Source organism: Microbacterium sp. A20 (genome assembly GCF_004794515.1).
Classification (GTDB): domain Bacteria; phylum Actinomycetota; class Actinomycetes; order Actinomycetales; family Microbacteriaceae; genus Microbacterium.
Genome location: NZ_SSDF01000065.1, coordinates 1 through 57,671, shown reverse-complemented (window position 1 = coordinate 57,671; position 57,671 = coordinate 1). Strand labels below are relative to the sequence as shown.

Annotated in this window: 47 protein-coding genes and 1 tRNA gene (1 of these 48 running past the window's edge); 26 read left to right on the top strand and 22 right to left on the bottom strand. The window is 69.3% G+C overall.

Features of this window, described 5'->3' with window-relative positions:
- A protein-coding gene (locus DW298_RS05750) for an SMP-30/gluconolactonase/LRE family protein (protein ID WP_168429502.1) crosses the window boundary here: on the bottom strand, positions 1 to 106 show its start. The gene continues 812 nt to the left of window position 1, outside the view; only the first 106 of its 918 coding nucleotides appear in the window; it begins with the start codon at positions 104 to 106; its stop codon lies beyond the left edge, outside the window.
- A gap of 112 nt (positions 107 to 218) precedes the next feature.
- Between DW298_RS05750 and DW298_RS05745 the strand changes: the two genes are divergently transcribed.
- Positions 219 to 1,136: a dihydrodipicolinate synthase family protein gene (locus DW298_RS05745; RefSeq protein ID WP_136041506.1), complete on the top strand. Its 918-nt coding sequence runs from the start codon at positions 219 to 221 to the stop codon at positions 1,134 to 1,136.
- On the top strand, positions 1,133 to 1,852 hold the full coding sequence (locus tag DW298_RS05740; protein WP_136041505.1) for an SDR family oxidoreductase: 720 nt from the start codon (positions 1,133 to 1,135) through the stop codon (positions 1,850 to 1,852). The genes DW298_RS05745 and DW298_RS05740 overlap by 4 nt, the downstream gene beginning before the upstream one ends.
- Before the next feature lie 69 nt (positions 1,853 to 1,921).
- On the opposite strand, the gene DW298_RS05735 is transcribed toward DW298_RS05740, so the two are convergent.
- From DW298_RS05735 to DW298_RS05725, 3 genes are read right to left on the bottom strand one after another with little or no spacing between them, the layout of a single operon-like run.
- Complete coding sequence (locus DW298_RS05735) at positions 1,922 to 3,238, bottom strand: extracellular solute-binding protein (RefSeq protein WP_136041504.1); 1,317 nt, start codon at positions 3,236 to 3,238, stop codon at positions 1,922 to 1,924.
- A 52-nt stretch (positions 3,239 to 3,290) separates the two neighbouring features.
- Positions 3,291 to 4,148, bottom strand: coding sequence for a carbohydrate ABC transporter permease (locus tag DW298_RS05730; RefSeq protein ID WP_051251218.1), 858 nt, complete (start codon positions 4,146 to 4,148; stop codon positions 3,291 to 3,293).
- Positions 4,148 to 5,086: a sugar ABC transporter permease gene (locus DW298_RS05725; protein WP_136041503.1), complete on the bottom strand. Its 939-nt coding sequence runs from the start codon at positions 5,084 to 5,086 to the stop codon at positions 4,148 to 4,150. Before DW298_RS05725 ends, DW298_RS05730 begins: the two co-directional genes overlap by 1 nt.
- Positions 5,087 to 5,313: 227 nt before the next feature.
- On the opposite strand from DW298_RS05725, the gene DW298_RS05720 reads away from it, so the two are divergent.
- Entirely contained in the window at positions 5,314 to 6,117 is an 804-nt protein-coding gene (locus tag DW298_RS05720; RefSeq protein ID WP_136041502.1) for an IclR family transcriptional regulator, read from the top strand.
- Between the two features lie 83 nt (positions 6,118 to 6,200).
- On the top strand, positions 6,201 to 7,361 hold the full coding sequence (locus tag DW298_RS05715) for a mandelate racemase/muconate lactonizing enzyme family protein (RefSeq protein WP_136041501.1): 1,161 nt from the start codon (positions 6,201 to 6,203) through the stop codon (positions 7,359 to 7,361).
- A gap of 72 nt (positions 7,362 to 7,433) precedes the next feature.
- On the opposite strand, the gene DW298_RS05710 is transcribed toward DW298_RS05715, so the two are convergent.
- A complete protein-coding gene (locus tag DW298_RS05710) occupies positions 7,434 to 11,384 on the bottom strand; it encodes a hypothetical protein (RefSeq protein WP_136041500.1) in 3,951 nt (1,316 codons plus the stop codon).
- A 183-nt stretch (positions 11,385 to 11,567) separates the two neighbouring features.
- On the opposite strand from DW298_RS05710, the gene DW298_RS05705 reads away from it, so the two are divergent.
- The 3 genes from DW298_RS05705 (at position 11,568) to DW298_RS05695 (ending at position 14,866) form a co-directional block, all read left to right on the top strand.
- Positions 11,568 to 12,533 (top strand): acetylxylan esterase, encoded by a 966-nt coding sequence (locus DW298_RS05705; protein ID WP_168429501.1) that lies wholly within the window; start codon positions 11,568 to 11,570, stop codon positions 12,531 to 12,533.
- A gap of 75 nt (positions 12,534 to 12,608) precedes the next feature.
- A complete protein-coding gene (locus DW298_RS05700; RefSeq protein ID WP_136041498.1) occupies positions 12,609 to 13,337 on the top strand; it encodes a response regulator transcription factor in 729 nt (242 codons plus the stop codon).
- Positions 13,338 to 13,363: 26 nt separating this feature from the next.
- Positions 13,364 to 14,866: an ATP-binding protein gene (locus DW298_RS05695; RefSeq protein ID WP_136041497.1), complete on the top strand. Its 1,503-nt coding sequence runs from the start codon at positions 13,364 to 13,366 to the stop codon at positions 14,864 to 14,866.
- A gap of 163 nt (positions 14,867 to 15,029) precedes the next feature.
- Here DW298_RS05695 and DW298_RS05690 read toward each other — a convergent pair whose 3' ends face one another.
- The 7 genes from DW298_RS05690 to DW298_RS05660 form a co-directional block, all read right to left on the bottom strand.
- Positions 15,030 to 15,863: a DUF559 domain-containing protein gene (locus tag DW298_RS05690; protein ID WP_136041496.1), complete on the bottom strand. Its 834-nt coding sequence runs from the start codon at positions 15,861 to 15,863 to the stop codon at positions 15,030 to 15,032.
- A 290-nt stretch (positions 15,864 to 16,153) separates the two neighbouring features.
- Positions 16,154 to 17,728 carry a flavodoxin reductase gene (locus DW298_RS05685; protein ID WP_136041495.1) on the bottom strand — a complete coding sequence of 525 codons (1,575 nt, stop codon included), beginning with the start codon at positions 17,726 to 17,728 and terminating at the stop codon, positions 16,154 to 16,156.
- A gap of 15 nt (positions 17,729 to 17,743) precedes the next feature.
- Positions 17,744 to 18,625: an FAD:protein FMN transferase gene (locus tag DW298_RS05680; protein ID WP_136041494.1), complete on the bottom strand. Its 882-nt coding sequence runs from the start codon at positions 18,623 to 18,625 to the stop codon at positions 17,744 to 17,746.
- A gap of 14 nt (positions 18,626 to 18,639) precedes the next feature.
- Complete coding sequence (locus tag DW298_RS05675; protein ID WP_136041492.1) at positions 18,640 to 19,113, bottom strand: FMN-binding protein; 474 nt, start codon at positions 19,111 to 19,113, stop codon at positions 18,640 to 18,642.
- A gap of 93 nt (positions 19,114 to 19,206) precedes the next feature.
- On the bottom strand, positions 19,207 to 20,241 hold the full coding sequence (locus DW298_RS05670; protein ID WP_136041490.1) for a ribose-phosphate diphosphokinase: 1,035 nt from the start codon (positions 20,239 to 20,241) through the stop codon (positions 19,207 to 19,209).
- A gap of 7 nt (positions 20,242 to 20,248) precedes the next feature.
- On the bottom strand, positions 20,249 to 21,679 hold the full coding sequence (gene glmU / locus DW298_RS05665; protein WP_136041489.1) for a bifunctional UDP-N-acetylglucosamine diphosphorylase/glucosamine-1-phosphate N-acetyltransferase GlmU: 1,431 nt from the start codon (positions 21,677 to 21,679) through the stop codon (positions 20,249 to 20,251).
- Position 21,680: 1 nt separating this feature from the next.
- Positions 21,681 to 21,752: transfer RNA gene (locus DW298_RS05660), tRNA-Gln, on the bottom strand.
- 125 nt (positions 21,753 to 21,877) lie between these two features.
- On the opposite strand from DW298_RS05660, the gene DW298_RS05655 reads away from it, so the two are divergent.
- Both DW298_RS05655 and DW298_RS05650 read left to right on the top strand, forming a co-directional pair.
- Entirely contained in the window at positions 21,878 to 22,375 is a 498-nt protein-coding gene (locus DW298_RS05655) for a GNAT family N-acetyltransferase (RefSeq protein WP_136041487.1), read from the top strand.
- Between the two features lie 7 nt (positions 22,376 to 22,382).
- Positions 22,383 to 22,877 carry a MarR family transcriptional regulator gene (locus DW298_RS05650; protein ID WP_136041486.1) on the top strand — a complete coding sequence of 165 codons (495 nt, stop codon included), beginning with the start codon at positions 22,383 to 22,385 and terminating at the stop codon, positions 22,875 to 22,877.
- A 40-nt stretch (positions 22,878 to 22,917) separates the two neighbouring features.
- Here the strand turns inward: DW298_RS05650 and DW298_RS05645 are convergent, their stop codons facing one another.
- Complete coding sequence (locus DW298_RS05645; protein WP_136041485.1) at positions 22,918 to 23,394, bottom strand: Rrf2 family transcriptional regulator; 477 nt, start codon at positions 23,392 to 23,394, stop codon at positions 22,918 to 22,920.
- A gap of 62 nt (positions 23,395 to 23,456) precedes the next feature.
- On the opposite strand from DW298_RS05645, the gene DW298_RS05640 reads away from it, so the two are divergent.
- Positions 23,457 to 24,206, top strand: coding sequence for an NAD(P)H-binding protein (locus DW298_RS05640; RefSeq protein WP_136041483.1), 750 nt, complete (start codon positions 23,457 to 23,459; stop codon positions 24,204 to 24,206).
- 88 nt (positions 24,207 to 24,294) lie between these two features.
- Complete coding sequence (locus DW298_RS05635; RefSeq protein WP_205820266.1) at positions 24,295 to 25,218, top strand: pseudouridine synthase; 924 nt, start codon at positions 24,295 to 24,297, stop codon at positions 25,216 to 25,218.
- Here DW298_RS05635 and DW298_RS05630 read toward each other — a convergent pair.
- From DW298_RS05630 to DW298_RS05610, 5 genes are all read right to left on the bottom strand, one after another.
- Entirely contained in the window at positions 25,205 to 25,864 is a 660-nt protein-coding gene (locus tag DW298_RS05630; protein WP_136041480.1) for a methionine ABC transporter permease, read from the bottom strand. The two genes, DW298_RS05635 and DW298_RS05630, sit on opposite strands and share 14 nt — an antisense overlap.
- Positions 25,864 to 26,907: a methionine ABC transporter ATP-binding protein gene (locus tag DW298_RS05625; RefSeq protein WP_136041479.1), complete on the bottom strand. Its 1,044-nt coding sequence runs from the start codon at positions 26,905 to 26,907 to the stop codon at positions 25,864 to 25,866. The genes DW298_RS05630 and DW298_RS05625 overlap by 1 nt, the downstream gene beginning before the upstream one ends.
- A 98-nt stretch (positions 26,908 to 27,005) precedes the next feature.
- Positions 27,006 to 27,917, bottom strand: a complete 912-nt coding sequence (locus tag DW298_RS05620) for a MetQ/NlpA family ABC transporter substrate-binding protein (RefSeq protein WP_136041478.1) — start codon at positions 27,915 to 27,917, stop codon at positions 27,006 to 27,008.
- A 104-nt stretch (positions 27,918 to 28,021) separates the two neighbouring features.
- Complete coding sequence (locus tag DW298_RS05615) at positions 28,022 to 29,791, bottom strand: Na+/H+ antiporter (RefSeq protein WP_136041477.1); 1,770 nt, start codon at positions 29,789 to 29,791, stop codon at positions 28,022 to 28,024.
- A 40-nt stretch (positions 29,792 to 29,831) separates the two neighbouring features.
- Entirely contained in the window at positions 29,832 to 31,649 is a 1,818-nt protein-coding gene (locus DW298_RS05610; protein ID WP_136041476.1) for an ABC-F family ATP-binding cassette domain-containing protein, read from the bottom strand.
- Between the two features lie 56 nt (positions 31,650 to 31,705).
- On the opposite strand from DW298_RS05610, the gene DW298_RS05605 reads away from it, so the two are divergent.
- From DW298_RS05605 to DW298_RS05595, 3 genes are all read left to right on the top strand, one after another.
- On the top strand, positions 31,706 to 32,554 hold the full coding sequence (locus DW298_RS05605; protein WP_136041474.1) for a fused MFS/spermidine synthase: 849 nt from the start codon (positions 31,706 to 31,708) through the stop codon (positions 32,552 to 32,554).
- A 78-nt stretch (positions 32,555 to 32,632) separates the two neighbouring features.
- Complete coding sequence (locus tag DW298_RS05600; protein ID WP_136041472.1) at positions 32,633 to 34,048, top strand: HNH endonuclease signature motif containing protein; 1,416 nt, start codon at positions 32,633 to 32,635, stop codon at positions 34,046 to 34,048.
- Between the two features lie 53 nt (positions 34,049 to 34,101).
- Entirely contained in the window at positions 34,102 to 34,710 is a 609-nt protein-coding gene (locus DW298_RS05595; RefSeq protein WP_136041470.1) for an AAA family ATPase, read from the top strand.
- A 73-nt stretch (positions 34,711 to 34,783) separates the two neighbouring features.
- On the opposite strand, the gene DW298_RS05590 is transcribed toward DW298_RS05595, so the two are convergent.
- The 4 genes from DW298_RS05590 to DW298_RS05575 form a co-directional block, all read right to left on the bottom strand.
- On the bottom strand, positions 34,784 to 35,902 hold the full coding sequence (locus tag DW298_RS05590; RefSeq protein ID WP_136041469.1) for a sugar-binding protein: 1,119 nt from the start codon (positions 35,900 to 35,902) through the stop codon (positions 34,784 to 34,786).
- A gap of 62 nt (positions 35,903 to 35,964) precedes the next feature.
- Positions 35,965 to 37,332 carry a multiple monosaccharide ABC transporter permease gene (gene mmsB / locus DW298_RS05585; protein ID WP_136041467.1) on the bottom strand — a complete coding sequence of 456 codons (1,368 nt, stop codon included), beginning with the start codon at positions 37,330 to 37,332 and terminating at the stop codon, positions 35,965 to 35,967.
- Complete coding sequence (gene mmsA / locus DW298_RS05580; RefSeq protein WP_275087539.1) at positions 37,329 to 38,849, bottom strand: multiple monosaccharide ABC transporter ATP-binding protein; 1,521 nt, start codon at positions 38,847 to 38,849, stop codon at positions 37,329 to 37,331. The genes mmsB and mmsA overlap by 4 nt, the downstream gene beginning before the upstream one ends.
- 153 nt (positions 38,850 to 39,002) lie before the next feature.
- Positions 39,003 to 40,016, bottom strand: a complete 1,014-nt coding sequence (locus DW298_RS05575; RefSeq protein ID WP_136041465.1) for a LacI family DNA-binding transcriptional regulator — start codon at positions 40,014 to 40,016, stop codon at positions 39,003 to 39,005.
- Between the two features lie 182 nt (positions 40,017 to 40,198).
- Between DW298_RS05575 and DW298_RS05570 the strand changes: the two genes are divergently transcribed.
- From DW298_RS05570 to DW298_RS05515, 12 genes are all read left to right on the top strand, one after another.
- On the top strand, positions 40,199 to 41,683 hold the full coding sequence (locus DW298_RS05570; RefSeq protein ID WP_136041463.1) for an amidohydrolase family protein: 1,485 nt from the start codon (positions 40,199 to 40,201) through the stop codon (positions 41,681 to 41,683).
- Positions 41,684 to 41,826: 143 nt separating this feature from the next.
- The gene (locus DW298_RS05565) at positions 41,827 to 43,215 is read left to right on the top strand and encodes a serine hydrolase domain-containing protein (protein WP_136041462.1); all 1,389 of its coding nucleotides are present in this window, start codon (positions 41,827 to 41,829) and stop codon (positions 43,213 to 43,215) included.
- Complete coding sequence (locus DW298_RS05560) at positions 43,212 to 44,123, top strand: serine hydrolase (RefSeq protein ID WP_240745027.1); 912 nt, start codon at positions 43,212 to 43,214, stop codon at positions 44,121 to 44,123. Before DW298_RS05565 ends, DW298_RS05560 begins: the two co-directional genes overlap by 4 nt.
- 64 nt (positions 44,124 to 44,187) lie before the next feature.
- Positions 44,188 to 45,783, top strand: coding sequence for an ABC transporter substrate-binding protein (locus DW298_RS05555; RefSeq protein ID WP_205820265.1), 1,596 nt, complete (start codon positions 44,188 to 44,190; stop codon positions 45,781 to 45,783).
- A 21-nt stretch (positions 45,784 to 45,804) separates the two neighbouring features.
- A complete protein-coding gene (locus DW298_RS05550) occupies positions 45,805 to 46,803 on the top strand; it encodes an ABC transporter permease (protein ID WP_136041461.1) in 999 nt (332 codons plus the stop codon).
- The gene (locus DW298_RS05545; protein WP_205820264.1) at positions 46,803 to 48,746 is read left to right on the top strand and encodes a dipeptide/oligopeptide/nickel ABC transporter permease/ATP-binding protein; all 1,944 of its coding nucleotides are present in this window, start codon (positions 46,803 to 46,805) and stop codon (positions 48,744 to 48,746) included. The genes DW298_RS05550 and DW298_RS05545 overlap by 1 nt, the downstream gene beginning before the upstream one ends.
- Positions 48,743 to 49,786 (top strand): ABC transporter ATP-binding protein, encoded by a 1,044-nt coding sequence (locus tag DW298_RS05540; RefSeq protein ID WP_136041459.1) that lies wholly within the window; start codon positions 48,743 to 48,745, stop codon positions 49,784 to 49,786. Before DW298_RS05545 ends, DW298_RS05540 begins: the two co-directional genes overlap by 4 nt.
- Before the next feature lie 19 nt (positions 49,787 to 49,805).
- Positions 49,806 to 53,138: a serine hydrolase gene (locus DW298_RS05535; protein WP_136041458.1), complete on the top strand. Its 3,333-nt coding sequence runs from the start codon at positions 49,806 to 49,808 to the stop codon at positions 53,136 to 53,138.
- Positions 53,138 to 54,253 carry a M20 family metallopeptidase gene (locus tag DW298_RS05530; RefSeq protein WP_136041457.1) on the top strand — a complete coding sequence of 372 codons (1,116 nt, stop codon included), beginning with the start codon at positions 53,138 to 53,140 and terminating at the stop codon, positions 54,251 to 54,253. The genes DW298_RS05535 and DW298_RS05530 overlap by 1 nt, the downstream gene beginning before the upstream one ends.
- Positions 54,250 to 55,125 (top strand): GNAT family N-acetyltransferase, encoded by an 876-nt coding sequence (locus DW298_RS05525; protein WP_205820263.1) that lies wholly within the window; start codon positions 54,250 to 54,252, stop codon positions 55,123 to 55,125. The genes DW298_RS05530 and DW298_RS05525 overlap by 4 nt, the downstream gene beginning before the upstream one ends.
- On the top strand, positions 55,122 to 56,228 hold the full coding sequence (menC, locus tag DW298_RS05520; protein WP_136041456.1) for an o-succinylbenzoate synthase: 1,107 nt from the start codon (positions 55,122 to 55,124) through the stop codon (positions 56,226 to 56,228). Before DW298_RS05525 ends, menC begins: the two co-directional genes overlap by 4 nt.
- A 116-nt stretch (positions 56,229 to 56,344) precedes the next feature.
- On the top strand, positions 56,345 to 57,671 hold a 1,327-nt coding region (locus tag DW298_RS05515), incomplete at its 3' end, for a PucR family transcriptional regulator ligand-binding domain-containing protein (RefSeq protein WP_240745031.1).

Below are 57,671 nucleotides of genomic sequence, written 5' to 3'. Positions count from 1 at the left end.
TCCAGGCGAGGCTGCCGTCGCGCCCGTCCCAGCGCGGAGACTCGGCCTGCACGTAGCGGGCGTCGGAGAGGATCTCCACGGTTCGGGAGGGCGGGGTGTGCGACATCCGGATCATCCTTCGCTGGTAGCTCGTAACCGTTATGTGGCAGACTATCTCACAATATGCATAACACTTGCGAGAAATGTGGACCCACGATGATGAAGCGCGGAAACAGCTGATGGCTCAGACACTCCACGGCTTGATGCCCATTCTGGCGACCCCGTTCGATGAGACGGGGGCCCTCGACCGCGCGAGCCTGCGCCGGCTGGTCGAGTTCCAGCTCGCGTCCGGCGTCGACGGCGTCGCCGTGTTCGGGATGGCGAGCGAGGGTTTCGCCCTCACGACGGACGAGCGGCGCACGATCCTGGACGACGTCGTCCGGGTCGTGGACGGCAGGATCCCCGTGATCGCCGGCGTCAACGGCACCTCCACCGCGACGTCCGTCGAGCAGTCCCTCCTCGCCGAGGATGGCGGTGCGGACGCCCTCATGGTGCTCCCGCCGTTCATGGTGAAGCCGCCCGCCGGCACGCTCGTGGACTTCTACGGCGATGTCGCCGCCGCGACCTCGCTCTCCGTCATGGTGCAGGATGCGCCCGGTGTCACCGGCGTCGCGATGGCTCCGAGCCTGATCGCCGAGATCGCCCGCCTCGACGGCGTCGACTCCGTCAAGGTCGAGGCGCCGCCGACAGCACCCAAGGTCGGCGCCGTGGTCGCCGCGATCGAGGATCCCGACTTCGCGGTGCTCGGCGGCCAGAACGCCCAGTTCTGCCTCGAGGAGTACGCGAGGGGCGCCGTCGGCACGATGCCGGCCTGCGAGTTCCCCGACCTGCTCGGCCCCGTGCTCGCACTGTTCCTCGAGGGGCGCGTCGAGGAAGCCCGCGCCGAGTTCCGTCGTATGCTCCCTCTCGTGCTCATCGGTCTGCAGGGAGGCATCGCCTGGGCGGTGCACAAGGAGGTTCTCGTCGCACGCGGCGTGATCGATCACGCGACGGTGCGCTACCCGGCGTCCCGCCTGGACGCGGGCAGCCGCGCCTCGGTCAAGCTCGTGATCGACGAGTTGGCACTCCCGCCGATCCCCGCCACGGTGCGCGTGTGACACGCCGCGGCGTACTGCTGATCGGCGGCAGCTCCGACATCGGACTCGCGATCGCCCGCGCCTTCGTCGACGGCGGAGACGCCGTCGTCGGCGTGGGGCTCGAGGACTCTGCCGACCCGGTCTTCGAGCGCTACCTCGTCGCGGACTGCAGCGTGCCCGAAGCAGCCGATCGCGCCGTCGCCGATGCCGAGCAGGCTCTCGGACGGCTCGACGTCGTGGTACTCGCCGCCGGCCGCATGCCGATCGCGCGCGCTGAGGCCACGAGCGACGACGACTGGCGCGGAGCACTGAGCGCGACACTGGACTCGGCGTTCTTCGTGGCCCGCGCGGCACTCCCCCGCCTCACCCGCGGGGCGTCGATCGTCGCGGTCACCTCGGTGAACTCGTCGCTCGCCGCCCCCGCCCTGCCCGCCTACGCGGCCGCCAAGGCGGGCGTGGACGGCCTCGTGCGGCAGCTGGCGCTCGACTACGGCCCCCAGGGCATCCGGGTCAACGCCGTGCAGCCGGGGAGCATCTCAGCCGCCGACACGGGCGAGAGCGAGGGCTACCCCCTCGGACGCATCGGGCGACCGGAGGAAGTCGCCTCGGTGGTCGCGTTCCTCGCCTCCGACGCCGCCTCCTTCGTCACGGGAACATCCATCGCGGTCGACGGCGGTCTCTCGATCTCGTCCCCCGCGGCCTGGCTGAAGCCGGTCCTGCGGGACCGCTGGCTCTAACCCCGCCCTGCGCCACACGACGAAGGCCGCGTCCCGTTTCGGGACGCGGCCTTCTTCGTGCGAGGGGGCTCAGGCGTTGGAGTCGAGCAGCCCCTGGACTTCCTTCTTCAGCGCGTTGAGGCCCGCCTGGGCCTCGACCTGACCGGCGAGGATCGTCGCGACCCCGGCACCGATGGCGGCATCGATCTGTGCCGTCACGGCGACGCGGTCCCACGCGGCGCCACGAGCGTGCTCGGAGACCTCAGTGCGGAACGCGCCCTGGAACTTGTCGGCCGCGAGCGCCGGGATCTTGTCGGCGACGCTCTTGGCGGCCGGAGCCACGGCGGAGTTCTCGTAGAGCGCGGTGGCCGCCTCGACGTTGGTCGCCGCGTAGAGGATGAAGTCACGGCTGGTGAGCTCGCCCTCGCCCGCTGTCGCGAACACGCCGCTGCCCCAGGCCCGGTTGAAGGAGTCCTTGCCACCGACGGTCGGACGAGAGATCGCCCCGATGTTGTCGATGATGTTCTGCGCGGCACCGTTCGTCTTGACGAAGGTCGAGGCGAGCGGGGCGTCGTCGTAGATCGCAGCCCGGCCGCTGGCGAACAGGATGCGGGCATCGCTGCGGGCGACGTTCGTCTGCGTCAGGCCCTGGTCTTGCAGGGACTTGTACCAGGTGACGGCCTCGACGCTCTCGGCGTCGCCCAGCGTGCACTTGAGGTCGTCGGTGACCACGTCGCTGCCGAAGCCCCACATCCACGGGACCGAGTCCTTCAGGTCGGGGTTCTTCGTGACCGCGGCGTACGGGATCAGCGACTTGTCCTGCTTCTTGATCTTCTCGAGGGCGGTGGCGAACTGCTCCACCGTCATGCCCGACTTGATGCCGACGCTCTTCGCGATCTCCCCGTTGGTGATGATGCCGATGCCGGCGGCCGTCAGCGGCAGCACGAGCAGCTTGCCGTCCATCGTGTACGAGTCGAGCACGCCCTGCGGGATGCCGAGACCCTTGGCGAGGTCGGTGAGGTCGGCGAGGATGTTCATCGGGGTGAGCACCTGCCACCCGCCCGACTGACCGACACCCATGAGGTTGCCGGAGCGTCCGGTGAGGGCGAGCTGCGTGGCCGCCTGGTCGTACGGGTAGATGACCGGGGCGACCTTGACGCCCTCCTTCTTCGAGAACCCGTCGAGGATCCCCTGCCACGCGGACTTCAGCGCCTCCTCGCCGAGCGAGTTGCCGTAGAAGTTGATCGTCGCAGCTTCCGTCGCGCCGCCCGCCGAGGCGCCTCCGGCACCGGCGCCGGGTGCGGCGGGCGTCGCACACCCGGCGAGCGCGAGTGCACCGAATGCGGCGAGCACGGTGCCGCCTCCGAGGAAGGCTCGGCGGCTCAGCTGTGAGTTCGAGATGGTCATGGAGACTGCTCCTTCGAGGTGATGGGGGTAGAGCATTTCGGGAGACGCATGGCTACCCCTTGACCGCCCCGGCGGCGAGACCGGAGACGAAGTAGCGCTGCAGGAGGACGAAGATGATGACGAGCGGGAGCGACGTGATGAGGGACGCCGCCATGAGGGCCGGCCAGTCGGCGGTGCCCTCGCGGATGAACGCCTGCGTCAGACCCGCCGGCAGCGTCTGCTTGTCGGGTCCGGCGAGGGTGAGGGCGAAGAGCAGGTCGCTCCAGCCGCGCATGAAGGCGAACATGCCCGCGGTGATGAGCCCGGGGACCACGAGCGGGAACACGATGCGGAACATCGTCCCGGTGCGCGAGAGACCGTCGACCTTGGCCGCCTCGAGGATGTCGTCGGGGAGGGCGTCGATGATGCCCTTCAGCAGGAACACCGCGAGCGGCAGCGTGAACGTCGTGAACGAGATGATCAGCGCCGTGTAGGTGTAGAGCAGTCCGGCCGAGCTCAGCATCAGGTACAGCGAGATGAGCAGCAGCGCGCCCGGGATGAGCTGACCGATGAGGAACATGAACATGATCGCGTTGCGGCCGCGGTAACGGAACTTCGAGAGCGAGTAAGCCATCAGGCCGCCGACGAGGACCGCGAGCAGGGCGGTGCCGGTGGAGACGATGATGCTGTTCAGGAGGTTCTTCAGCAGGAGGTCGTTCTGGAAGAACCCGACGAAGTTCTCGATCGTCGGATTGACCGGGAAGAACGGACGATCCGCGGAGAAGACGTCCTCCTTCCTCGTGAACGCGGTCGCCGTGAGCCAGTAGACCGGCAGCAGGCCGAACAGGGCCAGCAGCAGGAGCAGGACGCGTCCCGGGATGGACAGGTGGGGGCGGATGATCGACTCCCCCACATCACGACTACGGCGCATCACTTCTCCAGCCGACGGTTGAGGAACAGGTATCCGCTCGTGATGATCGCGAGCAGGACGAGCCAGAGGGCGCCCATCGCGGAGGCCTTGCCGAGTTCGTAGCTGCCGAACGCGAGATCGTAGAGGCTGACCGCGAGCGTCGTGGTCGAGTTGCCGGGCCCGCCGCCGGTCATCACGAAGATGGTGTCGAAGTTGCCGAAGTTGTAGATGAACTCGAGCACTGCGACGAGGGTGACGGGGCCGGCGATGTGCGGCAGCGAGATATGGCGGAACCGCTGGGCGCGCGTGGCGCCGTCGATGGTGGCGGCCTCGATCTGCTCGCTCGGCAGCGTCTGGAGGACGGCGAGGGCGACGACCATGATCCACGGGAACGAGTGCCAGGTCTTGGCGATGACCACGGCGGCCATGGCGCCGGTCGGGGTGCCGAGCATGCTGATCTCGGGCAGTCCGAAAGTCGCGAGGACGTGGTTGACCACGCCGTAGCTGTCGTTGAAGATCCACGCCCAGAGGAAGGACACGACGACACCGGGCAGCAGCCACGGCAGCATGAGGGCGCCGCGGAGGATGTTCCGTCCGCGCATGCGGGCGTTCAGCAGCAGCGCCAGGGCGACACCGAGGATGAGCGGGAAGACCGTCGCGAGCGAGGCGAACACGAGGGTGGTGCCGAGACGGGCGAAGAACTCGTCCCAGACCGCCGCATAGTTGTCGAGGCCCACGAACGTGCGCTCGGGGCGCAGGAGCGATTGGTCGAACAGACTCGTGAAGATGCTCGACACGAGGGGGAAGATCGCGATCACGAGGAACAGGAGGACCGCGGGAAGTGCGATCATGAAACCGAAGGTGCGATCCTTCGCGCCCAGCGTGGAGCGTCGCCCGGAGCGGGGCTCGACAGCCTTCTGCTCGCTCTCCGCGGGCCGCTCGAGTATGGCTTGTTGCATTGCAGTCACTTTCCAGTAGAGACGACCCCGGAGGGCCCTGCGCGTCGTCGTCACAGTCGTCAACGTCGACGTGCGGCCAGTTAACCACAATGCGGATGCGAAATCCACAAAATGCATAAGACACCCACATTTGTGTTGCTCGAAGCCATTTCGCTGAATAGGATGACTGGCAGCGGCGACGAGCCGCAGCGTCGCAGATGCGGCCACATCACCAAGGAGGAGTCACCATGGCATCGGAATCGGTAGGCGGCACGCAGACCGTCGAACGGGCGATGTCGTTGCTCGCCTGCTTCACGGAGGAATCCGGCGAGCTGAGGGTCTCCGAGCTGTGCACGCTGACCGGCCTAGGCCAGTCCACCGTCTCGCGCATGATGTCGGCACTCGATCGCATGAAGTTCGTGGTGCAGGACGCCCGCACGGGCCTGTACCGCCTCGGCCCCGCAGCAGTGTCGCTGGGCACGGTCGCGATCAACGGCTCTCCCATCTTCCGCGCCTCGCGGCAGATCGCGCAGAACCTCGCGCGCCGGATCGAGATCGGCGTGAACGTGGCCGAGCTCAGCGGCTTCACCTTCACCTACCTCTGCAACTTCGAAGGCGCGCTTGCACCGAAGTCGTTCGCCATGGCGGGTCGCACCGGGCCGCTGCACGCCACCGGCATCGGCAAGGCCCTGCTGTCGGGCATGTCCGACGCGCAGGTCGACGAGTACTTCGCGCAGACGCCGCAGCGCTTCACGCCGCACACGATCGTGGACCGCGCCGCCATGCAGACCGCTCTCGACGAGACACGCAGCCGCGGCTACGCGACCGAGATCGAGGAGCTGGCCTTCGGCCGTGCCTGCATCGCCGCGCCGATCCGCAACCGGGCCGGTGAGATCGTCGCGGGCATCTCGGCCAGCGGCCCCCTCTCCGTGCTCGACCTGCACGCACCGCATCAGGAACTCGCCCTGCAGCTCATCGAAGCAGCCGACGAGATCTCGGTGGCCCTCGGGTACAGCCCCTCCCGGACCGCATCGGCGTTCGCGGCACTCTGACCTCGGCCGCGATGCGGCTTCCCCACCTCTGACGACGGCACCTGCCGCCGGCCGTTCGACCACCCCGTCTATTGGAGACCCCTGTGAAGATCACGCGCGTCCAGACCTTCCCCCTCTACTTGTCGAAGGAGGATGCCAACAACTCGTATGCCGGCGACACCGCAGTCGATCATCGTGGCTACGTGATCCGCCCGCCGTGGCGGAGCCTGTACTCCCCCGGCTACGAGACGCTGCTCGTCAAGATCGAGACCGATGACGGTCTGATCGGCTGGGGCGAGGCCCTCGCGCCCGTCGCCCCGGTCGTGGCCGCGGCGATCGTCGACAACCTGCTCACCCCGCTGATCCTCGGCGAGGACCCGCGCTCGGTGCGCACGCTCTGGCACCGCATGACGGAGTCCATGCGCGAGCGCGGGCACCTCACCGGGCACCAGGCCGACGCGATGGCCGCGGTCGACATCGCGCTCTGGGACCTCTGGGGCCACGCCACCGGCCTCTCGGTGTCCGAGCTCGCCGGCGGACGCTTCCACGAGGTGCTGCCGACCTACGTCTCCGGCATACGCGGCGTCGACGATGTCGAGCGCGCCGAGAAGGCCGCAGAGCTCGTGGAGGGCGGCGTTCGCCGTATCAAGCTGCATCTCGGCGTCGACATCCGCACCGACCTGGCCACCTACGACGCGGTCCGCGGCGTGCACCCCGACCTCGACGTCGCGCTCGACGCGCACTGGACGTATCGCCTCGGCGAGGCGCGTGCGCTCGGTCGCGAGCTGGACGACCGGCGAGCCTGGTTCTTCGAGGCGCCGCTCGCCCCGGAGGACGTGGAGGGGCATCACGACCTCGCCACCGCCCTCGCCACCCCGATCGCGATCGGCGAGGCGATGCGCAGCCGCTTCGAGTTCACGGACTGGCTCACCCGCCGCGCGGTGGGCCTCACGCAGCCCGACATCGGCCGCACCGGCATCACCGAGGGCCTCGCGATCGCGGCCGTCTCCGACGCCTTCCACGTGCCGGTCGCCCCGCACCACTCGGCCGCGTTCGGCATCGCGATGGCCGCCGGTGTGCATGTCGCCGCGAGCGCCGCGTCGCTCCTCGCGTTCGAGTACCAGCCGTTCACCCTCCCCGTCGCCAACCGTCTGCTGACGACCCCGCTCGAGGTCCGCGCGGACAGCGGGTTCGTGGTGCCGACCGGCCCCGGCCTCGGCGTGACCGTCGACGAGGACGCGATCCAGGAGTACGTGCGGCACTGACCCGCATCGACATCCGATGTATAACGGGTGGGCGGGCCGGATCTCTCCGGCCCGCCCACCCGTTCTTTCGCGTCAGTTCCCGATGCGCACGAACTGCGCGGCGCTGACCCGGTGGATGCTGGCGTTGCGCACCTCGAGCCGCACCGTGCCGGTCGCTGCCGCGGCGTAGCGGAACGAGCCCAGCGAACGCCAGGCCGCCGCGCCCTGCGTCTGGTCCACGATGACCTCGGAGCTGCCGTCCTTGTGCTCCACGACGTATGCCGCCGAGGTCGTGGTCGTCGAGTTCGTGGGGTACCAGACCGAGACCCGGTAGAGACCGGCCTCCGGCAGCTCCACGTTCCACGTCACCGTGCTGCCGACCGAGTCGGAGTCGCTGTACCGCGTGCGCGTGCCGTTCCATCCCGAGAGTCCGCTGGGGTACCAGTTGCCGGACTCCAGGTAGCCCGGCCACGGGGACTGGGTGTGTGCGATGACGCCCTCGTCGGCCACGCGCACGAGCACGCCCCGGCGCAGGGTCTGATCGAGCCGCGCCTCGAACCGCGTCGATGATCCGGGCGCGACGCCGGAACCCGCGGTCACCGTCCAGGTGTGGGTGAGGTCGGATCGCGGCGGCACCGTGATGCTCGTGCTCTGCTGCCCCACGCTCCATCCGCTGACCCCGTACAGAGCCAGGGTGCCCTGCAGCGGTGTCACCCCGGTGTTGATGACGAGGGCAGTGAGTTTGGCGACCGCGCCGGGCCCGCTGACGATCTCGACATCCGAGGTGAGGGAGACCAGTCGTCGCCGGTCGATCACCTCGATCGCCGCCGCGCGCAGCTTCACGGGGTCCTCCCCCGCGACCGTCAGGGTCGCCGCGACGTCGACCTCGCCGAGCGGTGCCGCGGTCGCGATGACCGCCGCCGATTCCACCCGTGCGGAGCCCTCTGCGGGAACCGTGATCGCCGGCACCGTCCCGTCGAGCTGCCACCCCGTCGGCAGGGTCACCGCGATGGCGCCGGTGATCGGATCCGCGGTGGCGTTGCGCACCTCGAAGGTCAACGGGACGCGGTCCCCGGCCGTGCCCGTCGCCTGCGCGATCACGTCGCCGACGATTCCGGGGTTGGCTCCGCTGATCCTGGCCGGCAGCCGCAGGGTCACCTCGTCGGTGGTCGTCCCGCCCGTGGTGATCGTGTAGCGGAACTTGTCGGTGAGGTCATCGACCGGGATCGTCCACTCGTAGGGATAGGCCTTCGCGGGAGCCTGCTTCACCGGCCCGCCGCCGATGCGATACGACAGCGTCGCCTGCTGCTCGGTGTCGATCTGCACGTAGGCGTCGTATCCCTGACCGTCGGGCCGCACCAGGAGCATCCCGCGGGCGACGCCGTAGTCGGTGGCGGGGTCGGTGTCGACCTCGTGGAAGCTGTCGCGTCCGTGGTCGGCCACGTCGTCGAACGGCAGACCCGGGCGCTGCACGTCCACGTTCCGGATGACGAGGGCGACGAGCCCGCGCGCCGGCACGCTGACGGTGACCCGGCCGCTGACGGCCGCGCCGGTGGACCGGCTGCCGTTCGCGGTCACCAGCTCGACCGCGCCCGAGAAGCTCCGCGGGATGCCCGTGAGCTCGGTCGAGAGGTCGACGATCACCTGCTGCGCCTCACCGGCGGAGTTCGTGAGACTGACGTAGAGAGCATCGTTGCCGACGCCGCCGATCCAGTTGACGAGCGGGTTCGAGACGGAGATCAGCCTCGCAGGGAGATACGGCCAGACGCCGTCCTCGCCGAAGAACGTCCCGGGCGCATGACCGTAGGCGAAGAACTTGAAGTAGGCGAAGTCGGCCTCGAACACGTGCGGGAACTCGATCGCGCCGCCGCTGCGGTAGAAGCTCTCGCTGAGCAGGTAGTCCATCGCGAGACCGAGCTGGGCTGGCGCGTGATGGAAGTAGTAGCCGGTGATGCCCACCGGGCCGCTCGTCGCGAAGTCTGGCTTCATGTGCGCGACCTGGAACTGTCGGCCGTAGTAGCCGGGGTATGTCGTGAACCGGCCGATCACCATGTTGTGGGCGATGTCGGCCAGCAGTTCGTCGCCGGTGTGATGCGCCAGCCGCAGCAGGGCTCCCGCCCAGCACGGGTTGAACACGTAGCCCCCGCCCGGGTCGGTCAGCGTGCTGACGCCGAGCTTGAACGACGAGAGCGCCTCGAACGTGAGGCCCGAGGGAGACACGTACCAGGCCGGGACGGTCTCGGTCGGCACGTTCGTGGTCGGGTACGACGGCAGCGACGAACGCGACTCCCAGTCGTACTGCTGTTTGATCACGTGGCCGGCCGGCACCGTGACCGTGCCACCTGGGACCGGACGGACCGCCGTCTGCGTGATGAAGCGCTGGACCTCCCGATACGCGCCGTCGAGGAACTCGTTCTCGCCCGTCGCCTCGAACATCTCCAGGAGGTCGACCCAGTACTTCGAGAAGCTGTACGCGAACCCGCCGGGCGGCTGACCGTTGCTGCGGTACGGCTCCAGGATCTGCTCCTGCGAGTAGCGGCGGGCGATCAACGTCGCCTCCGCGAGGTATGCCGGATCCCCGGTGATCCGGTAGGTCGCGAGCGCGTTCGAGAACGGCGCCCTGCTCTGCCCGACGACGCCGGCCTTGGTCGCCTTCACCGCGAGCCGCTGGATGCCGGCGTTGCGGCCGTGCGTCAGCTGGTAGAGCGACGCCAGATTCACGGCATCCGTGGGGATCCTGCCGATGCGGTACTGGCTCGTGTCGTTGTAGACCGGGCTCCCGATCATCGGCGTGTGCCCGATGCCCTTCCGGGAGAGCTGGTACTCGACGAGCGGCCGGGCGCGGCGGTCGTAGAGCATGCCGTCGGCCGTGCCGGTGAGATAGTGCGCCGCGAGCACGACGCCGCTGGCCGCGGCGCGCACGGCATCCTCGTTCTCCACGTCGACGAACCCCTTGGCGCGGTTCCACCATCCGGAGTACGAGGGGATGTAGTCGACGGAGTCGTCACCGTCGGGCTCCACCGCGATCAGCGCCGCCATCGCGTGCACGGCGTCGGTGAGCGACCGGTCGTAGACGTTGCGACGGTAGGCCGTCAGGCCGTACTCGTTGCGGCACAGCTGCGAGTACGTGCCGTACAGCGTGTCCGGGCGGGCCGCGAGGCCGAAGGCGAAGCCGCGCTGCTCGCCGACGGCCATAGCCGTGCGCAGGCCCGGCTGCGGTGCGTACATGCTGGGCACGATGTCGAGGCTGTCGTTGCGCAGACTCATCCCGTAGGGCTGCCGGTCGGCCATCAGTTGCCGCTCGTGCACGAACTCGGCGACCTCGGCGGGCAGGTACACCCCCGAGGTGACGGCCACGTCACCCACCGCGTACTGCGTCAGCGCCATCGGCGCGAAGAGTTCCCACGCGCCCAGGGGCGCGGACCCGTCGAGCACCGAGAGCGCATGCTGATACGACCCGCACAGCACCTCGTCGAGATCGTCGAGCGACTTCGCGTCCTGGCTCTGATATCCGACGATGTAGTCGCCGGCGGTCTTGGCGGTCAGCACATAGTGCGCCTCGGGATGGGCGCCCTCCAGACGCCAGCGGACGACCAGATCGACGTCGTCGGTGCTCGTGGTCAGCTCGATGGCCTGCGAGCCGAGCACCTGGTACGAGGTGAAACCGAGCCAGCTCGGCGCCAGCGGTCCGTAGAGCTCGGGCGCGCTGCCCGACGGCAACGTCCCCTCCAGCACGAGCCACTGCTCGTCGAAGCGGTGCGCCGGATCTGTGACCTGCAGCCATCCGCCGTTGTGCGCGACCTCGAGGTCGCGGACGATCGTGGCCCCGCCGTCCCAGGTGGCCTGGTGGAAGGTCATCCGGTGGTTCTGCCCGACCAGTTGCGCGACCTGCGTGAACGCCAGGTTCGGCTTGTCGAGCCGCCGGAGGGCATCGGCGTACGCGCCGGTCGTCGTCGTGAGCTCCGTCGCCGCTGCGGGGGCGGCTCCGAACGACGAGCCGAGCACCGGGGGAAGCACTCCCGCGATCATGAGTGCTCGCAACATGGAGCGTCGGCTCCACAGCAGAGGATTGTCATCGGCTCCATCGCCAGGCATTGAATCCATGATGCACATACTGCAATCCGTATGCGATCATGTCAATGCGTCGGCTTCACGGGCCGCGGCGCCGCCTCGTCGCGCCACGCCGGTAACGTCGAGCAGGCAGAACCACCCGAAAGGACACATGCGGTGCCCCAGGATCCTCCCGTCGAGCTGACCGAGTACTCGCTGAGCGCGCTGCTGAACCGGCCCACGCCACCCCACGAGCCGGACGACTTCGACGACTTCTGGCGCGCGACCTTCCAGGAGTTCGGCACGGGTCCCGTGGCGTGGGAGCTCACCCGCGAGCTCGCTCCCACCGAGACGCACCGGATCTCGGAGATCCGCTTCCGCTCCTCGGCCGACGAGGCCGCCGCGGCATACGTCATGCTGCCGCACACGCTCGGGAATGCGCCTCGTGGGCTGGTCGTCGGACACGGCTACGGCGGCCGCACCGCGCCCGACCTCGACCGGGTGCCCGGCGACACCGCCGCGATCTTCCCGGTCGCACCCGGCACGCACGTCGGTACTCCGAGCCGCTTCCCCGCCCTCCCGGACGAGCACGTCCTCGCCGGGATCGGCCACCGCGACACCTACTCGCACCGCTTCAGCGCGGCCGACATCTGGCGCGCAGCCACCGTCCTGCGCGAGGTGGCGCCCGCGGTGGCGGGTGCCCTCGACTTCAGCGGCGGGAGCTTCGGCGGCGGCATCGGCGCGCTCGCACTCCCCTGGGATGCACGCTTCCGCCGCGCCGTGCTGGACGTACCGAGCTTCGGCGACCACGAGGTGCGGCTCACGCGCCGGTGCACGGGAAGCGGGGAGGCCGTGCGTCAGCATCTGCAGCGGCACCCCGAGGTGCGGCCGGTGCTCGACTACTTCGACGCGGCGATCGCGGCACGGAGGCTCCGGATTCCCGTGCACGTGACCGCGGCGGTGCAGGATCCGGCCGTCGATCCCCGGGGCCAGTTCGCCGTCTATCACGCGCTGACAGGGCCGCGTCGCCTGAGCGTCCGCGCCGCGGGGCACCTTCCCGGCGAGATCGGCGAGCTGTCGGACCGGCTCGCCCTGCAAGCCGGCATCGACTTCCTCGCCCTCCCCGACGAACGGCTGGTGTGACCGCGCCCGGGCCCTCCCAGACAACACATAGCGATCTCCATAGAAATCACATAGGAGATTCCGCAGAATAGGGACATGACCAGCGACCTGCCCGAACTGCGCCGCCCCGACGGCACCCCCCTGCGCATCCTCGCCGTCGACGACGAGCAGATGCTGACCGACCTGCTCGCGATGGCCCTGCGCATGGAGGGCTGGGAGGTGCGCACGGCATCCTCCGGTCTGGAAGCGCTCCAGGTCGCGCGCGATTTCGAACCCGACGCGCTCGTGCTCGACATCATGATGCCCGACCTGGACGGCATGTCCGTGTTGAAGCGGCTGCGCGAGTCGGGGAACCTCGTTCCGGTGCTGTTCCTGACCGCCAAGGATGCCGTGGGCGACCGCGTGGCCGGCCTCACCGCGGGCGGCGACGACTACGTCACCAAGCCGTTCAGCCTGGAGGAGGTCATCGCACGGCTGCGCGCGATCATCCGCCGCACCGGCCACGCGACCACCGACGACGGACAGTCGATCCTGCGTGTCGCGGACCTCACGCTCAACGAGGACAGCCACGAGGTCGTGCGCGACGGCACCGAGATCGAGCTCACCGCGACCGAGTTCGAGTTGCTCCGCTACCTCATGCGCAACGAACGGCGCGTGCTGTCGAAGGCGCAGATCCTCGACCGGGTCTGGAGCTACGACTTCGGCGGCAAGTCGTCGGTGGTCGAGCTGTACATCTCGTACCTGCGCAAGAAGATCGACGCCGGCCGCACGCCGCTGCTGCACACCGTCCGCGGCGTCGGCTACATGATCAAGGCTCCGCAGTGAGCTCAGCGACGATGATGAGGCGGCCGATGAGCCTGCAGACACGGCTGATGACCGCCGTGATCGGGTTCGTGTCGCTGATCCTCATCATCGTCGCCGTCATCACCAGCGCCACGCTGGGCAAGACCATGGAGGACCAGCTCGACCAGAAGCTGAGCACCTACGCGCACCAGTTGGCGGATCGGACCGGAGCCTTCGCACCATCTTCTGCCACGGCGCAGAACGTCCTCTCCGGCCCCACGGCGTCACCGCCGGCCGGACTCGTGTTCGTGGTCTCGAGCCCTGTCACCGGCTTCAGCGGGGTGGTCGCGAAGAACTCGTCGGGAGAGGAACTCACCGGATCCCTGGAGCCACTCAGCAGCACGCAGCTGGCGGAGATCGCACTGTCCCTGAAGGGCACGTCGGTCGCCACCGTGTCCCTCACCGACCTCGGCTCCTACCGGATCATGGCCCTGCCCGCGACCAACGGCGTCGTCGTGATCACCGGGCTCCCCCGCGACGAGATCCAGAGCCAGCTCACGCAGCTGCTCACCGTGATCGCCCTCGCCACCATCGGCGGTCTGATCCTGTTGGCGCTGACCACCGCGATCACCATCCGGGTGAGCCTGCGCCCGCTGCGGGCCGTCGCGCTCACGGCGACCAGGGTCGCGAACCAGCAGCTGGATCGGGGCGAGGTGACCATCACCGAGCGCGTGCCGGCATCCGAAGCCGATCCGCGCACCGAGACCGGTCTCGTCGGTGCGTCGCTGAACAAGCTGCTCGATCACGTGAACACGTCGCTCGCCTCGCGGCAGAAGAACGAGGAGCGGATGCGACGGTTCGTCGCCGACGCCAGTCATGAACTGCGCACGCCGCTCGCCTCCATCCGCGGCTACTCGGAGCTGTCGCTGCGCGCACTGCATCGGCATCCGGCCGCGGAGCAGGGCCCCGAGGTCATCGAGAGCACGACCTCGTCGCTCGAGCGCATCCAGGCGCAGTCCCTGCGGATGACCCGCCTCGTCGAGGACCTGCTGCTGCTCGCGCGGCTCGACGAGGGTCAGGAGCTGGTCTACGGCACGGTGGACCTCGCCCAGCTCGCGCTGGAAGGTCTCTCGGATGCCCGCCCGACGGCGGCCGACCACCACTGGAGCATCGAGGTGCCAGACGAGCCGGTGACGGTCGTCGGCGATGCCGGGCGGATGCACCAGGTCGTCGCGAACCTCCTCGCGAACGCCCGCACGCACACGCCGGCCGGCACCACGATCACGCTGAGCGTCGCGAGGGAGGGCGACGATGCCGTGCTGCGCGTACACGACGACGGCCCCGGCATCGACCCCGCCATCCGAGACGAGCTCTTCGCACGCTTCGCCCGCGGCGACAGCTCCCGGGCCCGTCAGACCGGGGGAACCGGACTGGGCCTCGCGATCGTCAAGGCCATCGTCGAGGGCCACCACGGCGTCATCTCGGTGGCCAGCGAGCCCGGCGACACCACCTTCACGGTACGCATCCCGGTCACCCCCGCGGCCGCCGGAGATGTCGCGCCCGAGGCGTGAGCCGGATCCCCTCCACTCGCGTAACCCGCGGCGTCCTGCGATCCCCGCGCTCCTGGTCGCACACATGTCGGGAGAAAGCACGGATGTCGGAAGATACCGCGGCGAGTCGTCCGATATCCGTCCGATCTCCCGACATCCGTACAGGCAGGGGTTACCGAAGGCGTCAGCTGCGCGCACGCAGGCGGGTGATGGCGGCGAGCACGGCGGCCTCGACCGTAGGCCAGGCGTGGACGATCTGCGCGTAGTCGAACCTCAGCGTCTCGTAGCCGAGAGCCGACGCCGCGGCATCCCTCACGAGATCACGGTGGCGATGCGCGGGGACATCATGGTTGCCTTTCCCGTCGGCCTCGAGGATCAGGCGCCCATCGAGCACGAAATCCACTCGCCCGACGGTCGGGATGGTCACCTGGCAGTCCAAGCTGATGCCGTGCAGGTGCAGACGCAACCGCAGGAGCGATTCGAGACCGCTGTCGGCATCCGATCGCGCGAGGTCCACGAGCCAGTGCGCGCGGGCCGGTAGTCGACGGCGAATCCGGCGCAGTGCCGCACCGCTGATCTTCTGCTGCACCAGTGCGGACTCCAGAGCGGCGAAGAACGCCTCGTCTCCGGCACAGCGGTAGACGTGGATCAGCACCTCCTCCAACGGGGCGAGTCCGACACCGGCGTGACCCGCGTCATAGTGCGCGACGCACTCACACTTCTCGTGATGAACGCGGCCCTTCGCGCCGAGCCAGACGTGAACGGGGCCGCCGGGGTTGAGCACCCAGACGCCGTGCAGGCGCAACGCGTGGGCGCAGGTGAGGGCCCCGCCGTGCGCCGCTGCCTCCACGAGGCTCGTATCCGCATTCGGGTCGGCGAACACGCCCGCTCTCACGCGGATCAAGGTGTCGGCGCGAACAGCATCCGCCCGCATCCGACGAGTGATTCCGTACTTCTCGAGCAGGGTTCCCCGCACGACACCGCCGTGCCGGTCGGTCGCGGATTGAGCGCTGAGCATCCACCGATCCTGATGCTCCCAACGGACTGAGCGAGCTGGATGCCGCCGTTGTGGGGCGATCCGAGGCGAATCCGGGATGTGCAGAAGGGGATGCGCCGCACACTCGTCGGGAGGATGCACAGATGTCGGGGCATCTCGCGGCGATTCGTCCGACATCCGTGCGTACTCCCGACAGGTGTACCTACGGGCGGGGACGGACGGACGGGACGGGACGGGACGGACGGGACGGGACGGGCGGGACGGACGGGAGGTACGGGTGGGGTGGGACGGATGGGGTGGGACGGGATGGATCAGTAGCCGGCGAAGGCGTCGGTCGTGAGGGCGCGGGCCTTCTGCAGCGCGGGGGCGAGGTCGGCGATCAGGCGCGGCGGCCCGGAGATGAACGCATGGCGGGCGGCGAGATCGGGCACCGTGCGCTCGAGGGTCTCGGCATCCAGTCGTGCGCCCCGCGCCCAGGACCAGTGCGCGGGCAGGTCGAGCGGCTCGTCGCGGGTGAACACGACCGTGCGCACGCCCGTCGCGGCGAGCTCATCGCGGAAGGCGAGCTCGGACGCCTCTGATGCCACGTACACGAGCACCACGTCACGCTGCTGCCCCGCCGCTTGAAGCTGACGCAACTGGGAGACGAACGGCGTGACGCCGATCCCGGCGGCGACCATCAGCACCGGATGGTCGCCGCGCGGCAGGATGAAATCGCCCCAGGTTCCCGTGACCGCGAACGTCGCGCCGGGCTCGGCGGCGGCCAGGGCCCGCTTGTAGCTCGACGGATGCTTCTGGTCGCCGTTCTTGTACGCGATCCGCAGCGTCGGCAGGTCGGCCGGCGCCGACACGATGCTGAACTCCCGCCGGGTGCCGCGCGCGTCGGGGCGGTGATGCGGGACGTCGAGCTCGAGGTACTGCCCCGGGAGGAATCGGACCCGGCCCTTGGCCCGGAAGGTCAGCTCCTGCGCGGTCGGGGTGATGAAGTCCCGCCGCTCGAGCACGAGTCGCACCGACCCCCGCAGTGCGAACGCGAAGGCCACCAGGTTCCCGATGAGGAGAGCCCGCTCCTGGCCGAGCGTGAACAGGCCGGCGACCGAGATCGGCCACCCGGCGAGGAGACCCACCACGACGGCCACCGCGAACTGCTGGCGGCGACGCGGCGGAAGCGTGAGCGGCTCGGAGAGCATGAACGCCCCGAGGAACAGGAACGGCGACTGCAGCACCGCGAACTGCAGCGCGGTGAGCACATCGAAGTCGATGTCGAACTGCGCGGCCTGCACGCCCTGGCGCACGACCGCGGTGACGACGGCGACGAGCACGAAGATCAGCACCACCCGCACCTTCTCGGTGCGCCACAGCACGGCGAGACCGAGGACGAGCACGGGGATCGTCAGGACGGGCGTCCCGACCCACCAGGACGACGACGTGCCCAGCCACTCGAACGCTCCGAATGCGCCGAGGATCGAGACGACCGCCGCACCGAACGCCGCCGGGTTGAAGATGTGTCGACCGCGCCACGCGATGAGGTACTTCGACACGCTCGCCACGGCTCCGGCGAGGGCGAGTCCGAGGAGCGCGCCGAGCTCGAGACCGGGGCGGAGCACGAACAGCAGGATCAGCGCCGTGACGAGGGAGGATTCGATGCGCCACGGCAGCCGCAGGATGCGCTGGGCTGCGGCGTCGACGAGCGAGATCACGATCGCGAGCACCAGGAACGACGCCACCATCTCGAGCGGCGTGGGCGAGACGATCACGCCGAACAGCGAGAGCACGAACGCGATGACGGCGAGGGCGATCAGCGCGAACAGCACGAGGCGATACATCGAGAGCGAGCCCAGAACCGCGAGGACCCGCTGACGTGCGGCGGCGAATGAGGTGATCACGTTCTCCACTCTTCCCTAATTCGTTGCTGTGGGGCGCGTCTTCGTCTCCGTGAGGAACAGTTCCGCAGGGCATCCCGGCGAGTGCTGCACCCGGCCGTCGGTGCTCATCCGCACCCATTCCACGCCCCAGGCGTCGGCGAGCTCCGGTCCGCCGTCGAAGAATAGCGCGGTCGAGACGGCATCCGCCGTCATCGCGTCGGGGGCGAGCGCCCACGTCGCCGCCCACGCGCGCACCGGAAGCCCCGTGCGGGCGTCGAGTACGTGGTGCAGTCCGTTCCCCCACGCCCGCCGGTTCACGGCGGAGGCACACAGTGCCTGGTCGCGCACCTCGACGACCCCGATCGCCTTCGTGGCGTCGTACGGATGCTCGAGCCCGATGCGCACGGCCGCACCACGCACCCGGATGTCGCCGCCCGCATCGACCACCACATCGCCCGGCACGTCCGCGAGCGCTCTCATCACGAGATCGACGAGTCGCCCCTTGCCGAGCGCGCCGACGTCGAGGAGCGCCGGGACGGATGCCGTGACCTCGGCGGTCGTCCACGACACCTGCTCCTGCCAGGCGTCCGGAGCGCGCACCGGATCACCGCCGACGAGCGAATAGCCCGCGTCGTACCCGAGGGCTTCGAGACTGACCGCGACGAGCGGGTTCACGGCGCCGCCCGTCGCCGCCGAGAGCTCGCGGTACGCGTCGAGCATCGGAGCGGCGTCCGGTGATGCGAAGGAGCCGCCCTCGCGTCCGAGCCGCGTCACCGCGGAGTCGCCGCGGAACCGGGACCACTCCCGGTCGAAGCGCTCGATCTCGGCGTCGACCGCCGCACGCACGGAGTCCGCGAGCGGATCGGTCGTCTCGATCTCCCAGTGCGTTCCGATCGCCTCGAAGCGCCAGCTCGCCATGCGGCCTCAGGCGCCTAGGCGGCGGCCTGCTCCTTGATCGACTCGACGGCGTCGTTGAACCCGCCGCTGGTGAGCGACGAGCCGGCGACCCGGCTGACGTTCAGCTCGTCGATCGACTTGCCCTCGACCTCGTCGGCGATGCCGTCGATGAACTGGCCCTGGTACTGCTCGGTCTCGGGTGCCTGCGGGTCGCCCGTGACCTCGACATCGGTCACCACGCCGTCGGCGAGGGTCAGCGTGACGGAGATCTGCTCGACCGTCTCGGGGGTCTGGTACGAGCCGTCGGCCGTGTAGGTGCCGTCTTCGTAGGTGGCGGTGGAGTCGCCACCCGACGACTCCGACGAACCGGCATCCGGCGTGCTGCCGGCGTCGTTCGATGAATCATCCGCGTCGGTGGCGCCGGAGCACCCGGCGAGGACGAACAGGCCCGCGATCCCGAGGATGGCGGATCCCTTGCGGACAGAGGTCGGTACGGTCGTGCGGATCATGCTGGTCCTCCCGGCGCGGTGTCGGTCGACGGGATCGTCGACCTTTCGACCGTAAGCACCGTGTCTATGCGCGGGCTGTGCCGTGACGATGCGTTACGCGTCGCCGCCGAACATGCTCGTCACGGAGCCGTCTTCGAAGACCTCGTGGATGGCACGGGCGAGCAGCGGCGCGATCGGGAGGATCGTGAGGCTGTCCCACCGACGCGACTCCGTGAGCGGGATCGTGTCGGTGATGACGACCTCGTCGATCGACGAGTCCTGCAGGCGATCGGATGCCGGGTCGCTGAAGATCGCGTGGGTCGCCGCGACGATCACACGGTGCGCTCCGGCCGCCTTGAGAGCCTGGGCGGCCTTGACGATCGTGCCACCGGTGTCGATCATGTCGTCGACGAGGAGGCAGGTGCGCCCCTCGACGGTTCCGACGATCTCGTGCACCGAGACTTGGTTGGCCACCTTCGGGTCACGGCGCTTGTGGATGATCGCGAGCGGAGCACCGAGGCTGTCGGACCAGGTGTCTGCGACGCGGACACGCCCCATGTCAGGCGAGACGACGGTGAGGATCTCGCGGTCGGCCGGCGAGAGCGTGCGCTCGAAGTAGTCCAGCAGCACGGGCTTGGCGAAGAGGTGATCGACGGGTCCGTCGAAGAAGCCCTGGATCTGCGCGGCGTGCAGGTCGACGCTCATGACGCGGTCGGCGCCGGCGGTCTTCAGCAGGTCGGCGACGAGACGGGCGCTGATCGGCTCGCGACCGCGACCCTTCTTGTCCTGACGCGAATACGGATAGTACGGCGCGACGACGGTGATGCGCTTGGCGGATGCGCGCTTGGCGGCATCGATCATGATGAGCGTCTCCATGAGCCACTCGTTGACCGGCTCGCCGAACGTCTGGATCAGGAAGAGATCGACGCCGCGGATCGAAACCTCGAAGCGGGCGTAGATCTCACCGGACGCGAACGTGCGGTGCTCGACCGGGGCGATCTCCGTGCCGAGCGCTTCGGCGACCGCTGCCGTGAGTGCCGGGTGCGAACGCCCGCCGGCGACGACGAGTCGCTTCTTCGTCTTGGCGATGATGCCGGGAGCCACGCCGTTGTCGCGATCCAGATCGACCGTCTTCTTCTTGCGCGCCATGCTCCGCCTATTCCGCCGAATTCTCGCGGGACGCAGCATCCGCCGCGCCCGTGCCTGCTCTGTTCTTCGCGACCCAGCCTTCGATGTTGCGCTGGGGTGCGACGGTCATGGCCAGTGCGCCGGCCGGGACATCCTTGCGGACGACCGCGCCGGCGCCGGTCTTCGCGCCAGCTCCCAGCCTAACGGGCGCGACGAGCACCGTGTGCGAGCCGGTGTGAACCTCGTCGCCGATCTCGGTGCGGTGCTTGTTCACGTCGTCGTAGTTCGCCGTGATGGTGCTCGCGCCGAGGTTGACACCGCGGCCGATCGTGGCGTCACCCACGTAGGACAGGTGCGGGACCTTGCTGCCCTCGCCGATCTCGGCGTTCTTCGTCTCGACGTAGGCGCCGATCTTGCCCTTGGCGCCGAGGACCGTACCCGCGCGGAGGAACGAGAACGGGCCGACCGTGGCCTCCGCCCCGATCACGGCGAGGGTGGCATCCGTACGACGGACGGTCGCGTCTTCGCCGACCTCGCAGTCGACGAGGGTCGTGTCGGGTCCGATCACGGCCCCGGACGCGATGACCGTGGCACCGAGGATGTGCGTGTTCGGGAGGAGGGTGACGTCGGGCGAGAGCTGCGCGTCGTCGTCGATCCAGGTGGTGGTCGGGTCGATGACGGTGACGCCCTCGAGCTGCCAGCGGCGCACGATGCGCTGGTTGAGCAGGCGACCGACCTCGGCCAGCTGCGCGCGGTCGTTCACCCCGAACGTCACCGCGATGTCGGAGACCACGGATGCCGCCACCCGGTCGCCGTCGCGACGGAGCAGCCCGGGGACGTCGGTCAGGTACATCTCGCCCTGCGCGTTGTCGACGCCGACCCGCGGCAGGTACGTGCGCAGGGTCTCGGCGCGGAACACGTACATCCCGGCGTTGATCTCGCGGACGGCGGCCTCTTCTGCACTCGCGTCCTTCTGCTCGACGATGCGGTCGACACCTCCGTCGGCGTCACGGACGACGCGGCCGTATCCCGTCGGGTCGTCGAGCAGTGCCGTCATCAGCGTCGCCGGAGCGCCCGACGCGCGGTGCTCCGCCACGAACGCGGAGAGGGTGTCTGCGTCGGCGAGCGGGCAGTCGCCGGAGAGCACGAGCACGTCGCCGTCGAAGTCCTCGGGGAGCGCGTCGACCGCCACCTGAACGGCCCGTCCTGTTCCCGGCACGTCATCTTGGTCGATGAACACCGCGTCGGGGTAGTCCTTCGCGAGGGCGGCGACCACCTGGTCGCGCTCGTGCCGCACGACCACCTCGATGTGCGCGGCCTGCAGCCGCCCGGCCGTGGTGAGCACATGCCCCACCAGCGGACGCCCGCCGATCGGGTGCAGCACCTTGGGCAGACGCGACTTCATGCGCGTGCCCTGACCTGCAGCGAGGACGATGATGGCGAGATTGTTCCCAGTCATGCTCCGCCGCCAGGACTCGAACCTAGACCTAACAGCTCCAAAGGCTGTCGTGCTGCCATTACACCACGGCGGACCGCGCCGCCCACGAGGGCGCCGCGGATCAAGTCTGCCATGCCCCAGCCTGTGTTCCGATGTGCGCGGACGTCGGCCCTCCCGCCCCGTCACGGTTCCGAAACACGACTCTGGAATGCTGACCCCATGAGCATCGTGATCGAAAAGGTCGAGTCGGCGACCCCCGCCCTCGCAGAATTCCTGGTCGCCCACCACGCGGAGTTGGAGCACACCGCGCCCGCCGAGAGCCGTCACGCGCTCGTCTTCGAGCGCCTGCTCGCCCCCGGCGTGCGGCTGTTCGCGGGCTCCGTCGACGGTCGCCCGGTCGCCACCGGTGCGCTGGTCACGGTCGAGGACGACTATGAGGAGCTCAAGTCGATGCGCACCGATCCGGCGCTGCGCGGCCGCGGGCTCGGGAAGTCGATGCTGAACTTCCTCCTCGCCGATGCGCAGTCGCGCGGCATCCGCCGTCTCTCGCTCGAGACCGGCAGCGACGACTTCTTCATCCCCGCGCGCGCGATGTACGCGGCGGCCGGCTTCCGGGAATCCGGCCCGTTCGGTCGGTACCTCCCCGACCCGTACAGCTTCTTCATGACCCTCGAGCTGCCCGTGGCGTCCGTCGCGCACGAGCCGCACACGCGATAATGGGCGGATGAGCGAGGCGGATGAGGTCGACCGGATCGTCGGCGCGTGGAACACGCAGCGACCCGACCTCGATTTCTCACCCCTCGAGGTGCTCTCCCGGATGGACCGCCTCTCGCGCCACCTGGACCGCGCCCGCCGCGACGTGTTCCGCCGCAGCGACCTGGAGCACTGGGAGTGGGATGTGCTGTCGGCGCTGCGCCGTGCGGGCACGCCGTTCCAGCTCTCGCCCAAGCAGCTGCTGCAGCAGACCCTGGTGTCGAGCGGCACCATGACCAACCGCATCGACCGGCTCGTCGGCCGCCGTTTCGTGCGCCGCGAGGCCGACCCGGGCGACGGACGCAGCGTGCTCGTGACGCTCACCGACGACGGGCGCATCCGTGTGGACGCCGCCATCACCCGTCTCGTCGACGTCGAGGCCGATCTGCTGCAGGCGCTCTCGCGCTCGGACCGGGATCGCCTCGCCGCGCTGCTGCGCAAGCTGAGTCTGAGCTTCGACACGTGAGTATCGACGCCTGAGCATCGACGCCCGGGCATCGCGCTTCTCAGCCTGCGGCGTCGAGAAGCAGCCTGCGGTTCTTCTCCGGGACCCCGGCGGGGAGGCCGGCGACGATCTCGGCGACCGTGACACCGGCCAGCGACTCGCGCCACGCCTCGTGCGCCCGACGCATGACCGCCGCGAGCGCGCAGGGCCGCGTGCAGTCCTCGGGACGTGCCGCCCCGCGCCCCTGCTGCCGCAGCTCTCGGCAGACGTACGGGTCCGCGGCGCCGTCGACGGCGGTGACGAGGTCGAGGATGCTGATCCGCTCGGGCTCCCTGGCAAGACGGAACCCGCCGCGCGGACCGGTGCTGCCGGTGAGGATGCCGGAGCGCACGAGCTTGGCGAGCTGCTTCGACAGGTACGGGCCGGGGACGCCGAAGTGCTCGGCCAGCTGCGCTCCAGAGACGGTCGACCCCGCGGGAAGCTGCGCGATCACGGCGACCGTGTGCAGCACCCACTCGGACGTCTCCGGAAGTTTCACTTGCCCAGTGTATCCGCATCAGCCTATTGTGGACACGTAATATCCATGATTAAGGAGCGGACATGCGCATCGCAGTGGCAGGTGGAACGGGTCGGATCGGACGGCTGGTCGTGGCGGAGCTGGCAAGGGAAGGCCACGAGGCCGTCTCCCTGAGCCGCAGCGAGGGGATCGACCTGCTCACGGGCGTCGGCCTGCGCCAGCGACTGGAGGGCGTGGATGCCGTGATCGACGCGACCAATCCCCCGGTCGCCGACATCGCGGAGGCCGAGCACGCGTTCGCCACGATCACCCGCAACCTTCTCACCGCCGAGGCTGAGGCAGGCGTCGGTCACCACGTCGCCCTGTCGATCGCCGCGCTCGACGCCGTCGCCGGAAATCCGCACTACTACGGCAAGCGCGCCCAGGAGCGCGAGGTCATCGCGGGCGCGGTGCCGTTCACGATCTTGCGAGCGACACAGTTCCACGACTTCCCGGCGATGATCGCCGAGTGGACCGTCGTCGACGGCGAGGCGATCGTGCCGCCGCTGCTCCTGCAGCCGATCGCCCCGACCGACGTCGCCGCCGCGCTGGTCGCGACCGCCGCGACGGCACCGCTCTCGGCATCCTTCGACATCGCGGGACCCCGCACGGAGGACGCGGTCGACATGGCTCGACGCACCCTCGCTGCGCGCGGCCAGGATCTTGCGCTGCGGGCCGCCTGGCGGGATGCCGCTCTGGGCGTCGAGTTCGCCGGCGAGGTGCTCCTCCCCGCGCCCGACGCCCGCGTGGCGCCGACATCGTTCGAGGACTGGCTCGCCGCGGGAGCCGACTGACCGACGGAGGCGGCGGCGCGGGTCGCTTAGGGTGGGAGCATCCCGTTCGCGACCCGCGACACTGTTCTCCGGAGGCCGACTGATGGGCATGCCCTCTCCCCTCCCGGTGCGCGACGGCGTCGGGGCGACCCGGCTGCACGTGCCACTCAGCGGCTCCTGGCCCACCGTCGCCGCGTACATGGTCGAGCGCTTCTTCCACCTCGACCCCGAGCGTCTGCGCGAACGGTTCGACCGCGGTGACATCGTCCGTGCCGACGGCTCGCCCGTCCCCCGCGACGCCCCGCTCGGCAGCGTCGAGTTCGTCTGGTACTACCGCGAGCCCGCGGTCGAGACCCGAATGCCGTTCGAGATCGAGATCCTGCACCAGGACGAGCACCTCGTGGTCGTCGACAAGCCACACTTCCTGCCCACCACGCCCGGCGGGAAGTTCCTGCAGAACTCCGCGCTGGTGCGGCTGCGCAACCTGCTCGACAACGCCGACCTCGCGCCGATCCATCGCCTGGATCGCGCCACGGCCGGGCTGCTGATGTTCTCGACGCGGCCCGCGACCCGGGGCGCCTACCAGCTGCTCTTCGAGAAGCGGCAGGTGCAGAAGGTCTACGAGGCCGTCTCCGCGCTTCCCGAGGACCGGCCTCTCCCCGCGTTCCCCCTCGTGTACCGCAACAACATCGAGAAGCTCCGCGGCCAGGTGCGCGTGCAGGTCGACGACGCCAAGGAGCCGAACTCCGAGACGGCCGTCGAGCTGATCCGCGCCGACGACCGCGTGGTGCACACGCTGCTGCGCCCGCACAGCGGCAAGATGCACCAGCTGCGGGTGCATCTCGCCGCCCTCGGCATCGGCATCCTCAACGACCGCTTCTACCCCGAGCTGCAGGACGACCTGCCGGACGACTACGACCGCCCGCTGCAGCTGCTGGCGCGCGAGCTGCGCTTCGTCGACCCGATCAGCGGGAAGGACCGGGTGTTCACCACCCGGCGCACGCTACAGGAAGCGCCCGTCAGCGACGCATGACCTTGCGGGCCAGGCGTGTGCCGAGCATCTGCACGAAGTGCACGAACACGACGATCAGGACGATCGCCGCCCACATCACGAGCGGCTCGAACTGCCGGAAGCCGTAGATCTGCGCGAAGGCACCGAGTCCGCCACCGCCGACGAGTCCCGCCATGGCCGTCATGTCGATCAGCGCCACGAGGATGAACGTGTAGCCGAGGATGAGCGGACCGAGCGACTCCGGGATGGCCACGGTGAAGAGGATGCGCCAGGGACCTGCACCCATCGCCCGCGCCGCCTCGATGACTCCGGGAGACACCGAGACGAGGTGCTGCTCCACGATGCGCCCGATCGCGAACGCGGCCGCGAGACCGATGATGAAGGCCCCGGCAGTCGTCCCGATCCCCACGCCCACGACCGCGCGCGCAAGCGGCTGGGCGACCACGAGGAAGATGATGAACGGGATCGGACGGAAGAAGTTCACCACGAGGTTCACGATCACCGAGATCACCCGGTTCTGCGCGAGTCCGCCGGGACGCGTGACGTACAGGATGATGCCGATCGCGAGCCCGAGGATGCCGCCGAGCACGAGTGCGAACGACGTCATGTAGAGGGTCTCGAGCGCGGCCGCCCAGAACTCGGGCCACAGTTCGTTCAGACGATCCATCAGCGGGCCTCCTCTGCGGCGATCTCCGTCACTTCGACGCGTTCGGCGATGCGGGCCAGGACACCGTCGATCGCCGCCGCGTCGCCGCGGATCGCGAGCGTCAGATGCCCGAAGGCCCGCCCGCGGATGTCGTTGATGCCGCCGAACACGAGCTCGAAGTCGAGGCCCGCACCGGCGAGGTCGAGGAACACCTGCGCCTGCGACGAGTCGCCGTCGCGGAACGAGAACGTCACCAGGCGTCCGCGGTGGCGCTCGCGCAGCACCGCCAGCTCGGACGGCGACGGCACGCCCTTCACGACCGTGCCGACGAAGCGCTGGGATGCCGGATTCTGCGGGGCGGAGAAGACGTCGAACACGTCGCCGTGCTCGATCACGCGGCCGTTCTCCATGACCGCGACCTTGGTGGCGATGGTCTGGATGACGTCCATCTCGTGCGTGATGATCACGATCGTGACGCCCTGCTCCTGGTTGACCCGCTTGAGCAGATCGAGCACCTCATGCGTGGTCTGCGGGTCGAGGGCGCTGGTGGCCTCGTCGGCGAGCAGGATCGCGGGACCCGTCGCGAGTGCGCGGGCGATGCCGACGCGCTGCTTCTGGCCGCCCGAGAGTTGTTCCGGGTAGGCCTTGGCCTTGTCGGCGAGACCGACGAAGGAGAGCAGTTCCGCGACCCGCTTCTCGATGTCGTCCTTGGACCAGCCGGCGAGCTTGAGCGGGTAGGCGATGTTGGCCTTGACGCTCCGCGAGGAGAACAGGTTGAACTGCTGGAAGATCATGCCGATGCCGCCGCGGACCCGGCGCAGCTCGCTCTCCTTGAGCGCGGTGATGTCGACGCCGTCCACCGTGATGGTGCCGCTCGTCGCCGGCTCGAGGGCGTTGATCAGCCGCACGAGCGTGGATTTGCCGGCGCCCGAGTATCCGATGATGCCGAAGACGTCGCCCTTCTCGATCTCGAGGGTGACGTCGTCGACCGCGACGACCTCGGACCCGTCACGGGTGCGGGACGGGTAGGTCTTGGAGACGTTCGTCAGGGTGACGATCGGCATGTGCTGCTCCGGTCTGCTTCGGGAACGAAGAATCGGGTGACGCTTTTCGCGCCACCCGATTCTCCCTCATCGGACGAAGGTGGGATTCCCCCGACGTCCTACTTCTTCGACTCCGCGTCCTTCTGGACCTTCTCGAGCGAGGCGACGAGATCCTCGACCGGCGTCTGCAGAGCCACGGCGGTGTCGCCCGACGACTTCAGCAGGCCCTTCTGGACGTCCTCGTTCGTCTGGAAGATCTCGACCAGCTTGAGGTAGGTCTCGTTGTCGGCATCCTCGGCGCGCGCGGCGAAGATGTTCACGTACGGGAGGGCGCTGGCATCCTCCGGGTCGTCCTGGGCGATCGCGTCGTCGAACGTGAGACCGGCATCCTGCACGAAGTCGTTGTTGATGATCGCTGCGGCGACGTCGGGCAGCGACGTCGGGATGATCGCGGCCTCCAGCGCCTTGACCTTGACATCGGACTTCTCGGTGTCCACGTCGGCGAGGTCGGAGTACGGGGTGCCGCCGCTCTTCAGCTCGACGAGTCCGGCCTGCTGCAGCACGTTCAGCGCGCGGGCCTGGTTGGAGGCGTCATCCGGCACGGCGACGGTCTCGCCCTTCGGGATGTCCTTCACATCGTCGTACTTGGTCGAGTACAGGCCGAGCGGGTAGATCGCGGTCGACCCGATCGGGGTCAGATCCTCGCCGGAGGCGTTGTTGTACTCGGCGAGATACACGATGTGCTGGAACTGGTTGAGGTCGATCTCGCCCTCTGTGAGCGCCGGGTTGGGCTGCTCGTAGGAACCGAAGTCGACCAGCTCGACGGTGATGCCCTCGTCGGCCGCGGCCTCGACGAACGCCGGCCACTGCTCGTCGGCCTTGCCGACGACGCCGATCTTCACGACCTCGTTCTCGGTCGATCCCTCGCTGCCGGAGCCGGATTCGGACGATGCCGTCGCGCATCCTGCGAGCGCGACGAAGAGCGGGACCGCGGCGAGCGCGGCGATGACGGAAGTGGTGCGGCGTGACATGGAAGGGGTTCCTCTCTTGGGGGACTCGAATACGTTAGGCAGGCACCCGCGAACCTGCGGAATCGCGTCGTCACACGGCGTCACAGCCCGGGAAGGTGCGCAGGTCAGTCGTATTCCTCGATGCCCTGCAGACGCACCTGCTCGAGGTCGAGGCGGGCCGAGATGCGGCGCACGACGATGTCATCGACGGTGCCGGCGCCCCGGAGTCCCAGGAGCACTTCGCGCTTGCGGTCGATGAGCGCGAGCTTCAGACGCGTGTGCTCCTCGTGCCGGATCAGCGGCGAGCGCTGCGCGAGGTCGACGTCGGCCGAAGTCGCGATCATCTGCAGGACCGTTCCGTCCGTGGCATCGGGCACCGTAACCCGATCCACTCCCCCGCTCGGCGCCGGATCCTCTCCGGCAGCATCCGCGGTACCGGCGCTCAGCGGATCCGGTTCGTCGAGCATCTCGTCGAGCGCCTCGGCCTCGGCATCCACCAGGGCCTGCTCGCGCGCCAGCGTGCGGGCGTTGGCGAACTCGAGCATCGCGTAGCCCTCGGTGCGCACCCGGTCGCGGACCTCCTGACCGATGCCGTGCTCGGCGGCGAGGTCGTCGAGAGCCGCGAGGGCTGCGCCGGAGATCGCCCGCTCGGCGAGCTCGTACTCCTCGTCTTCGACGTGATCGACGGGGAACCGCGCCCAGCGCACGAGTGCGGGGAGCATCGGCCCCTGCACGAGCAGGCTCAGCAGGATCACCCCCGCGGTGACGAACACGATCTCATCGCGTCCGGAGACCGCACCGCCCTCGGCGATGGTGGCGGGGACCGACAGCGCGATCGCGAGCGAGACCGCTCCGCGCATGCCGGCCATCGTGGACACGACCCGAGCCCGCGAGCGTGCTCCCCGCGCGGGGCGTCCGCCGCTCTGGCGCTGGAACAGCACGTTCAGCACCTGGAACACGTAGCGCACGACCAGGAGAGTCGCCCACACGGCGAGCGTGATGAGCACGAGGCGGCCGATCGCGGCCGCCGAGATCTCGTGCGCGACGTACTGCACCTCGAGCCCGATCAGCACGAACAGGGCGCCGTTGAGCAGGAAGACACCGAACGGCCACGCCGCATCGGCCTGCCGGCGGGAGGATGCCGTGGTGACCCGCGGCGACACGTAGGCGACGATGAGCCCCGCGACGACGACCGCGAGGACTCCGGAGGCGTGGATCATCTCGGCCGCGAGGAACGCCGTGAACGGGATCAGCAACAGCGCCACGTTGATCACGATCGTCGAGGAGGTGCGGCGCAGCAGCAGGTAGCCCAGGCCGGCGATGACGACCCCGGCGGCGATCCCGCCGACGTACGAGATCAGCACGTCGAGCGTGACCGAGAGCGGAGTGATCTGGCCGCCGAGCGCGAGCGACACCGCGATCGCGTACAGCACGAGGGCCGTGCCGTCGTTCGTGAGGCTCTCGGCCTTCAGCTTCATGAACATGCGGCGCGGCAGCAGCCGCCCGAGCGCCGCCACAGCCGTGGCATCCGGCGGAGCGACCGCGGCGCCGAGGATGAGGGCGATCTCCCACGGCATCCCGAACAGCACGCCGATGCCGGCGACCGCGAAGGCCGACGCGACCACGAGGACCGTGCTCATGGGGAGGATGTAGCGGAAGTCGCGGCGGATCGAGCGCAGTGAGGTCGTGAGGCTCTCCCAGAACAGCATCACCGGGAGGAACAGCAGCAGCACCGTCTCGGGCGGCAGCTGCACCTCGCGCAGCTGCGGCACGAAGCCGAGCAGCAGTCCGAAGATGACCAGGACGAGCGGGAGCGCGAGACGCACGCGCGGGGCGATCAGGGTTCCGACGAGAATCGTGAGTCCGAGCAGGACGGTTACTTCGAGGCCTTCCATCTCTACCTCCCAACAGCGTTGGAAGAAGGATATTCCTCGCTCAGCCGATCTCCTCGGTGAGTTCGAACCAGCGCAGCTCCAACTCCTCGATCTCGGCCTGCTGGTCGCTGATCTTCTTCATGCGGTCACCGAGGCCCGCGTAGTCCGCCTGGTCGTGATCGGCGAGCGCGGTCTTGGCGGCGTTGACCTGCTGCGTCAGCTTCTGGATGCGCCGCTCGAGCGACGCGATCTCCTTCTGCGCGGTGCGCAGAGCCGCGCCGTCGAGCCCGGACGGGGTCGTCGTCGCGGTCGCCGCCGCGGTCGCGGTCTGCTTCGAGCCCGTCGATGCCTGCAGGTGGCGCAGTCGCAGGTACTCGTCGACGCCCCCGGGGAGGTGTCGCAGGTGCCCGTCGAGGATCGCGTACTGCTGGTCGGTGACGCGCTCCAGGAAGTACCGGTCGTGGCTGACGACCAGGAGCGTGCCGGACCAGGAGTCGAGGAGGTCTTCGATCGCGGCGAGCATGTCGGTGTCGAGGTCGTTGGTCGGCTCGTCGAGGATCAGCACGTTCGGCTGGTCGAGCAGCACGAGCAGCAGCTGCAGACGACGCTGCTGCCCACCGGAGAGGTCCTTGACCGGGGTGGAGAGCTGCGCGGAGTCGAACCCGAGGCGCTCGAGCAGCTGCCCGGGCGTGAGGTCCTGTGCCTTGGGACCCGCACCCATCGTGTAGGAGGTGCGCAGCCCTGAGATGATCACACGCACCGGGTCCTTCCAGTGCTGCGTGAGCTCGTCGAGCCGCTGAGTGAGGGTCTGCACCTTCACGGTCGTGCCGCGCTTTACCCGGCCGACCGTGGGTTCCACCGTGCCGGAGATGAGTCCGAGGAGTGTGGACTTGCCGGCGCCGTTCACCCCGAGGATGCCGGTGCGCTCCCCCGGCGCGATGCGCCACTCGATGTCGCGGAGCACGACCTTCTCGCCGCCGTCCGCCGTCGGGTAGGTCACTCCGACGTCGAGCAGATCGACCACGTCCTTGCCGAGGCGCGAGACGGCGAGCGACTGCAGCGACACCTTGTCGCGGATCTCGGGCACGTCGGCGATGAGCTCGTTGGCCGCATCGATGCGGAACTTCGGCTTCGCGGTGCGGGCCGGAGCACCGCGGCGGAGCCACGCGAGCTCCTTCTTGGCCAGGTTCTGGCGCTTCGCCTCGGTCGCCGCCGCCATCCGATCGCGCTCGACGCGCTGCAGGATGTATGCCGCGTATCCGCCCTCGAAAGGCTCGACGATGCGGTCGTGCACTTCCCAGGTCTCGGTGCAGATCTCGTCGAGGAACCACCGATCGTGCGTCACGACCATGAGCGCGCCCGAGTTCGGCGACCAGCGCTTCTTGAGATGCGCAGCGAGCCAGGTGATCGCCTCGACGTCGAGGTGGTTGGTGGGCTCGTCGAGGGCGATGACGTCCCAGTCGCCGGTGAGCAGCTTGGCGAGAGACACCCGACGCCGCTGGCCACCGCTGAGCGAGCCGATCTCGGCATCCCAGGGCAGGTCCGTGAGCAGACCCTCGATCACGTCGCGGATGCGGGCGTCGCCCGCCCACTCGTACTCCGGGGTGTCGCCGACGACGGCCGCGCTGATCGTGAGGTCGTCCGGCAGGTTGTCGGCCTGGTCGAGCACGCCGATACGCGTGCCGCCACGCACGGTGACGCGGCCGGAATTCGGTTCCTTGATGCCGGCGAGCATGCCGAGGAGGCTGGACTTTCCGTCGCCGTTGCGGCCGACGATGCCGATGCGGTCACCCTCTTCGATGCCGAGGGTCACGGAGTCGAAGACGACCCTGGTCGGATATTCGAGGTGCAGGGCTTCAGCCCCGAGAAGATGTGCCATGTTCCCTCAAGGGTAGCCGCGCGCGATGGGTACGGCGGCCAGCCTAAAATCGACGGGTGCCAAGTAAACGCCGGGTGTTCTCGCTCATGCTCGACGACCGCAAGGCGAAACTGGTGCAATCGAGAAGGCGACCCGGTCGCTACGAGCTCAGCGTCGATGGGATCCCGCAGTCCGTCGTCTCGATGACGGACCCCACCGAACTCGAATACGCCTATACCCAGCACATCGCCCGGGCCATGGATGCCGCAGTCGAGCCCGGTGCACCGCTGTTCACCGCGCACCTGGGAGCCGGGGCGCTCACGCTGGCACGCTACGTCGAGGCCACGCGTCCCGGGTCGCCCCAGCTTGTGGTCGAGTTCGAGCCGGCTCTCTATGAGGCGGTGATCGCCGCGCTCCCACTGCCTGCCAGCGCGGATGTGCGCGTCGTCTTCGGTGATGCACGAGCGGTCACCGACGCGGAGATCTCGGACGATTGGGCGGATGCGCGCTTCACCGTCGTCGACCTCTGGGATGCCGCCGTCATCCGACATCACGTGGCGAGTCAGGAGTTCTACCGCCGGGTCGCCGCACGCTCCGCCGCAGACGGTGTGGTGGCGGTGAACCTGCTCGACGGGCATCCGTTCGAGTATTCGCGGCGACAGGCGGCCACGTTGCGCTCGGTCTTCGCTCACGTCGCCGTCGTGCTCGACGCCGAACCGCACGATGACGAAGGACCGCTCGGCAACGTCGTCGTCTTCGCGAGCGATGAGCCGTTGGCCGTGGTGACGAGCCCCGCTCTTCTCGGCACGCCGCGACCTCACATGCTCCACGACGGCGAGCTGACGTCGTGGATCGCCGACGCGCGCATCATGACCGACGCCGACGGCACGGACTCCCCCGACCCCGACGACCCCATCTGGGACTAGCGCACGCAGCGACGAGCGGATGCCGGAATCCCGGTGAACATAGTTTCGAATGTCGGTGGTCCGTGATGGACTGAAGTCATGACCGCACTACTCGACGCGACAGATTCCCAGATGGCGATGCTCGCCGATCTGGTGGCCTCGCTCGAGGCGGCGGAGGCGACGCTGAGCAGCATGCAGGCGGCGCGCGACGGCATGCTCGCGATGGCCGGCCGCCTGGCGATCGACATCGCCCGCGAGGCCGCGCATCCCGATCATGGCGACATGGCGATCCGCACGGTGGCGGCCGAGATCGGCGCCGCGCAGCATCTCAGCGACCGCACGATCGAGCGGCGGATGGCGGAGGCCTCCTGGATCGTCGAGCGCTTCCCAACGGTGTGGGAGGCGCAGGGCGCCGGGCGCATCAGTGGCGCGCATGCGCGAGTGATCGTCGAAGCGGGCGCCCACCTCGACGAGGCCGCCGACCGCGCCGCCTACGCCGCCGAGGCGGTGGCGATCGCCGAGACCGAGTCTCCGAATCGGCTGCGGCGTCTCGTGCGGCGACTGGCCGAGGGCTTTCAGGCGCGGACGGTCACCGAACGGCACCGCGAGGCCCGCAAGGGGCGGCGCGTCTGGACGAGAGATCTCGACGACGGGATGGCCGAGCTCGGCGCCCGTGGGCCGGCCGCACTCATCCACGGCATGTTCGACCGGCTCTCGCAGATGGCGCATGCGGTGAAGAAAGACAACGTCCAACACGAGAAGGCCCGAGCGGCTGAAGAAGCCGGTTCCGACAGCCATCCGGCAGACGACCGCACGATCGACCAGTTGCGGGCCGACCTCCTCGCCGACCTCCTGCTCACGGGAACGCCCGCGGGACACGACACGACCGACGGGTTGCTCGGCGAGATCCAGGCCCGCGTCGAAGTTTCGGTGCCGGTGATGTCGCTGATGGACGACGATCGGAAGACGGCGGATGCTGCGGCTTTCGTGCATGCGCCCGGTGATGCAGCATGCGGAATCTCGCGCGATTCCCTGCCACCCGCCCTGCTCGACGGCACCACGCCGATCGACATCACCACCGCCCGCACGTTGGCAGGCTCTGCCGTGGGCTGGGATCGCGTGCTGACGCATCCGATCTCCGGCGCCATGCTCGCGGTCGACCGCTACCGGCCGAGCGAGCAGTTGCGGCGGCATCTTCGCGCGCGGGATCAACGGTGCCGATTCCCCGGGTGTGGGATCGCGGCGCGGAAGTGCGACCTCGACCACAATCACGCGGCCTCGACCGGGGGCGCGACCACGGATGTGAATCTCGCGGCGTTCTGCCGACGACATCACATGCTCAAGCACCACTCCCCCTGGCATGTGGAGCAGCGAGCGGGTGGCGTGCTGGAGTGGACGAGTCCGACCGGACGCACGTACGTCGACCGCCCGCCGCCGCAGAACACGGTGGTGTTCACGGAGTCGGGGCGAGAGTCCGATGCAGCAGACGCAGACACGGTGCCCGTTCCGTTCTGAGGCGCGCTTCCAGCAACCCGGTTTCATCGTCCGATCACGAATAGGGTGTGGTCGTGAAGGAATCGATGGATCACGATCACACAGCATTCGTGGGTGTTCGCGACCAGACGGAGCGAGGATGCTGCGTGTTCGTGAACGGTCTCCCCGGATCCGGCAAGTCGACCTACGCCCGGAGCTTCGTGAAAGGCCGACGCGGCTGGCTCAATCTGGACGTTGACATTCTGCGTGGCCTTCTGGGAACGGCTTCTGTGGATTTCGTGCGGGCCGGCGCCGAAGTCCAGCCGCTCGCGTTGGCGGTCCTCCGAGCACACATCGCGTCCGGCGGGAACGTCATCTTCCCCCAGCTCTTCTACGCGCCCGAAGAAGCCTCTGAGTTCGAAGCGGTCGTCGTGGACGCTGGCGGAACTGTTCTGCGCACAGTGCTCCGTGAAGAAGTCGGCGAATGCTGGCGTCGGGTAGAGAAACGGGCTCAGCACGTTCCCACCGAATCCGTCGAAAGCCGCATCCTCCAGCTGCTCATCGAAGCCGGCGGAGCGACCGAGCTGGAGCGGATCGAGGAGCAGCTGTCCGCCTGGTCGGACCTCGCCGATCCGCCCGTTGCTCTCACCTCGGCGACGACGCACGAAGAACTCGCGGCGCTCGCGCGCGCTAAACGCGGATGACAACGACGAACCGTCCGGACCCGAAGGCCCGGACGGTTCGCGTGTCCGTGAGGACTGTTAGGTCACTGCGGGATTACTCGTACGACTTCACGATCTCGAGGAGGCTCGGGACGTTGGCGTATGCCTCGGCCGCGTTCTCCTTCGTGACGATGACCGGCGGCAGCAGGAAGGCGGGAACGACCTTCACGCCGTTGTCGTACTGCTCTTCGTCGTTCACGTCGACCTCTTCGCCCTTCTGGAGCTGGCCGACCATCTTGATCGACTGCTCGACGAGGAGCGTGGTGTCCTTGTTGATCGTGGAGTACTGGATGCCCTCCATGATCGACTTCACCGACTCGACCTCGGAGTCCTGGCCGGTGACGACCGGGACGTCCTTGCCCGCACCCTGCACCGAGGTGATGATGGCGCGAGCGAGCGTGTCGTTCGGGGACAGGACGCCGTCGAGCGCCTCAGAGCTGTACGTCGACGTGAGGATCGAGTCCATGCGGCGCTGTGCGTTCTCGGCCTTCCAGCCCTCGGTCGCCGTCTGGGCGATCTCGGTCTGTCCGGACACGACCTTCAGCGTGCCGTCGTCGATCTTCGGCTGGAGGACCTCCATGGCGCCGTTGAAGAACACCGCGGAGTTCGCGTCATCCGGCGAGCCCGAGAACAGCTCGATGTTGTACGGAGCCTCGTGGCCCGCACGCTCGGCGAGACCGTCGAGCAGAGCCTGACCCTGGAGCTTGCCGACCTCGAAGTTGTCGAACGCGACGTAGTAGTCGACGGCCTCCGTGTTCTCGATCAGACGGTCGTACGCGATGACGGCGACACCGGCGTCGCGGGCGGCCTCGACCTGCGTCGCGAGCTGCTTGCCGTCCTTGGCACCGATGATGATGACCTTGGCACCACCGGTGACCATCGCCTGGATCTGGTTCTGCTGCTCGGCGACCGTGTTGCTGGCCGGCGCGTACTGCACGTCGGCCTTGAACCCGGCCTTTTCGAGTCCGTCGGTGAACAGCTGACCGGCGAGGACCCAGTTCTCCGAGGTCTTGTCGGGGAGCGCGACACCGATCGTGGCGTCTGCGGCGAAGCCTGCTGCCGCCTCGTCGCCACCATCGGCTCCGGTGTCTCCGCCACGCTCCGAGGAGCAGCCGGTGAGGGCGAAAGCGCCCACGGCGACGATCGCTGTCGCCGTAAGAAGCATCTTCTTCATGTGATCTCTTTCTCTGGTGTGTGTGGGTCTCGACGCGTGTGCGGTGCGCGACTCGACCCCTACTATCCGCGCGTCTCGTCGACGGCGGGGGCTTCGTACTTCTGGTTGGTGGGGTAGTTCGCCTTCGGGTCGAAGGTGTCGGTCATCGGGTCTTCCTTGCGGCCGAAGCGACGCGTGAGGAAGCCGATGATCGACGGGCGGCCCTGCTGCTTGTTCCAGACGTCGACACCGACGGCGAACAGGAGCACGAGGCCCTTGATCATCGAGACCACGTCGGCACCGGCGCCCAGCAGGGCCAGGCCGTTGTTCAGGAACGCCATCACGAGACCACCGATGATCGACCCGATCACGGTTCCGATACCGCCCGAGACGGCCGCGCCACCGATGAACACCGAGGCGATCGCATCCAGCTCCCAGCCGTTGCCGTCCTGCGGCCCGGACGCCGTCGCCCTGGCGACGTAGATCATGCCGGCCAGCGAGGCGAGCACCGACATGTTCATCATCACGAAGAAGTCGACCCAGCGGTCCTTCACACCCGACAGACGCGCGGCCTGGCGGTTGCCGCCGACCGCGTAGATGTGACGGCCGAACACGGTGTTGTTCGTGATGAACGAGTAGAGGATGACGAGCGCGAGCAGGATGATGCCCGAGATCGGGAAGCTGGTTCCCTCACGGCCGGTGGCGAACAGCCATCCCGCGACGAGGATCACGGCCGAGATCAGCACGACCTTGGTGACGCTCACCCAGAGCGGCGCCATGTCGGCACCCATCTTGTGCTGGATGCGGCGGGTGCGGATCTCCCAGAACACGATCCACGCGACGCCCAGCAGCGCGAGCAGCATGGTGAAGACGTTGAAAGGCACCGGGATGAACGGCAGCTCCGGCAGGTAGCCGGCGCCGATGACCTTGAAGCCCTGCGGCACCGGAACCGACTGCGAGTCGCCGACCCACTGGTTCGCGCCGCGGAAGAACAGCATGCCCGCCAGCGTCACGATGAACGCCGGCACCCCCACATACGCCACCCAGAACCCTTGCCAGGCACCCACGAGCACGCCGACGCCGAGGCCGAGGAGCACGCCGAGCGGCCAGGGGAGGTTCCAGTCGGCCATGGCCTTCGCGACCACGATGCCGGTGAACGCGGCCACCGAGCCCACCGAGAGGTCGATGTGACCCATGATGATGACCATCACCATGCCGATCGCGAGGATCAGGATGTACGAGTACTGGTTGACGACGTTGATCAGGTTGCCCGACGAGAGCGTCAGACCGGTGCCCTTGAAGATCCAGGTGAGCACCTGGAAGACGACCAGGATCACGACGAGGCTGCCCAAGATACCGAACTGGCGGAGGGTCGACTGGCCGCCCCCGAACATCTTCGTGATGTCCTTGAAGTGGAAGCCGCGCTTCGTTGCGGTGGTGTCGGTGGTCATGCGGATGCTTTCTGGTTCGTGGAGGTCATGCTGCGCATGAGGTCCTCGGGTGTCGCCTGGTCGGCCGGGATGCAGTCGGTGACCCGACCTTCGAAGACGGTGTAGATGCGGTCGGAGATGCCGAGCAGTTCGGGCAGCTCGCTGGAGATGACGATGACGCCCTTGCCTTGAGCTGCGAGCTGGTTGATGATCGCGTAGATCTCGTACTTCGCTCCGACGTCGATGCCGCGGGTCGGCTCGTCGAGGATCAGCAGGTCGGGGTCGGTGAACATCCACTTCGCCAGCACCACCTTCTGCTGGTTGCCGCCGGAGAGTTTGCCGACCCCCTCCTCGACCGAGGGCGTCTTGATGCGCAGGGCCTTGCGGTAGTCCTCCGCCACGGCGAACTCGGCACGCGCATCGACCACGCCGCGCTTGGCGATCTTGGAGAGCTTGGCGGCCACGACCGACCGCTTGATGGTGTCGAGCAGGTTGAGCCCGAGCACCTTGCGGTCCTCGCTGACATACGCCAGGCCGTGCTTGATCGCCGACGACACGTCGTGGAGTGCGACCTCCTGGCCGTCCTTGATCAGGGTGCCGGAGAGGAAGGTGCCGTAGGAGCGGCCGAAGATGCTCATCGCGAACTCGGTGCGCCCAGCACCCATGAGCCCCGCGATGCCGACGACCTCGCCGCGGCGGACGTTGATGCTCGACCCCTTGACGACCATGCGCTCCGGGACGGTCGGATGCTGCACCCACCAGTCCTTGACCTCGAAGAACACCTCGCCGATCTCGGGCGTGCGGTCGGGGTACCGGCTCTCCAGCGAGCGGCCGACCATCCCGCGGATGATCCGGTCCTCGTTGATCTCGCCGCGCGAGATGTCGAGCGTCTCGACCGTGCGGCCGTCGCGGATGATCGTGATCTCGTCGGCGATCTGCTCGATCTCGTTGAGCTTGTGGCTGATCATGATCGACGCGATGCCCTTGGCCTTGAGTCCGAGGATCAGGTCGAGCAGGTGCTGGGAGTCGTTCTCGTTGAGCGCGGCGGTCGGCTCGTCGAGGATCAGGAGCTTGACCTCCTTGTTCAGCGCCTTCGCGATCTCGATCAGCTGCTGCTTGCCGACGCCGAGGGTCTTGATCTGCGCATCCGGGTCCTCGCTCAGTCCGACGCGGGCGAGGAGCTCGATCGTGCGCTCCTTCTGCGCCTGCCAGTCGATGCGGCCGCCGCGGGCGATCTCGTTGCCGAGGAAGATGTTCTCGGTGACCGAGAGCTCGGGGATGAGCGCGAGCTCCTGGTGGATGATCGCGATGCCGGCCTGCTCGCTGGCGACGATGTCCTTGAAGCGCTGCTCCTCGCCGTACAGCAGGATCTCGCCCTCGTAGGTGCCGTACGGGTACACGCCGGAGAGGACCTTCATCAGGGTGGACTTGCCGGCGCCGTTCTCACCGCAGATCGCGTGGATCTCTCCTGCGCGGACGGTGATCGAGACATCGGCCAGCGCCTTGACGCCCGGGAACTCCTTGGTGATGCTGCGCATCTCCAGGATCGGGCCTGACACGGTCGGCAACGTTGCAGTAGTGCTCACGGATCTTCCTCGCGACGTGCGGTCACCTTCGATGTGACCGTTCACATCGGTATATCGTCGTCTTCCGTCGGACCCATGTCAAGTCCGCGCGGCGATTTCGTGTCGCTACCGTGATGCGGCGGATTCGCGCGCACGCAGGATCGTCTGCAGCGGGCCGAACTCCGGCACCTGCTCACCCCTGATCTGGGCGAGCAGGATCCGCACGGCCCGACGTCCGAGCTCGGGGAAGTCCTGGTGCACGGTGCTGAGCGATGGAGCCACATGTGCCGCGACGGGAATATCATCGAAACCGATCACGCTCACGTCGTGCGGGACACGCATTCCGGAGTCGCGGAACCCGTGCATCAGCCCGATCGCCATGAGGTCGTTCGCCGCGAACACGGCGGTGAAGTCGCGGCGGAGAGCGAGCTCCTTGCCCGCGAAGTACCCGAAATCCGCGGTCCAGTCGCCGCGGATCGGGGGGAACGTCGGCAGATCCGCCTCGCGCAGCCCGTCGAGATAGCCGCGCATACGCGACTCGGCCTCGATCCAGTCCTGCGGCCCCGCGAGGTGCAGGATGTCGCTGTGGCCGAGCGAGATCAGGTGCTCCGTGGCCGCCCTGGCGCCGGCGACCTGGTCGGCGGAGAGGCTCACCCCATCCGAACCGGAAGCCGTCTGCAGCGTGACGAACGGCATGTCGACGGACATGCCGCGCAGGACATGGAACACCCGTACCTGCGGCGCGAGCACCACGATCCCGTCCACCTGCTCACGCGAGAGCTGCCGCACCGCGTTGCCGATCGCCTCCGGAGTCGTCGCGGGGAGGTTCAGGGTCGAGACCGAGTAGCCCTCCTCGCGCGCGGCATCCTCGATGCCGGCGATGGACGACGTCGGACCGAACTCGCCGATCGTCGCCGAGAGAATGCCCAGCATGTTCGACTTGCTGGTGACGAGTGCCCTCGCCGCGAGATTCGGCCGGTAGTCGAGCACGGCGATCGCGTCGAGGACCTTGGCCTTCGTCTCGGGACGGATGCTCGGATGATCGTTCAGCACCCGGGACACGGTCTGATGGGAGACCCCGGCGAGCCGCGCGACATCGCGGATGCTGGGCAGGCGCGCGCGCTCGGAGGCGGTGGACATCACTTCGCCTCCTCGCGTGTGCACGGTCACATCGTCACATTCATTATGTCTGCTGGGACGCGCGGACGCACCTCTCCGCGCCCCGTCGAGCGCGTCTCCGGTTGTGCGGGGGCACGGGAAGGTGCGCGGGGTTTCGTCGAACTGCACCGGAACCGCCTCCCGCCGCGTGGCATCGTGACAGCGTGGACACTCTGCTGCGCGGCGGGCGCGTCATCGACCCGAAGACCGGATCCGATCGGATCGCCGACCTCCTGATCGCGGACGGACGGGTGGCCGCCGTGGGCGACGACCTCGCCGCACCGGCCGGTGCCGACATCGTCGACGCCACGGGTCTCATCGTCGGCCCGGGATTCGTCGACCTGCACAGTCACGTCCACTCCATCGCCGGACAGCGGCTGCAGGCGATGGACGGTGTCACCACCGCACTCGACCTCGAAGCCGGCCTCATGCCGATCGCCGAAGCCCTCGCCCGCGCCGCCGCCGACGGACGCCCCCTGAACTACGGGTTCTCCGCATCCTGGTCGCAGGCGCGGGCGTACGCCCACCTCGACCGGGTGCCCGTCGCCGACTTCACCGCGTCGATGGACCTGCTCGGGAAGCCGGAGTGGCAGCGGGCGTCCTCCCCCGCCGAGCGTCGACGCTGGCTGGGCCTGCTCGAGGACGAGATCGGAGCCGGCGCCCTCGGGATCGGTGTACTCATGGGCTACGCGCCCCGCTCCGATCCGGACGAGTACCTCGACCTCTCCCGGCTCGCCGCCGCCGCGCACGCTCCCACCTTCACGCACGTGCGGGAGCTGATCGAGGCCGATCCCCGCACCCCGATCGACGGCTCGGAGGAGCTGGTCCGCGCCGCCGCCGAGACGGGTGCCGCGATGCACCACTGCCACGTGAACAGCACATCGCTGCGCCACATCGACCGCGTGCTCGCCCTGCTCGACCGCAGCCGCGCCGCCGGCTCGCGCGTGACGGTCGAGGCCTATCCCTACGGTGCGGGCAGCACGGCGATCGGCGCGTTCTTCCTCGCTCCGGAGAAGCTCAAGGGTCTCGGCATCACCCCGACCTCGCTCGTCCTCGTGGACACGGGCGAGCGCATCGCCGACGAGGCGCGGCTGCGCGAGGTACGGGCGACCGACCCCGGGGCCACGTGCATCGTGACCTTCCTCGACGAGGCCGACCCCTTCGACCGCGCGCACCTGCACCGCGCGCTCGCCTACCCCGACTCGATCGTCGCGAGCGACGCGATGCCCGTCTCGTGGGTGGAGGCCGACGGACGCACCGTGTACGAGCAGCGAGAATGGCCCCTCCCCTCGGGCGGGCACACGCACCCGCGCACGGCGGGGACGTTCACGAAGTCGCTGCGTCTGATGGTCGTCGAGAGCGGGACCTGGAGCTGGGGCGAGGCATTCCGGCGCTGCGCCTACCTGCCGGCGCGCGTGCTCGATGAGGTCTCCTCCGGGATGCGGGGCAAGGGACACCTGTCGGTCGGTGCCGACGCCGACATCGTTGTACTGGACCCGGCGACGCTCACCGACCGGGCGACCTACTCCGACCCGACCAGACCCTCCCGGGGCATCCGCCAGCTCTACGTACACGGCGTCCCCGTCGTGCACGCCGGGGAGATCGTGCCCGACGCCCTCCCGGGGCGTGCCGTCCGAGGAGACGCATGAAGCGCTGATCCTTCGTCCTGGCGAACCAAGGTGCGCGCAAGTCTCGTCGCCGGGCACCAACGGCCCGGCGGAGCACGCGAATAGTCTCGGCCCCATCGCCGTCGCCCCGAATGCGACGACCCACTCGATGTAGAGGAGCGCACGTGTCCGACCTGAACGAAATCGGCAGCTGGGTGCGGGAGAACCTTCCCACGATGCTGGCCGACGCGCACATCCCCGCGGCATCCGTCGCGATCCTGTCCGGAGGCGAGATCTTCACCACCGCCGCCGGCATCCTGAACCGCAACACCGGTGTCGAGGCCGACGTCGACTCGGTCTTCCAGATCGGCTCGATCACGAAGACCTGGACGGCGACGCTCATCATGCAGCTCGTCGACGAGGGTCTGCTCGACATCGACGCCCCGGTGCGCGACACCGTGCCCGCGTTCGCGATCGGCGACGACGCGGCGGCGAGCGCGATCACCGCTCGGCAGCTGCTGAGCCACGTGAGCGGTTTCGAGGGCGATCTGTTCAACGACACCGGAGTGGGCGACGACGCCGTGGAGAAGTACCTCGCCACGATCGCCGATGCCCCGCAGCTCTTCGCCCCCGGCGAGCGCTTCTCGTACAACAACGCCGCGTTCGTGGTGCTCGGCCGCATCGTCGAGGTGCTGCGCGGCACGTCCTACGATCAGGCGCTCCGCACCCACCTCGCCGGTCCGCTGGGGTTGACCCACGTGGCCACCACGGCGTCCGAGGCGATCATGTTCCGCGCCGCGCTCGGGCACATCCCCGCAGAGGGCAGCGACGAGCCGGTGCCCGCTCCGGTGTGGAGCCTCGTGCGCTCCAACGCTCCGGCCGGATCGATGCTCGCCATGACGGCGCACGACCTGGTGAGCTATGCCCGGATGCACCTCGACGGCGGCGTCGCCTCTGACGGGACCCGCGTGCTCTCGGAGCAGAGCGTGCGGGCGATGCAGGAGCGGCAGGTCGACCTTCCCGAGCTCGGTCTGATGGGCGACGCCTGGGGCCTGGGCTGGGAGATCTTCGACTGGGAAGGCGGCCCGGTGATCGGCCACGACGGCGGCACGATCGGGCAGAACGCGTTCCTGCGGATGGTCCCCTCCGCAGGGGTCGCCGTGGCGGTCCTCACCAACGGCGGGCAGACGGTCGACGCCTACCACGCCATCACCTCCCGGGTGCTCGAGGCGCTGGCCGGGGTCACGATGCCCGCCCTGCCCACGATCCCCGAGACGCCGGTCGAGATCGACGTGGACCGCATCCTCGGCACGTATTCGTCGTCGGTCTCCGACTCGACGGTGCGACTCGACGACGACGGCCGCATCTGGCTGGAGCGCACCATGAAGGGGATCTTCGCCGAGCTCGGCCCGGCACCGGAGCCGGTCGAGCTGGTCGGCTGGACGAGGGACACGCTGCTCCCCCGCAAGCAGGAGCACGGGATGCGCATGCCGCACGCCTTCGTCGGCGACGACGGCACCGGACGCGCCCTGTACCTGCACACGGGACGCGCCGACCGCCGGGTCGACGCGTGAGCACGGTCACGGCGCCGCAGTCGGCGATCTCGTCCGACATCCAGGAGATCTTCACGGATGCCGGCGCCACCGGTTTCCTGCACGCACGGGAGATCGGCGTCGAGGGCGGCGCGGAGGTGAGCGTCGGCGCCGACGAGCCCGTGGTGCTCGCCTCGGTGTTCAAGATCCTCGTCCTCACCGCCTACGTCCGCGCGGTCGCCGCCGGTGAACTCGACCCGACCGAGCGGACCACCGTGACGGCGCGCTACCGCATCGGCGGCGTGGGCACGGCCGGCTTCGCGGACGACGTCGTGGCCAGCTGGCGCGACCTCGCGCTGAACATGATGACGATGAGCGACAACGCCGCGACCGACGTCCTCTACCACCGCCTCGGCACGGAGGCCGTGAACCGGGTGATCAGCGATCTGGGGCTCAGGCAGACGCGACTCATCGGATGCTGCGAAGACCTCTTCGCCTCGGTCATCGCCGATCTGGGCGGTGCGGCCGACAGCGATCTGGATGAGCTCTTCGAGGGCGCGACGGCCGAGCAGATCCTCGCGCTCGACGCGGTGCATCCCGTCAAGACCTCGCACTCCACGCCGCGTGACGTCACCACGCTACTGAACGCACTGTGGACGGACACGGCGGCGTCGGCCAAGGCCTGCCGCCAGGCGCGCGAGATCATGGCGCTGCAGGTCTGGCCGCACCGGCTGACCTCCGGCTTCCCGCCCGGGGTCCGCATCGCGGCGAAGACCGGCACCCTCCCCACCTGGCGCAACGAGGCCGGTGTCGTCACCTATCCCGACGGCCGGCAGTACGCCGTGGCCGTCTTCACCCGCGCTGCATCGCTCGCCGACAGGCAGCCCCTCGTGGACGCCTCGATCGGTCGCGCGGCCTTCTCCGCCGTCGAGCACCTGCGCGCACTCTGATCTGCACCCGCCCCACCCCCTGCACCACCACCTGCACCATCCCGAACACTGCTGGAGGCTTCTGATGCGTTCTCGTACCCCGCTGATCGCGCTGCTCGGCGCTGCGGCGCTCGCCCTGACGTCCTGTGCCGCAGGCGCTTCCCCCGGCGGCGGAGACGCTCCCGAGGGCGTCCTCGCCGACGGCAAGACCTTCACCTCGGTGATCTCGACCGACCCGGGCAGCCTGGATCCGTTCGTGACCGTGATGTCCGTCGCCCGCTCGATCGACCGCTTCCTTTACGCCCGCCTCGTGGAGGTCTCGGAAGACGGCAGCATCGCCTCCGGCCTGGCCGAGAAGTGGGAGGCGGACACGACGACCGCGACCTTCACGCTCCGAGACGACCTCTCGTGCGAGGACGGCACGCCCCTGACGGCGACCGACGTCGCAGCGAACATCACCCACATCGGGGACCCCGCGAACGGCTCGCCGCTCATGGGCCTGCAGGTGCAGCCCGGAACAGCCGCGGTCGGCGACGACGACGCCGGCACTGTCACCGTCACCAGCGGACGCCCCGACTCGTTCCTCATCGAGAACATCGGCAGCATCTCGATCGTCTGCGGCACCGTGATCGATGACCCGGATGCGCTCGCGAAGGGTGAGGGCTCGACGGGGATGTTCACCATGACCGAGATCGCACCCAACAGCCAGTACACCCTCACCCGCCGGGACGACTTCGCCTGGGGCCCTGGCGACTGGGACCCGGAGCAGAAGGGCCTGCCGGACACCGTCGTGTTCCGCGTCGTGCCCAACGAGACCACCGCGACCAACCTGCTGCTGTCTGGTGAGGTCAACGCGGCCCTGGTGATCGGCCCGGACACCGCACGAGTGGAGGACGCCGGACTCTTCCACACCTCGATCGAGACCCCCGGCGGGTCCTTCACCTTCAACCAGGCGGAAGGGCGACCCACGGCCGACCAGGCGGTGCGCGAGGCGCTGATGCAGGCGGTCGACCTCGAGCAGATGCGCCAGGTCATCGGCAGCGGCAAGGCGACGGTGCCGACCGGACTCGTCACGGTGTCGCCGAACCCGTGCCGGGCGGACACCGTCTCGGGGCACCTCCCCGAGCTGGATGTGAAGGCAGCCGCCGCGGCACTCGACGACGCCGGGTGGGAAGCCGGCTCCGACGGGGTGCGTGCCAAGGACGGCGAGACGCTCACCCTGCGGATGATCTACTCCTCGCAGCTCGGAGATGCCGGCAACGCCGCCGCCGAACTCGCACAGGCGGCCTGGAAGGACCTCGGCGTCGACATCAGCGTGACCGCCGTCGACTCGCCGACCCTTAGCGAGGTGCTGTTCTCCACCGGCGACTGGGACATCTCGGCGGCGCCGCTGACGGTCTCGCTGCCGAGCATGCTCGTGCCGTTCTACTCCGGACCGACGCCCCCGAACGGCACCAACTACGCCTCGATCGACAACCCCGACTACACCGCCGCCGTCACCGCGGCATCCGCCGAAGCCGGGAACGAGGGCTGCGACGACTGGGCCGCCGCGGAGGAGGCACTGTTCGAGACGACCAGCGTCGTGCCGTACGCGAACATCACGCGGTCGACCTTCGCGACCAAGGCGACCTTCACCGAGGGCGACGGCATCGACCCCACGTCGATCCGCATGTACGAGTAGATCTGGGACCGGAGGCAGCCGATGGCCAGCACCACCGCCACGCAGGCGATACTGATCAGATCCGCACGGTCGGACAACCCCTGGGTGTCCTTCCTGGTCCGTCGCGGAGGGCAGTTCCTGCTCTCGGTGTGGGTGCTGGTCACGGCTGCCTTCCTCATGATCCACCTCGTGCCGGGCGACCCGGTGCGAGCCGCGCTCGGGCTGAACGCCCCGACCGAGCTGGTCGAGGCCAGACGCGCCGCGCTCGGGCTCGACCAGCCGCTGATCGTGCAGTACTTCCGCTACATCGGCGGTCTGTTCACCGGCGACATGGGCACATCGATGATCACCAGCCAACCGGTGTCGGAGATCATCGCCACCCGACTTCCGGCCACCCTCCAGCTCGCCCTCCTCGCGGTGCTCCTCGTGCTGCTGGTCTCGGTCCCGCTCGGGGTGACGATGGCCGTCCTCACCCGAGGCGGGCGGCGGCGCGGCCTCGAGCTGGCGTTCGCGACCGGGTCGGTGATCCTGGCCGCGATTCCCGAGTTCCTCCTCGCGGTCGGACTCGTTTATGTGTTCGCGGTCTCCCTCGGCTGGTTCCCGGTCGCCGGCAACACCGCGCCGTTCGCACTCGTCCTCCCCGTGGTGGCGCTCGCGGTCGGACCCATCGCGGTCTTCTCGCGCATCATCCGCGTCGAGGTGCTCTCGGTGCTCGGCCAGGACTTCATCCGCACCGCGCGCGCCAAGCGGCTCGCCCCGCACCGCATCTACTCGCGCCACGCGCTGCCGAACGCCATGACGGCGACCCTCACGCTCACCGGCCTGCTCCTGACGGGCATGGTCGCCGGGACCGTGCTGGTCGAGAACGTCTTCGCCTGGCCGGGCCTGGGCACCATGATCGTGCAGTCGATCCTCACGAAGGACTACTCCGTGGTCCAGGGGATCGTGCTCGTCTACGGCGTCGGCGTCCTCGTCGTGAACCTCGTGATCGACGTGATCCTCGCCCTCCTCGACCCTCGATCCACCATCCGGGAGGCATGATGTCGGCACGTACGGCCTGGTCGGGCATCGTCCGGTCACCACTGGGCATCACCGCTCTCAGCCTGATGCTGCTCGTCGCCCTGGGCGCGATCTTCGCCCCGATGATCTGGGGCGCGCAGGCCGAGCAGGTGAACCCCACCGAGATCACGCAGGGACCGAGCGCCGCACACCTGCTGGGCACCGACACGCTCGGACGCGACGTGCTCGCCCGCGTGCTGGTCGCCACCCGGCTCTCCGTGGTGCTCGCCGTGATCGCCGTGATCATCGGCGTCGTCGCCGGCACGCTGCTGGGCACCGCGCCATCCGTGCTCCCGCGGTGGCTCGGCCGGCCGATCGTCGGCTTCGTGAACATCGCGGTCGCTTTCCCCGGTCTCCTGCTCGCCCTGTTCTTCGCGGTCATCTTCGGTGTCGGCTCCACGGGCGCCGTGCTCGCGATCGGTTTCGCCATGGCCCCGCAATTCGCCCGGCTGACACAGACCCTGTCGGCCGCGATCGCCGGCCGCGACTTCATCTCCGCCGCGCAGGTGGCCGGCGTCTCGCGCATGCGCATCCTGATCCGGCACATCCTGCCGAACATCGGCGAACCGCTCATCGTGAACGCGACCGTGGCGGCCGGTTCGGCACTGCTCGCCTTCGCGGGTCTGTCATTCCTCGGGCTGGGCGTCCAGGTGCCCGAGTACGACTGGGGTCGCCTGCTCGGCGAGGGTCTGAACCGCATCTACCTCAACCCGGCGGCAGCGCTCGGACCCGCGGTGGCCGTGGTGATCGCCGGCCTCGCCTTCAACCTCCTCGGCGAGACCGCGGCGGCGGCGCTCGGGGGTCGTTCCGCTCGACGCCGTCGGCCCCTCCCCACGATCGTGCGTCCCGGCGGCGCTCAGCCCGCGCCGGTCGACGGCGGCGAGGCGGTGCTCGTCGTCGACGACCTCCGCGTCTCCTTCCCGACGCCGGCCGGCTGGGTCACCCCGGTGCGCGGCGTCTCGTTCACGGTGGCTCGGGGAGAAGCCATCGGCGTGGTCGGCGAATCCGGGTCGGGCAAGAGCCTCACCGCCCTCGCCGCCGCCCGCCTGATCGAGCGCCCGGGCGATGTCACCGCCGCGCACCTGGACTTCTGCGGCACTCCGCTGCTGACGACATCCGACCGCGCCGTGCGGAGCCTGCTCGGCACCTCGCTGGCGATGGTGTTCCAGGATCCGATGACCTCGTTCAACCCGACCAGGAGGATCGGATCGCAGCTCGCCGAGGCCGCCTCCGAACACCAGGACATCACCCGGAAGCAGGCGATGGACCGGGCGGTCGAACGCCTGCAGTCGGTGCGCGTGCCCGCGGCCGCACGACGCGCCCGCCAGTACCCGCACGAGTTCTCCGGCGGTATGCGGCAGCGGGCGATGATCGCCATGGGCCTCATGAACCACCCGCGCCTGATCATCGCGGACGAGCCCACCACGGCGCTCGACGTCACCGTGCAGCGACAGGTGCTGCAGCTGCTGGCGGGAGTACGGCGCGACACCGATGCCGCGATCCTGCTCATCAGCCACGACATCGCGGTCGTCGCGCAGACGTGTGATCGGGTGCTGGTGATGTACGCCGGTCGCATCGTGGAGGACCTGCCGGCGGCGAACCTCCACACCGACGCCCGGCACCCGTACACGCGGGCGCTGCTCGAGGTCGTGCCCGAGCTCGACGCCGACCGCCGGGAACCGCTCAAGGTGATCCCCGGCCGACCGCCGGCACCGGGTGCCTTCCCCGCGGGATGCGCGTTCGCCGCCCGCTGCCCGCTCGCCACCGACCTCTGCCGGGAGACCGATCCCGAACTCGTGGCGGATGCCGAGGGGCATCGGGTCGCCTGCTGGCATCCGGTCAGCGGCGACGTGCCGGTCCCGGTGGCCATCGCCACAGTTGCTGATGAGACGGCCGCGGAAGAGGAAGAGACGGTCCTGCGATGAGCGAGCTGCGTTTCGATCAGGTCAGCGTCCGGTACGGCACGCATCGATCCGGCCTCACGGCCGTCGACGACGTGAGCCTCACGGTCCCGTCGGGTTCCGTCGTCGGGCTCGTGGGCGAGTCGGGTTCCGGGAAGTCCACGCTCGCTCGCGCCGCGATCGGCCTCGCGCCCATCAGTGAGGGCTCGATCACCCTCGACGGCGTGGACGTGCGCAGCTTCCGCCGACGTCGCCCGATCCAGATGGTGTTCCAAGACCCGTTCTCCTCGCTCGACCCGCGCATGACGATCGGCGAATCCATCGCCGAGGCCCTCCCCCGTGGCGTCCGCGGAGCGACCGCCCGTCGCGCCGAGGTCGCCCGCCTGCTCGACCTGGTGAGCCTCGACGCCGACCGCGCGCAGTCGCTCCCGGCGGCGCTCTCCGGCGGGCAGCGTCAGCGCATCGCCCTGGCCCGTGCTCTCGCCGCCCGGCCCGAGGTCGTGATCGCCGACGAGATCACCTCGGCGCTCGACGTGTCGGTGCAGGGTTCCGTCCTGAACCTCGTGCGGGAGCTCCGCAGCGAGCTCGACCTGACGATGCTGTTCATCTCGCACAACCTGTCGGTCGTGCGCTACCTGAGCGATCACATCGCGGTGATGTACCTCGGCCGCATCGTCGAGTTCGGACCGACGGAGCAGGTCCTCGCCGACCCGCAGCATCCGTACACGCGGGATCTGCTGCAGGCGGCGCCGACCCGGCACGGCGATCTGCTGGCCGTCGATCCGCTGGCCCCCGTCGACGTGGAGCCCGCCGACCCGCATGCGCCGCCCAGCGGATGCCGCTTCCACCCGCGATGCCCGATCGGCCCCGCGGCGCGCCCCGATCGCCAGATCTGCGTGATCGCGGAACCTCCCCTGCCCACGGGCGCCGCGGGCGCGGCCTGTCATTTCGCGGGGCTGCCCGCGGATGCGCCGCTCGGAACTGTGCCCATCTCCCAAAGCACCGCCACGGTTTCGGCCGCGCAGACAACACCAGCCGCGCTCACAGCGGACACAGTGAACTGACCATCCGATTGGAGCTCCCATGAACCGTGTCACCGTCGACGACCTGCTCTCCGTCCGCACCCCCGAGCAACCGGCACTGTCACCCGACGGCGCCCGTGTCGTCTTCACCCTGCGCACCACCGACCGCGACGGCGACCGGGACACGCGCGCCCTGTGGCAGGTGCCCGCCACAGGCGGTGAGGCGGCACAGCTCACGCAAGGCACGGCCGACTCGACCCCGGTATGGAGCCCCGACGGGTCGCAGCTGGCGTTCCTGCGCGCGCAGGACGGTCCGGCGCAGATCTGGCTCCTCCCGGCCGGCGGCGGCGAGGCCCGCGGCCTCACGACCCTTCCGCTCGGCGCCGGCACGCCGATCTGGAGCCCCGACGGGTCGCGCATCGCCTTCACCGCCCCCGTCGACAGCGCCGCACTCCCCGGCGAGACCGCGGAGACGATCCTCGCCCGGCGCTCGGCACCGGCCGCCGCCGACCGCCTGGGCTACAAGGCCGACGGCGCGGGCAACCTCGGCACCCTCGTGCAGCAGCTGCACGTTCTGGACGTCGCCTCGGAGAAGGTCACCGTGCTGACCCACGGGCGCTCCCACGCGTCCGACCCGTTCTGGTCGCCGGACGGCGCGCGGATCGCCTACTCCACGAGCGTCGAGGACGACGCGGACCTCACGATGCGGGTCCCCGTGTTCGTGCGCTCCTCCACCGACCCGAACCGGGAGGCAGTGCAGGTGAGCGCCGCCGACGTGCAGGCGACGGCCGTGGGCTGGACGCCGGACGGTCAGTTCGTCGTCGCGGCCGGGCGCACCGACACGGAGGTCGGCAACGCGGACCTGCTGCTGTTCCCGGTCGGCGGCGGCGAACCGCGGAGCATCACGGGAAGCCTCGACCGCAACGTCATGCCGGGTGGTCCCGGCTACCCCGGTGGCATGCCGCAGTTCGCGGACGGCGGGGAGATCGTGTTCTGTCTGCGTGACAACGGCTACACGCATGTGTACCGCGTGGCGCCGGACGGCACGGGCGCCACGGCCCTCGTGGACGGCACGGCGAACGTGTCGGGGCTGTCGGTGGCAGCATCCTCCGCCGCCATCGTGCTCGCGACGCCGGAGTCGTTCGGCGACGTCGCGCTCCTCGACCTCGCCGACGGCACGACGCGGGTGCTCACCGACTACGGCACGCCCGACCTCGACCTCGTCGTCGCCGAGGAGCGCCGCTTCACGATCTCGGACGGCACGGTCGTGACCGGATGGCTGCGCCGCGACCCCGATACCGCCGGTCCGCAGCCGCTGCTGCTCGACATCCACGGCGGTCCGCACAACGCCTCCAACGGCGCTGCCGACCTCACTCACCCGTACCACCAGGTGCTCGCGCGCCGCGGCTGGACGATCCTCACCCTCAACCCGCGCGGGAGCGACGGCTACGGCGACGAGTTCTTCTCCGCGGTCTCCGGCGGCTGGGGTGTGAACGACGCGAACGACTTCCTCGAGCCGATCGACCAGCTCGTCGCCGAGGGCATCGTGGACCCGACCCGGCTCGCCGTCACCGGCTACAGCTACGGCGGCTACATGACCTGCTTCCTCACCTCGCGCGACGACCGCTTCGCGGCGGCGGTCGCCGGCGGGGTCGTCACCGATCTCCTGTCGATGGGCGGCACCTCGGACTTCGGTCACTACCTCTCCGCGAAGGAGAACGGCGGCCTGCCCTGGCGCGACGCAGAGCGCATCGCGGCGCAGTCCCCGTACACGCAGGTCGACCGGGTCACCACTCCCACCCTGATCCTGCACGGCGCGGCCGACGACCGCTGCCCCGTGGGTCAGGCCGAGCAGTGGTTCTCGGCGCTGCGCGAGCGCGGTGTGCCCACCCGACTGGTGCTCTACCCCGGCGGGTCGCATCTGTTCCCGCTCTCCGGCAAGCCCTCGCACCGGGCCGACTTCTCGCAGCGCGTGATCGACTGGGTCGAGCAGTACGCCCCGCCTGCCGGAAAGCCCGTGCGCGCCCGCCTCGACGCCCGGCACTGGCAGCAGCGACTGAGTGCGCTGGCCGAGGCGCACAAGGTCCCCGGTGCGACGCTCGGCATCCTGCGCCTCGGCGAGGAGCCGGTGTATGCGCATCACGGCATACTCAACGTCCGCACGGGCATCGAGACCACCGACGACTCCGTGTTCCAGATCGGCTCGATGGGCAAGGTGTGGACCGCGTCGGTGGTCATGCGGTTGGTCGACGAGGGAAAGGTCGACCTCGACGCCCCGATCGTCGACTATGTGCCGGAGTTCGCCTCGTCCGACCCCGAGGTCACGCGCACCGTGACCATGCGCCACCTGCTCAGCCACACGAGCGGCATCGACGGCGACGTGTTCACCGACACCGGACGCGGCGACGACACGCTCGAGAAGTACGTGGCGCTGCTCGACGGCGTCGCCCAGAACCACCCGCTCGGGGCGACCATGTCGTACTGCAACTCGGGCTTCGTGCTCGCCGGGCGGGTGATCGAGAAGATCACCGGCACGACCTGGGACCAGGCCATGCGCGATCAGCTGTTCACCCCGCTCGGTCTCACCCACTCCTCGACTCTTCCGGAGGAGGCGATCATGTTCCGGGCCGCGAGCGGCCACACCGTGGTCGGCGAGGACGGACCCGAGCTCGCCCCGGCGTGGATGCTGCCCCGCTCGATGGGCCCCGCGGGGCTGATCAACTCCACGACCGCCGACATCCTCGCGTTCGCCCGTATGCACCTCACCGGCGGTCTCGCGGCCGACGGCACCCGGGTGCTCTCGGAGGCGAGCGTGAGCCGCATGCAGCAGCACGAGGTCGATGTGCCCGACCCGTACTCCCTCGGCGACAGCTGGGGCATCGGGTGGATCCTCTTCGACTGGGACGGCCGCAAGCTCATCGGCCACGACGGCAACACCATCGGGCAGTCGTCGTTCCTGCGCATCCTCCTGGATGAAGGCGTGGCGGTGACGCTGCTGAGCAACGGCGGCAACACCCGGGATCTCTACGACGCGCTGTTCGGCGAGATCTACGCCGAGCTCGCCGACCTCACCATCCCCGCGGGGCTCGTGCCGCCCGAGCAGCCCTTCACGGATGACTTCTCCGAGTTCGAGGGCGTCTACGACCGTTCGGGCGTGCGCACCGAGATCTTCCGCGACGAGGACGGCCTGCGCATGCGCACGACCCTCAACGGGCCGCTCGCCGCGATGCTCCCCGACCCCGTCCAGGAGCATCCGCTGGTGCCCGTCCGCCGCGGCGAGTTCGTCATGCGACCGGAGGGCGAACAGGCCTGGCACGCCGTGGTGTTCTACTCCCTGCCCAGCGGCGAGCGCTATCTGCACCACGGCGTCCGCGCGGCGCCGAAGGTGTCGTGATGACGGTGCAGGCGGACGTGGACCTCGACCTGGTCCTCGCCGACATCGGGACCCTCGTCTCCTGCGAGTCGCCGTCCGACGACCTCGATGCCGTCGCCCGCAGCGCCGATGTTCTCGCCGAGCTCGGCGAGCGACTGCTCGGCGCGGCTTCCGAGCGGATCGTCCTCGACGGTCGCACGCATCTGCGGTGGCGGTTCGGGGAGCCTCGGGTGCTGCTCCTCGGACACCACGACACGGTCTGGCCGCTCGGATCGCTGCGGCGGCATCCCTTCCGGATCGAGGACGGTGTGCTCCGCGGCCCCGGATGCTTCGACATGAAGACCGGCGTCGTGATGGCGCTGCACGCCGTGGCGGCGCTGCCCGACCGCATGGGCGTCAGCATCCTCATCACGGGCGACGAGGAGCTCGGCTCCCCCAGCTCGCGTGCGCTGATCGAGCAGGAGGCGATCGGCTGCACAGCGGCTCTCGTCCTCGAGGCCGCTGCCGACGGCGGGGCGGTGAAGATCGCGCGCAAGGGCGTGTCGCTGTACCGTGTGCACGCCTCGGGTCGCGCGGCCCATGCGGGCCTGGAGCCGGAACGCGGTATCAACGCCGCGGTCGAGGCCGCGCATCTGCTGCTCGCGGTCGAGGAACTCGGCGACCCGGTGGCCGGCACCACCGTGACCCCCACGCTGGTGCGTGCGGGCAGCACCACGAACACCGTGCCCGCCGACGCGGAGTTCGCGGTCGACGTGCGGGTGCGGACCGTCGCGGAGCAGGAGCGCGTGGACGCGGCGATCCGGGCGATCCCGACGAGACTCCCCGGATCGTCCGTGCGCGTGGAAGGCGGACCCAACCGCCGTCCGATGGAGCGGGAATCCTCAGCCGGCCTGTTCGCTCAGGCGGTCGCCATCGCCGAGCGGTCGGAGCTGACACCGTTCGAGGGAGTCGCCGTCGGCGGCGCTTCCGACGGCAACTTCACCGCGGGGCTCGGAGTCCCGACGCTCGACGGCCTCGGCGCCGTGGGAGGTGGCGCGCACGCCGACGACGAGCACGTGATCGTCGCGATGATCCCGGAGCGCATCCGGCTCCTGCGGGGACTGATCTCCGCAGCGCTGGCCGGTGAGAGGGCATGAGCATGACGGACGCGGCGGCGCAGAGCGCCTCACCGGAGGAGGCCGCCGATGCAGCGACCGCGGCCGCCGCGACGGCGGGGGTGGAGATCCGGCTGCTGAATAACGTGGACGATTTCACGCGGGTCGCAGAACTGTTCCAGAGCATCTGGACCAAGCAGGGCGAGAACTCCCCCGTGAACGTGGAGACCCTGCGGGCACTGTCGAAGGCGGGCAGTTACGTGGGCGGGGCCTTCGAGGGCGATGAGCTGGTGGGAGCCTGCTTCGGGTTCTTCGCCGCCCCGGAGCAGCGCGCGCTGCACAGCCACATCGCCGGGGTCTCCTCGCGCATGCGAGGGCGCAGCGTCGGCTTCGCACTGAAGGTGCATCAGCGCGCGTGGGCGCTGCAGGAGGGACTCGACGAGATCTCCTGGACGTTCGATCCGCTCATCAGCCGGAATGCGCACTTCAACCTCGTGAAGCTCGCTGCCGCACCCACTTCGTATCACCGCAACTTCTACGGGCACATGGCCGACGCGCTCAACGGCGCGGACGACACCGATCGGATGCTGGTGACCTGGTACGTGCGCGACCCCCAGGTGGTCGCGGCCAGCCACGGGGAGTCGGCCGCGGTCGGCCATGAGGCCGCGGAGGCCGAGCCGCTGCTCAGCGTCGGCGAGGACCTCGGACCGCTGCGGCATCGCACCGAGGCACGATTCGTGCGGGTGGCGCTGCCGCGCGACATCGAGTCCCTGCGCCTCACGGAGCCTGCCCGAGCGACCGCCTGGCGCCTGGCACTGCGCGAGACGCTCGGATCTGCGCTGGAGGGCGGAGGGCGTGTGCTCTCGTTCGACCGCTCCGGCGCGTACACCATCGACAGAGGAGAACAGGGATGAAGCTCACCGGATTCGAGCTGCGTGTGATCGAGATGCCGCTGGTGTCGCCGTTCCGGACGTCGTTCGGCGTACAGACCGTGCGCGAGGCGCTGATCGTGCGCGCCGTCACCGACGAGGCGGAGGGCTGGGGCGAGGGCGTCGCGATGAACGACCCGCTGTACTCCTCCGAGTACGTGGAAGCGAGCGTCGACGTCATCACCCGGTTCCTGCTGCCGGCGCTCGCGCACGTGGAGGACCTGGATGCCGGCGGTGTGGCTCCGGTTCTCGCGAAGTTCAAGGGGCACCGCATGTCGAAGGCCGCCGTCGAGCTGGCGCTCCTCGACGCCGAGCTGCGTGCCACCGGCGTGCCCCTCTCCCGCGAGCTGGGTGCGGTGCGCGACCGGGTCGACTGCGGTGTCTCGGTCGGCATCATGGACTCGATCCCCGAGCTGCTCGACGCGGTCGACGGCTACCTCGACGAGGGCTACGTGCGCATCAAGTTGAAGATCGAGCCGGGCTGGGACATCGATCCGGTCCGTGCGGTGCGGGAGCGCTTCGGTGACGACGTGCTGCTGCAGGTCGACGCGAACACCGCCTACCACCGGGGCGATGCCCGGCATCTCGCCAAGCTCGACCCGTTCGACCTCCTCCTGATCGAGCAGCCGCTGGACGAGGAGGATCTGCTCGGCCACGCCCAGCTCGCGAAGGCGATCACGACGCCGGTGTGCCTCGACGAGTCGATCGTGTCGGCGCGCGCCGCAGCCGACGCCATCGCCCTGGGTGCCTGCTCGATCGTGAACATCAAGCCGGGGCGCGTCGGCGGCTACCTGGAAGCCCGTCGCATCCACGACGTGTGCGTGGCCAACGACATCCCCGTCTGGTGCGGCGGCATGCTCGAGACCGGGATCGGCAGGGCGGCGAACGTCGCACTCGCGGCGCTGCCCGGCTTCACGCTCCCCGGCGACACGTCGGGCTCCGGCCGTTACTACTCGCGCGACATCACCGAGCCGTTCGTCGTGGAGGACGGCACGCTCGCGGTGCCCACCGGGCCGGGGATCGGCGTGACCCCGGATGCCGCTGCGCTGGACGCGGTGACGGTGCGCACGGAGTGGATCACCTTCTGAGCTGATGCAATGCGGGGCACGACGAGCCTGTCGAGATCGACCAACTGTCGCTACGATTTCGTCGTGCCCCACAGATCGCTCCCCGCCGGTCGCCGCCTAACCTGGGCCCTGTGCTCATGTCCGTGACGACAAGGCCCCGCGCCAGCCTCGGCCGGGTCATCGAAGACCTCGGCAACACCCTGCTCGAGGTGGTGAGCGGCGCGGCCGACGTCGACGCCGAGATCGAGACCGTCGTCATCCACGATGTCCTGGACGACACGATGCCCATGCGCGGGGCGCTCGTGCTCGGCGTCGGCCTGAGCGATCCGGACGAGATCGCCGAGCTCCTGCAGGCCCTCGCCGCCCAGCACGCCTCCGCGCTCGTGCTGCGCGCGCCGGTGCGAGCGGAGCAGCCGGTGCGCGATGCCTCCGAGGCCACGGGGATCCCGGTCCTGGCGCTCACCCGCGGAGCCTCGTGGGCGCAGTTGGCGGCCATGCTGCGTTCGCTCATCGCCGAGGGCGATGTCGGCGATCAGGCGGCCACGACACTGGGCGGGATGCCGTCGGGCGACCTCTTCGCCCTCGCGAATGCGATCGCCACGCTGCTGAACGCCCCGGTCACGATCGAGGACCGCAACTCGCGGGTCGTCGCGTTCTCCGGCCGACAGCACGAGGCGGATCCTGCCCGCATCGAGACGGTGCTGGGTCGGCAGGTGCCGGAGCGGTTCGCGCGACAGCTGGAGGAGCGCGGCGTCTTCCAGGAGCTGTACCGCAGCCAGGACCCGATCGACGTCGGCCCGGTGCACAACACCGAGGGGCTGCCCTCGTTCCCCCGCGTCGCGCTGGCGGTACGCGCCGGCGACGAGATCCTCGGCTCGATCTGGGCGGCCGTGCAGGAGCCGCTGTCCCCCGATCGAGTGCGCGCGCTGAAAGACTCCGCCGGGCTCGTCGCACTGCACATGCTGCGGCTGCGCGCCGGTGCCGATGTCGAGCGCCGGCTCCGCGCCGATCTGCTCGCCACGATCCTCGAAGGCGGTCCCGGGGCCGCGGATGCCACCGCCCGGCTGCGCCTCAGCGACCATCGCTGCGTCGTGCTCGCGCTGTCGGCGGCGGAGGAGACCGATGACGAACCGTCCGCCGGCGCCCGCGGGGTGGCCGAACGGCAGCGCATCGCCGACGCCTTCGCCGTACATCTCGGCGCCGTCTACCTCCGCTCCGCGGTGGCCGTGATCGGCAACGTCGTGTACGCGGTCGTCGGCATCCGTCCGGAGCAGGACGACTCGGACTCCCACCCCGAGCACAGCGATGCGGACAGCCGCGCCGCACGCGTCGCGACCGACTTCCTCGGGCGCCTGGGGGCGACCAGCGAGATCCGGATCGGTGTCGGCACCGTCGCCGGCGACGCCGCGGGCATCCCGTCCTCGCGGGCGAACGCCGACCGCGCCCTGCGGGTGGCGCGGCAGG

Coding starts and splice junctions, on each gene's coding strand:
- DW298_RS05745 (WP_136041506.1), top strand. CDS start 219: ATGGCTCAGACACTCCACGGCTTGATGCCCATTCTGGCGACCCCGTTC.
- DW298_RS05735 (WP_136041504.1), bottom strand. CDS start 3,238: ATGACCATCTCGAACTCACAGCTGAGCCGCCGAGCCTTCCTCGGAGGC.
- DW298_RS05730 (WP_051251218.1), bottom strand. CDS start 4,148: ATGCGCCGTAGTCGTGATGTGGGGGAGTCGATCATCCGCCCCCACCTG.
- DW298_RS05725 (WP_136041503.1), bottom strand. CDS start 5,086: ATGCAACAAGCCATACTCGAGCGGCCCGCGGAGAGCGAGCAGAAGGCT.
- DW298_RS05720 (WP_136041502.1), top strand. CDS start 5,314: ATGGCATCGGAATCGGTAGGCGGCACGCAGACCGTCGAACGGGCGATG.
- DW298_RS05710 (WP_136041500.1), bottom strand. CDS start 11,384: ATGTTGCGAGCACTCATGATCGCGGGAGTGCTTCCCCCGGTGCTCGGC.
- DW298_RS05700 (WP_136041498.1), top strand. CDS start 12,609: ATGACCAGCGACCTGCCCGAACTGCGCCGCCCCGACGGCACCCCCCTG.
- DW298_RS05695 (WP_136041497.1), top strand. CDS start 13,364: ATGAGCCTGCAGACACGGCTGATGACCGCCGTGATCGGGTTCGTGTCG.
- DW298_RS05690 (WP_136041496.1), bottom strand. CDS start 15,863: ATGCTCAGCGCTCAATCCGCGACCGACCGGCACGGCGGTGTCGTGCGG.
- DW298_RS05680 (WP_136041494.1), bottom strand. CDS start 18,625: ATGGCGAGCTGGCGCTTCGAGGCGATCGGAACGCACTGGGAGATCGAG.
- DW298_RS05675 (WP_136041492.1), bottom strand. CDS start 19,113: ATGATCCGCACGACCGTACCGACCTCTGTCCGCAAGGGATCCGCCATC.
- DW298_RS05670 (WP_136041490.1), bottom strand. CDS start 20,241: ATGGCGCGCAAGAAGAAGACGGTCGATCTGGATCGCGACAACGGCGTG.
- glmU (WP_136041489.1), bottom strand. CDS start 21,679: ATGACTGGGAACAATCTCGCCATCATCGTCCTCGCTGCAGGTCAGGGC.
- DW298_RS05655 (WP_136041487.1), top strand. CDS start 21,878: ATGAGCATCGTGATCGAAAAGGTCGAGTCGGCGACCCCCGCCCTCGCA.
- DW298_RS05650 (WP_136041486.1), top strand. CDS start 22,383: ATGAGCGAGGCGGATGAGGTCGACCGGATCGTCGGCGCGTGGAACACG.
- DW298_RS05640 (WP_136041483.1), top strand. CDS start 23,457: ATGCGCATCGCAGTGGCAGGTGGAACGGGTCGGATCGGACGGCTGGTC.
- DW298_RS05635 (WP_205820266.1), top strand. CDS start 24,295: ATGCCCTCTCCCCTCCCGGTGCGCGACGGCGTCGGGGCGACCCGGCTG.
- DW298_RS05630 (WP_136041480.1), bottom strand. CDS start 25,864: ATGGATCGTCTGAACGAACTGTGGCCCGAGTTCTGGGCGGCCGCGCTC.
- DW298_RS05625 (WP_136041479.1), bottom strand. CDS start 26,907: ATGCCGATCGTCACCCTGACGAACGTCTCCAAGACCTACCCGTCCCGC.
- DW298_RS05620 (WP_136041478.1), bottom strand. CDS start 27,917: ATGTCACGCCGCACCACTTCCGTCATCGCCGCGCTCGCCGCGGTCCCG.
- DW298_RS05615 (WP_136041477.1), bottom strand. CDS start 29,791: ATGGAAGGCCTCGAAGTAACCGTCCTGCTCGGACTCACGATTCTCGTC.
- DW298_RS05610 (WP_136041476.1), bottom strand. CDS start 31,649: ATGGCACATCTTCTCGGGGCTGAAGCCCTGCACCTCGAATATCCGACC.
- DW298_RS05600 (WP_136041472.1), top strand. CDS start 32,633: ATGACCGCACTACTCGACGCGACAGATTCCCAGATGGCGATGCTCGCC.
- DW298_RS05590 (WP_136041469.1), bottom strand. CDS start 35,902: ATGAAGAAGATGCTTCTTACGGCGACAGCGATCGTCGCCGTGGGCGCT.
- mmsB (WP_136041467.1), bottom strand. CDS start 37,332: ATGACCACCGACACCACCGCAACGAAGCGCGGCTTCCACTTCAAGGAC.
- mmsA (WP_275087539.1), bottom strand. CDS start 38,849: ATGCGCAGCATCACCAAGGAGTTCCCGGGCGTCAAGGCGCTGGCCGAT.
- DW298_RS05575 (WP_136041465.1), bottom strand. CDS start 40,016: ATGTCCACCGCCTCCGAGCGCGCGCGCCTGCCCAGCATCCGCGATGTC.
- DW298_RS05555 (WP_205820265.1), top strand. CDS start 44,188: ATGCGTTCTCGTACCCCGCTGATCGCGCTGCTCGGCGCTGCGGCGCTC.
- DW298_RS05550 (WP_136041461.1), top strand. CDS start 45,805: ATGGCCAGCACCACCGCCACGCAGGCGATACTGATCAGATCCGCACGG.
- DW298_RS05545 (WP_205820264.1), top strand. CDS start 46,803: ATGTCGGCACGTACGGCCTGGTCGGGCATCGTCCGGTCACCACTGGGC.
- DW298_RS05540 (WP_136041459.1), top strand. CDS start 48,743: ATGAGCGAGCTGCGTTTCGATCAGGTCAGCGTCCGGTACGGCACGCAT.
- DW298_RS05535 (WP_136041458.1), top strand. CDS start 49,806: ATGAACCGTGTCACCGTCGACGACCTGCTCTCCGTCCGCACCCCCGAG.
- DW298_RS05530 (WP_136041457.1), top strand. CDS start 53,138: ATGACGGTGCAGGCGGACGTGGACCTCGACCTGGTCCTCGCCGACATC.
- DW298_RS05525 (WP_205820263.1), top strand. CDS start 54,250: ATGAGCATGACGGACGCGGCGGCGCAGAGCGCCTCACCGGAGGAGGCC.
- menC (WP_136041456.1), top strand. CDS start 55,122: ATGAAGCTCACCGGATTCGAGCTGCGTGTGATCGAGATGCCGCTGGTG.